This is a genomic window from Candidatus Dormiibacterota bacterium (assembly GCA_036495095.1).
Classification (GTDB): domain Bacteria; phylum Chloroflexota; class Dormibacteria; order Aeolococcales; family Aeolococcaceae; genus CF-96.
On record DASXNK010000062.1, the window covers coordinates 1 to 44,787 of the forward strand.

Sequence of the window (44,787 nt, forward strand, 5' to 3'; positions counted from 1 at the left end):
GCAGCCGGGTCTGCCGGCGCGCCAGCAGGTCGGCGATCGGGCCCTGGAAGAGCAGGCGTCCGTGGTCGAGGACGACCAGCCAGTCGGCGAGCTGCTCGACCTCGCCGAGGAGGTGGCTGCTCACGAACACGGTGGTGCCGCGCTCCCGGAGCGACCGGAGCAGGGAGCGCATCGCGATGATGCCCGCCGGGTCGAGGCCGTTGCTCGGCTCGTCGAGCACGATCAGCTCGGGGTCGGGAAGCAGCGCGGCGGCGACGCCGAGACGCTGCTTCATGCCGAGCGAGTAGCGGCGGTATTGATCGCGGGCGCGATCGGTGAGGTCGACGATCTCCAGCACCTCGTCGACACGCCCGCGGGTGTACCCGCCGAGGCTGGCGAGGACCTCGAGGTTGCGCCGCCCGCTGAGCGCCGGATGGAACGCGGGTCCCTCGATCAGCGAGCCCACCCGCGAGAGGTACGCGGCCGGGTTGCTGACATCCTCGCCCAGAACCTCCGCGCTGCCGCCGCTGGGACGGATGAGGCCGAGGAGCATGCGGATCGTGGTCGTCTTGCCGGCGCCGTTGGGTCCCACGAAGCCGGTGATCGACCCTCTCGGCACGTCGAGGTCGAGCCCGTCGACGGCGCGGACGCCGCCGTACATCTTGGTGAGCCCGGTGCTGCGGATGGCCCGGACGGCGATGCCCGGCGACCGGAGGGGCGATGGCCGCCCGCTGTCGTCGTCGACGTCGGGATCGAGGAGCGGTGCGACGGATGCCATGCTCGGTGGGTCTCCTGAGCGGTGGTCGGGTCGCTCCCCATCATCGGCACCGCCGCCGCTCCTGTCGTCCATCTCCGAGACGATCCTGGTCATCCTCGAGGATGAGTCTCGAGGAGGACCTCAGCTGCCGGGGATGACGAAGCCGGTCTCGTAGGCGAGCACCACCGCCTGGGTGCGATCGCGCAGGCCGAGCTTCATCAGCAGGTGGGCCACGTGGCTCTTCACCGTCGCGGTGCTGAGCACGAGCTGCTCGGCGATCTGCTGGTTGGTGTACCCGCGCGCGATCAGGCGGAGCACCTCGCCCTCGCGCCCGCTCAGCTCGCCGAGCACGCCCGGGTCGGCCCGGCGGGGGGAGGGCAGGGCGACGAAGCGCTCGATGAGCCGCCGCGTCACCACCGGCGCGAGCAGGGCGTCGCCGGCGGCGACGGTGCGGATGGCGGCGGCGAGCTCAGCGGGCGGGACGTCCTTGAGGAGGAAGCCTGCGGCCCCGGCGCGGAGGGCGTCGTAGACGTACTGGTCGAGGTCGAAGGTGGTGAGGATCAGGATGCGGGTGGGTGGGTCGCCCTCGAGGGACGTGATCCGCCGGGTCGCCTCGATGCCGTCCATCAGCGGCATGCGGATGTCCATGAGGACGACGTCGGGGCGGGTCTCGGCGGCGAGCGCCACCGCCTCGGCCCCGTCGGCGGCCTCGCCGACGACCGCGAGGTCCGGCCGCGACTCCACGACCATCCGGAAGCCCGCCCGCACCAGCGCCTGGTCGTCGGCGATCAGGACGCGGATCGTCTCCGGTCCCTCCGGGACGCCGGCGGTCCCGGCCTCAGGCGGGATCACGCGGCCAGGAGCCCGTGGGCAGGTGGGCGACGACCCGGAAGCCGCCACCGGGGATGCGGCCGGCGTCGAGCCGGCCCCGGAACAGGGCGACGCGCTCGCGCATCCCCACCAGCCCGCGACCCGCGCCGGGCAGGGAGGTGGGCACGGTCGCGACGCCGCCGTCGTCGACCACGCTGAGCTCCACACCGTCCTCCGTGTACCGCACCGTCACCTCGGCACGGGTCGCGCCCGCGTGCTTCAGGGTGTTGGTCAGCGCCTCCTGGATGATGCGGTACGCACAGACGTCGAGCGCGTCGGGCAGCGGTGCCGGCGGGCCGTCGACACGCACCCGCACGTCGAGCCCCGCCGACCGGCTCTGGGCGGCGAGCTGGGCGAGCTGACCGAGGCCCGGCTGCGGCGCCAGGGTCACCCCGTCGCCCTCCTCGCGCAGCACCCCGACGACCGCGCGCATCTCCGCCAGCGCCTCGCGGCTGGTCGCCTGGATGGTCGCCAGGACGGCGCGGGCACGCGCCGGGTCACGCTCGGCCAGCTCCTCGGCGGCGCCGGCCTGCACCGCGATGGCGCTGACGTGGTGGGCGACGACGTCGTGCAGCTCCCGCGCGATCCGCGCCCGCTCGGCGAGGGCGGCGCGCTGCGACACCACGGTCTGCTCGCGCTCGAGCCGCTCGGCGCGCTCCTCGAGCGCCGCGAGGTAGGCGCGACGGGTGCCGATGTTGTCGCCGATCGCCCAGGCACCGGCGACGAGGATGGTGTCCGCGACGAGGTCGTGGAGCGCACCGCTGCGGCCGAGGAGATAGGCGACGACCAGGACGAGGCCGTTGCACCCGGCGACCGCAAGCGCGGCCCCCAGGGCCCGGGGGCGCGGAGAGCGGGTGGCCACGGTGAACATGGCGACGACCAGGGCCGGGCCGCCGAGGCGCAGGTCGGGGGTGGCCTGCACCAGCCCCACGACCACCGCGCTCTCGACGGCCGCGAGGACCGCGACCGGCCAGCGCCGGCGCACCAGCAGCGGAAGGCTGGACCAGAGTGCCAGCACGACACCGAAGGCGCTGGCGGACACCACGTGGCGCTCCTCGCGGACGCCGACGGCCCAGGCGAGCGAGACCGCGGCCACGAGCACGGTGAGGCCCACGTCGAGAACCCGATCGCGGATCGATCCGGCGTCTGCGCGCTGCGCCGGCGCGGTCCTGGCCATACCTCCGAACCGTACGTCAGGGACGGCCGCCGGCGCATCGCTCCGCAGACGTCATCCCCGAGGATGACCTCAGCGCCGGCGCTGGGCCAGTCCGACCACCGCCACCGCCCCGGCGCCGAGGGCGAGGAGCAGGAGGCCGGCGTCGAGAGCGACGGCGGCCGCGCTCACCTGGACCGCCCGAGAGGCGGCGAGGCCGCCACCGAGCACGCACGTCACCACCACCGCGATGCACATCCGCAGCGTCGCCGGCGTCACCCACGTCCTGCGGAGCGACCCCGAGCTCGGCCGCGACGCCATCGCGAGCATGAACAGGTCCGCGACCGGGACGGCCGGAGCCGCCCAGCGCGGCAGTGCGGGCACCGGCCGGTCGGGGACCCGGGTCAGGCGGTTCGCCATGCCGGGATCGTACCGGCGCGGCGCGACGATCGCGTGGCCCTTCGCTCACGATGCGCCGTCGGCGCCGGCGGGGATCGGGATCTGGGCGGCGATGAGGCTGGCGAAGATCCGCATCACCTCGAGCCCCGGATCCGACAGGGGAACACGGCGTTCGCTGTCGCCGCCGAGGGTGCCGAAGATGCTCCCGTCACCGAGGATGACCGGCACACCGACGGAGGTCCGCCGATCGTCCGGCGGCGCGAGGGTGCCGCACCCGGACGCGCTGATCGGCGAGGAACCGCGGCTGAACAGGGTCTCCTGGTCGCCCCGCTCCCGGTGGAGGCGGGTCAGGTACACGGAGTCGAGACCGGTCAGCCGCTGCAGCTCGACGAGCAGCCCGCGGACCAGGTCGTCGACCGGCGGCTCCAGGGCGGTCACATGGAGGGCGCTCTCCAGAGCCGCCCAGCGCATGTCCTCGATCGGTGGCAGCGGTGAGACCCGCAGCATCGGAGGGATCAGGTCCGGCTCGACCGCGCGGCTGATCAGGTATCCCTGCAGCTGGCCACAGCCCTGGCGGACGAGATACATCCGCTGCTGCTCGGTCTCGACCCCCTCGGCGACGACCTCGAGCCCGAGCCCCAACCCCATGGCGACCGTGGCCGACACGATCGGGCACTCCGAGTCCATGCTGGTGATCCGGGTGATGAAGGAGCGGTCGATCTTGAGCATGTCGATGGGAAAGTCCTGCAGGCGGCTGAGAATCGAATAGCCGGTGCCGAAGTCGTCGATGGCGATGTGGACCCCGAGCGCCCGGATCTCCCGCAGCATCGACAGCGCCTCCCCCTCCTGCTGCACCGCGGCGCTCTCGGTGAGTTCCAGCTGCAGCAGCCGGGGATCGAGCGGGGTCTCGCGCAGCACCCGGCGCACCTGCTCGAGCAGCGCGTGGCCGGCGAGGTCCCGTCCCGAGACGTTGACGGCGATCGACACCGGCCCGGCCCCGGATCGCGCCCAGGCGCTCGCCTGGCGGCACGCGGTGTCGAGCACCCAGGCGTCCAGCTCCACGATCAGCCCGCTCTCCTCCGCCAGCGCCAGGAACGCGTCCGGCGCCAGCAGCCCCCGCCGCGGGTGGTTCCACCGGACCAGCGCCTCGACGCCGACCACCGCGCCGCTCCGGCTGTCGACCTTGGGCTGGTACCGGAGGACGAACTCCTCCCGGGAGATCCCCTCGCGAAGCTCCTGCTCCAGGGTGATCCGGCCGAGCACGGCGGCGTGCATCTCCTCGGAGAACAGCCGGTGACGATCCTTGCCGGCCGCCTTGCCGGCGAAGAGGGCGACGTCCGCGTTGCGCACCACGTCGGTGGCCGCGGCGGCGGCATCGCCCGAGAGGGCGATCCCGATGGTGGCGCCGAGGGTGACCGAGCGCCCGGCGACCGCGAACGGCCGCCGCATGGCGAGGACCATGCGGCCGGCGACCTCGACCGCCTCCCCCTCCCCCACCAGGTCCTCGAGAAGGATGCCGAACAGGTCGCCGCCCAGCCGCGCGGCGGTGTCGGCCGGCCGCACCCCGGCGGCGAGCCGGCTCGACACCTCGAGGAGGAGCTCGTCGCCCGCGGAGTGGCCGAAGCCGTCGTTGACGGTCCTGAAGTTGTCGAGGTCGAGCATGAGCACCGCGTACCGGCGCGAGCTCCGCAGCAGCCGCCGGTGCACGTGCTCGACGCGGTCGTGGAAGAGCGCGCGGTTGGGGAGCCCGGTCAGCGAGTCGTGGAACGCCTGGTGCTCGAGCTCGCGGTTCAGCCTGATCCGCTCGGTGACATCGTCGATGACGGTCAACCACACCCTCAGTCCCTCGAAGTCGACCTCGCGAACCTGGATCTCGACGTCGAAGGCGCGCCCGCTCTTGGTGCGATGGCGGATCCCCTGGAACTCCCTCCTCCCCTCGACGGCGATGGCCGCGGCGATCTCGGTGAACTGCGCGTGCTCGTCCGGCCAGCGAAGGTCCGGAATGGCCATGACGAGGAGCTCCTCCTGGGTGTAGCCGTACTGGACGACCGCCGCCTGGTTGGCCGCCAGGATGCGGAAGGTGCCCGCCTCCCACACGAACATCGGCTGCGGGTTGTCCTCGAAGAGGGCGCGGAAGCTGCGCGCCCTCTGGACCAGCTCGGCGTGCAGCCGCACCTGCTCGGTGACGCGCTCCTCGGCGCGGCGACCGGCGACCTCCGTACGCCGGCGCACCAGGCGGTGCAGCGCCAGCGCGCCGGCGGCCGCGACCGTCACGACCAGCCCGCTGGAGAGACGGAAGGCGATGACCGGCAGCAGGGGACGCACCCGCATCAGGGTTGTGGTCACGCTCCTCCAGGGATTGCGACTCACGGATCACCGCCGCCAGGTGCACGCAATCGTCGATCCGCGCGCGACAACGAGGGATGCTTTGCGACAGTGTACTCCAATCGGCGAGGTCCGTCTCAGATCGACGCAGATTGGACGTGGGCGACCGCCACCGCGGCTGACCGCGGTCACGCGCTGTTGAACCGTCGGGTTGGGTGACTGCAGTCACCAAAAACACTGCGACCCCGGTCACTCCCGTTCCAGCTCAACGATGGCGGCCTCCTGATGGAAAATCCCACCCCACCACATCGACTTGCGGAGACGCTGCCGCCGGGATTCACGACTGCTCCGCGCCAGCCTCACGGGCGGTTCTCGAAACCGCAAACCCGGCGAGCCGGAGAGGCAATCCAGGCGATCCGATTCCTGTCACCGTGTCCCGGTACGTCGGCACCGGCCGCGCCCGGCTCGTCGAGACGTTCCCCCCAGCCGGGGGCGCGCACCGTCGCGGACACCCGCTGAGCCGGGACGGATCCGGGGCAGTCTGCACAATGGCGGGCGGCGTGCCGGACAGTACGCTCTGAACCATGGTGGCTGGTCGTGGGGGGAGGTGTGGTGTCACTCTCACCGCCGGCCTCGAGCCGGCGCGATGGGACGGCCGTCCCGGCGCGCACCCGGCCGGCGTCGCACCCGCCCTTCTCCAGGTTCGCGACGTCAGCCTGGCCTTCGGCGGGGTGGTGGCCCTCGACCGGGTCGGCTTCGACGTCGCGCCGGGCGCGATCTGCGGGCTGATCGGGCCCAACGGTGCGGGCAAGACCTCGATGGTCAACTGCATCACCGGCGCCTACCGCCCGGATGCCGGCGACATCGTGTTCGACGGGACCAGCCTGCTCCGCACCCCCGCCCATGGCATGGTGCGACGGGGCATCGCCCGCAGCTTCCAGAACCTCCAGCTCTTCGCCTCGATGTCGGTGCTGGAGAACGTCCTCGTCGGTGACCACGTCCGCATCGACGGCGCCTTCCTCACCGCCGGGATCCGCGCCCCCCGGGTGCGGCGGAACGAGGCGTCGGCTCGCGACCGTGCTCGGGAGGCGCTGCGCACCGTCGGCATCGAGCGGCTCGCCGACCAGCCCGTCGCCGCGGTCCCGTACGCGGCGCAGAAGCTCACCGAGATGGCCCGTGCGCTGGTGTCGCGGCCGCGCCTGCTGCTGCTCGACGAGCCCGCCGGCGGGCTGAGCCGCGGCGAGGTCGACGGCCTCATCGCGCTGATCCGGCGGGTTCGCGACGAGTACGCCCTCGCCATCCTGCTCATCGAGCATCACATGAACCTGGTGATGTCGCTCTGCGACCGCATCGTCGTCCTCGACTTCGGCCGTGCGATCGCGACCGGGACCCCCGCCGAGATCCGCACCGATCCCGCGGTGATCGACGCCTACCTCGGCATCGACGAGGACGAGGACGATGCTCGAGCTCACTGACGTGGTCGCGGGGTACGGCGGCAACACCGTCCTCCACGGCGTGTCGCTCACCGTCCCGGAGCGGTCGATCGTCTGTGTGCTCGGCGCCAACGGCGCGGGCAAGACCACGACCCTGCGTGCGATCTCCGGGACGGTCCGGCGCTCGGGGGCGATCCGCCTCGACGGCCGTGCCATCGACCGGGCGTCGGCCGAGCAGATCGCCCGCTGGGGGGTCGCCCACGTCCCCCAGGGGGGCAGCGTGTACCGGAGGCTCACCGTGGAGGAGAACCTGCGGATGGGCGCGCACCTCCGCCGCGACCGCGACGTGCGCGCCGACCGGCATCGGCTCAGCGACTACTTCCCCTGGTTGAGCAGGCGGTGCGACCAGCTCGCCGGCACGCTGAGCGGCGGCCAGCAGCGCATGCTCGCCATCGCCCGCGGCCTGATGATGCGCCCGTGCCTGCTGATGCTCGACGAGCCCTCGCTGGGGCTCGCCCCGCTGGTCGTGAAGGAGGTGTTCGAGGTGGTGCGAACCATCAGCGCCGAGCTGGGGATGGCGGTGCTGGTGGTCGAGCAGAACGCGCGCCTGGCGCTGCGGTCCGCCGTGCACGGGTACGTGCTCGAGGCCGGCGCGGTCGCCGTCTCCGGTCGCAGCGAGGTGCTGCGCGCCGAGGACTCGGTGCGCCGCTCGTACCTCGGCGACTGAGATGCGCCAGCTCAGCCAGCAGGTGGTCAGCGGCCTCGCCTCGGGCGGCATCTTCGCCAGCCTGGCACTGGCCTTCGTCCTGGTCTACCGGGCCATGGGGGTGGTGAACTTCGCCCAGGGCGAGATCGCGATGTTCACCACCTTCATCGCCTGGTCGCTCCTGGAGACGGGGATGCCCTACCTGGCGGCGTTCCTGCTCGCCGTGGTCGCCGCCTTCGCCATCGGGGTCGGGGTCGAGCGCACCGTCATCCGTCCGGTCGAGCGCGGGCCGGTGCTGGCGACGGTGATCGTCACCATCGGGCTCGCCACCGTCTTCAACGGGCTGGCCGGCGCGATCTGGCTGTACATGCTGAAGGCGTTCCCCAGCCCCTTCAGCGCGCGCACCGTCACCGTCGACGGCGTCGCCATCAGCTACCAGGACCTCGGCCTGATCGGCGCCTCGCTGGTGGTGATGGTGCTGATGTACGGGTTCTTCCAGCGCACCCGCCTGGGACTGGTGATGCGCGCCGCCGCCCTCGACCCGGTCACCAGCCGGCTGCTCGGGGTGCGCGTCGGCTGGATGCTCGCGCTCGGCTGGGGGCTGGCGGCGATGGTCGGCGCGGTCTCGGGGATGATGGTGGCGCCGGTCGTGTTCCTCGAGCCGAACTTCATGCAGACCGTCGCCGTCTACGCCCTCGCCGCCGCGGTGCTGGGCGGGATCGACAGCGCGCTGGGCGCGGTCGTCGGCGGCGCCATCGTGGGCGTGACCGTGAACCTCGCCGGCACCTACCTCGGCTCGATCGGGGCGTCGCTGCGGCTGGTGGTGGCGCTGGCGATCATCGTCGGGGTGCTGGTGGTGCGGCCCTCGGGGCTGCTCGGACGCCCGGACGCGCAGCGCGTATGACCGGCGCGCCGCCCGCCGCCGGCCGGCGCCGTCCGCTCCTGCCCGGCGCCGTCGCCCTCGGCCTGCTCGCGGTGCCGCCGCTGCTGCTCCCCGACTTCGTCACCTACGACCTCGCCTACGCCGGCGTCTACGCGATCGCGATCCTCGGACTGGTCCTGCTCACCGGGTTCTCGGGGCAGATCTCGCTCGGTCAGGGCGCCTTCATGGCGATCGGCGGCTACGCGTCGGCCATCCTCGTCGCCACCGCCGGGTGGAGCCTCTACCTCACCATCCCCGTCGCCGGTGTGCTCGCGACCGTCGTCGGCATCGTCGTCGGCATCCCCGCGGCACGGCTCACCGGCATCTACCTGGCACTGGCGACCTTCGCGCTGTCGCTGGCCGCGCCCGCGCTGCTGAAGGAGGCCGTCCCCCTCACCAACGGCGCCCGCGGCATCGTGGTGAGCAGCGCCGCGCCGGTGGGGCCGCTGACCCAGGAGCAGTGCCAGTACTACCTCTGCTGGGGGATCGCCGCGCTGCTGCTCGTCTTCGCCGTCAACCTCGTGCGCGGCCGCTTCGGGCGCGCGCTGGTGGCGGTGCGCGACAGCGAGGCCGCGGCGCGTGCGTCCGGGATCAACGTGCCCCTGTACCGCGCCGCCGCCTTCGGGATCTCGGCGTTCTGCGCGGGCATCGCCGGGGCGCTGCTGTCCGATCTCGCCGGCTTCGTCAACCCCGACAGCTTCGGCCCGCAGCTCTCCATCACCGTCCTCGTCGGCGCGGTGGTCGGCGGCGTCGGCTCGATGCTCGGCCCGGTGCTGGGGGCGCTGTTCGTCGAGTTCCTGCCGATCCGGGCACAGGACATCCCCCGGGTCGGCACCGCCGCACCCGCGGTGATCGAGGGGGTGCTGCTCATCCTGGTCGTGCTGGTGGCGCCCACCGGTCTCGCGGGCCTGCTCCAGCGCGCCGCCGCGAGCACGCAGCAGCGGTTCTCTCGCCGCCGCACGCCGCCCGCGACCGGCGCCGAGGCCGCACTCCTCTCCGCGGAGCTGCGCGGGGTCGCCATGGTCATCGAGGCTCACAGAGCCGAGGAAACGGAGGTCAGGCAGTGAGATGTCGCCATCACCGGCCGGTCGGCGCGGTCATCGCCGCGGTGGCGGTCACCCTGAGCGCCTGTGGCGGCGGCGCCGCCACGGGAGCGGCTCCGCACGGCGATTCCACCGGGGTGACCGCCGGCTCCATCGTGCTCGGGACGACGTTCGCGCTGAGCGGGCCGGCCTCGGCGTACGGGGTCATCCCGAAGGGCACCCAGGCCTACTTCCAGTACGTCAACGACCACGGCGGGGTGAACGGGCGCAGGATCGACTACCGGGTTCTCGACGACGGCTACAGCCCGCCGCAGACGGTGCAGCTGACCCGCCAGCTGGTGCAGCAGGACAGGGTGTTCGCCATGGTGGGCGGCTTCGGGACCCAGCAGCAGATGGCGGTGCGCCAGTACCTGAACGACAGGAAGGTGCCGCAGCTCTTCGTCACCAGCGGCGCGTCGACCTGGGGCGCCGACTACCGGAGGTACCCCTGGAGCATGAGCTGGCTGCCGACGTTCGCGACCGAGTCGAAGATCTACGCCGACCACGTCAGGCAGATCGCCCCCGGCGCGAGGATCGGGGTGCTGTACCAGAACGACGACTTCGGCCAGGACTACATGACCGGGCTCGAGCATGGGCTGGGAGACTCCGCCCGCCAGATCATCGACCGCGAGCCCTACGACGTCAGCGCCGCGGACCTCTCGTCGCAGGTGGCCCGGCTGCGCGGCTCGGGTGCCGACACGCTCTTCATCTTCGCCACCGCGCGGTTCGCCATCCAGACGATGGTGAGCGCGTACAGGCTCGGCTGGCACCCGCGGATCATGCTGTCGTACACCTCCGCCGCCTCGACGATCATCAACGCCGTCGACAGGGCCGCCGGGTCGGCGGACGCCACCGAGGGCATCACCAGCGTCGGGTTCGAGCTCGACCCCGGCAACCCCGCCGACGCCACCCTCCCCGGCATCCCGCTGTACCAGCAGATCATGACCAGGTACCTGCCCGGCGCCGACCAGAGCAACGTCTTCTACCTCACCGGGATGAGCAACGCCTACATGGTCGTCGACGCGCTGCGGCGGGCGGGCGCGGACCTCACCCGCGAGGGGCTGATGCGGGCGGCGGCCAGCCTGAGCGAGTCGTCGAACCCCTTCCTGCTCCCCGGCGTGGTGGCGAAGACCACCGCGACCGACCACTTCCCGATCACCCAGATGGAGCTCGGCCATTTCCACAGGGGCGTGTTCCAGCTGTCCGGCACCCTCGAGGACACCCGCAGCACCGTGCTCGCCCTGGTCGGCTCCTGAACGGCGGCGTCTAGCGCCGGCGGGAGCGGCCCCTCAGGGTCAGCAGGGTGGCGGCGGCGAGCAGCGCCACCGCGGCCACGGCCACGGCGGCGTACACCAGCGTGTGGTCGGGGACGACCACCGGCACCACCGCGTTCGAGACCACCAGCGCGATGGTGCCGAGCGCGGTGACGTTGGCCGCGTAGCTGTCCGGGGAGGTCCCCAGCGGCTGGGTGTCGAGCCTCATCCACTGGCCGTCGGCGAACCGCTCCAACACCGGGTTGGGGGTGCCCGCGGGGCCGCGCAGCACCACGGTGACCTGCTGTCCGGGGCGGAGGGCGAGCGGGGTGCCGTTGGCGGAGACGACGAACTGGTAGACGTTGCCGTCGAGGCGGCCGTCGAGGGGCAGCAGCCGCGGCGACGGCGCGCAGAGGATGGCAACCCGGATGGTCACCGCCCCCGGCGGCACCGCGAAGGCGTTCGCCGGGGCGAGCAGCTCGGCCTGGGGCGGCTGCTCCTCGGTGCCGTCGGCGATCGCCGGGCTCTGGCCGTTCACCACCGGAAGGTTGTGGTCGATCGTCGACGGCGGCTTCTGCTGAGCGTCACCGGGGGGCGGCTGGCAGTACCGGTAGGGTTCCGCGGTGGCGAGGCCGTCGTAGAGGGCCGGCTGCGACGCCGGCCCGGCGAGCCACGCGACCGCGAGCAGCACCGCCCCGGCGGCGAGCACCGCCGCGGGACGGCGGCGCGACCGTGACCCCAGCATTCGCGCAACCCTACCCAACGAGGTCCGGTGGGAGTGGGACTTTCGCCGGGGCGTGCGGTACATCATCAGTCGATGTAGCATGTCCATCTGACGCGTTGCCGGCGACATCGGGAGGAGGGTCGATGGCCACGGTCCTGGACCAGGAGCAGCGCGGCGATGCGCAGAGCGACGAGGGCTTCCGCTCGCTGACCGCCCGGTTGAACCGCGCCTCGGTCGAGAAGCACTTCGACGCCTACACCGACGTCGACTGGGACGCCCCCGAGTGCGCGCTCACCGCCGACGACCCGCGCCTCGAGCTGCCCGACTTCGACCCGCTGGCCACCACCGAGTGGTACCGCTCCCAGCCCCGGGAGGTGCGCTCGCGGGTCTGCCTGTACCGGGTCGCCGCCTACATGAAGATCGGCTGGCACTTCGAGAACCTGCTCCAGCGCGGCCTGCTGGCGCGGGCGATGCAGCTGCCCAACGGCACCCCGGAGTTCCGCTACATCCACCACGAGCTGATCGAGGAGTCGCAGCACACGCTGATGTTCCAGGAGCTGGTGAACCGCTCCGGACTGCCGGTGCGGGGCATGCCCGCCCTGGTGCGGGTCCCGGTCGCGATGCTCTCCATCCCGGTCGCGAAGATGTTCCCGACGGTGTTCTTCGTCGCCGTCATGGGGGGCGAGGATCCGATCGACCACATCCAGCGGATGCTGCTCCGCGACGGCATCGAGCACCCGCTGGTGGAGCGGATCATGCGCATCCACGTGACCGAGGAGGCCCGTCACCTGACCTTCGCCCGCCATGTGCTGCGCCTCGAGGTGCCCCGGCTCAGCCGGTTCCGGCGCACCGTGCTCTCGCTGCTGGCGCCGCTGGAGCTGTCGCTGCTCGCCCACATCATGCTGGTGCCTCCCGCCGACATGGTGCGCAACTGCGGCATCCCGCGCGCGGTGGTGCGGCGGGCGTACCGCTCGCCCGAGGGGCGCCGCTTCATCGCCGACTCGGTGCGCAAGAGCCGCCAGCTCTGCGCCGAGCTGGGACTGCTGACCCCGGTGTCGCGGCTGGTCTGGCGGCTCGCCGGGGTGTAGCTGCCTGCCCGGCTAGACTCGCGCCGATGCGCACCAGCTTCCGCATCCGGCAGTCGTCGCGGCTCAACCTCACCGGCTACGAGGTGACGGTGTGCGACCGCTCCGGCGAGACCCTGCATCCACTGCGCGGCGACGCCGCCGACGTCGCCTGGCTCTTCGAGACCGACAAGGGCGCGCGGGTCCGGGTCCTCGGCGGCGTCCACGTGGTCGACGGTCGGAGCGTCCCCCCGGGCCAGACGCTCCCCGGCCACAGCGAGTACGTCGTGACCGGCGACCCCGAGGACCGGGTGCAGTTCACCGCCGTGACCCGCGAGGGCTCGATGAACTACGAGGGCCGCGGGCTGCGCGACCCGGGTTCAGGCTGAGGCCTTCTCCGCGACCACCACCGCCACCTCGGCGGGGGCGCCGAGCCCGCCGTCCTCCGCCACCGCCACCGCGCCGACGTGGGCGACCATGGCGTCGCGCACCTCCCGCTGCTGCTCGGGGTCGAGGCGGTTGACGTACAGCCCGGACAGCGGGCCGCCGAGGATGCCCGCGTCCGCCGCCACCTCCGCCGAGGGGAAGCGCATCCGGCCGCCGACGGCCTCGTCGTGCAGCACGGTGAGCCCGGTCTCGGCGACCATCCGCGACAGCACCCCGGGGAGCCCGTAGAAGAACATCATCGGGCACACGCTGGCGTAGTAGCGCGCCCGGCTCTCGATGAGGTCGATCACCGGGGAGAACCACACCCGCGGGGCCGCGCCCCAGACCACCACCATCAGGCGGCCGCCGGGACGCAGCACCCGGGCCATGTGCCGGAGCGCCGCCCGCGGGTCGTAGCAGTACATCAGCCCGAAGCTGCAGGTGACCACGTCGAAGGCGGCGTCGGGCTGGGACAGCCGCTCGGCGTCGTCGACGGCGAACCCGAGCCCCGGACCGGCGAAGCGCGCCGCGGCCTGCGCCACCATCGGCGGCGCGAAGTCGAGGCCCAGGGTGCTCCCCCGGGGCAGCCGGTCGGCGAGCGCGCGGGCGGTCACCCCCGGTCCGCAGGCGATGTCGCAGCCGTTCCCCTCCGGGTCGGGCGCGAGCAGGTCGAGACCGCGGGCGGTGAAGGGGGCGGTGCGCTCGGTCCAGAGCCGCTCGTACTCGCCGGCGATGCGCCCCCAGGCGTTGCGCATCCCGGTCTTCTCGGCGGGCTCCTCGGGCGGAGGCGGGTCGACGTCAGCGCTCATCGATGCGAGGTAGTCTGGCATGCGGCCGTCCCCTGCCGAGAACCGGCGCTTGACCGGATCGGGGTCAAGCTGTCAGTTTGGACAGGAGAGCGAGGTCACCGATCCACGACCCCCGGCGTGCGGGGGCCAGGGCCGGCGCCGGCCGGCCGACGAGGGGACGGCACGATGAGCGGAGAACACCGCGACTGGCGGAACGCCGGAGAGACGTTCCGTCCACGCAACCTGCTGCAGCCCTGCCTGCTCATCCTGCTGGAGGAGGAGGCCGGCTACGGCTACGAGCTGAACCAGCGGCTCGAGCACCTCGGCGGCGTCCGCTGGGACATGCCCGCCGTGTACCGCGCCCTCAACGGGCTCGAGGACGGGGGGATGATCACCTCCCACTGGGAGCGCTCGGAATCGGGTCCGGGGCGGCGCTGCTACGCCACCACCTCCACGGGCCGGGAGGTGATGGCCGGGTGGGCCCGGGAGCTGGCCGACACCGACACCATCCTCCAGACGGTGCTGCGCCGCTACGAGGCGGTCGCCCCGGAGCCGGCGGCTCGCTGAGCGGGCCCCCGGCGAGGCCGGACCGGGGGTTGCGGCGAACGCATGTTCGCCCGTAGAGTGGAGCGCCCATGGAGACGCCGCCCGACAGCCCCTACTACCGCCCCCGCGCCCGTGAGCGCATCTACCGCGGCCGCTTCCGCGTCGAGGACGGCATCCACGAGGTGACCGTCGACGGCTGGCGGCCGCTGGTGCACATCGTCCGGCAGTCGCCCGAGGGCTTCGCCTGGGGCTACGACGGGCCCAGCCCTCAGGACCTCGCCCTCGCCCTCCTCGCCGACGCCCTCGGCGAGGACCCGGAGCCAGGCTGGAACGACGGCCGGACGCTCAGCGACGACCTCTACCGCACCTTCCAGCAGGATGTGCTCAGCCGCGTCCCGGTGGGCAAGGGGTGGATGCTGCGGCGCACCCACATCCTCCGATGGGTGGGTGAGCGGGTGCCCGCCTGCCGGGCAAGGAACGGCGCCGAGCCGGTTTGACCCTCGCGGTCCCGGCTTCCAGACTGGGGTGCAGGCCCGTCATGGAGGACTGCCATGCGCAGCGTCAGCGACCGTCCCGCGACCGAGAGCGGCACCTTCACCCTCGGCGGCGACCTGGTGGTGCACCGCCTCGGCTATGGCGCGATGCAGCTCACCGGGCCCGGGGTCTGGGGTGACCCGCCCGACCACGACGAGGCGATCCGGGTGCTGCGCCGCGCCGTCGAGCTGGGGATCGACCTCATCGACACCGCCGACTCCTACGGCCCGTACGTTGCCGAGGAGCTGATCGCCGAGGCGCTCCACCCCTACCCGGCCGGCCTGGTGATCGCCACCAAGGCGGGCCTGGTGCGGACCGGGCCGGACCGGTGGCATCCGCTGGGACGGCCCGAGTACCTCCGCCAGGAGTGCCTGATGAGCCTGCGCCGGCTCCGCCTCGAGCGCATCGACCTGTTCCAGCTGCACCGCGTCGACCCGCTGGTGCCGCTCGAGGACCAGGTGGGCGAGCTGCGCGCCCTCCAGCAGGAGGGGCTGATCCGCCACATCGGCCTCTCCGAGGTGACCGCGGAGCAGATCGAGCAGGCGCGGCGGATCGCCGAGATCGTCAGCGTCCAGAATCGCTACAACCTCGCCGACCGCGAGCACGAGGCGGTGCTCGACCACTGCGAGCACGAGGGCCTGGGGTTCATCCCCTGGTTCCCGCTCGCGACCGGACAGCTGGCGCGGCCGGGCAGCCCGCTGCAGACCATGGCGGACGAGCTGGGGGCGACCCCGGCGCAGCTCGCCCTCGCCTGGCTGCTCCACCGCTCGCCGGTGATGCTCCCCATCCCCGGCACCCGCTCCGTCGCCCACCTCGAGGAGAACGCGGCCGCCGCCACCCTGCGCCTCTCGGCCGAGCAGGTGGATCAGCTCTCCCGGCTGGCCTGAGCCGCCACCGGTCCGGCGTTCACGCAGTCACGGAGCGGCCGGCCCTCGTCGAGGCGGCGCACGTTCTCGACGACGCGCTCGGCGATGCCGCGGTAGGAGACGTCGGTCACCCCCGCGATGTGCGGGGTGGCGAGCACGTCGCTGCGCCCGGCGAGCGGCGACCCGGCGGGCAGCGGCTCCTGGTCGAAGACGTCGAGCGCGGCGCCGGTGAGCAGGCCGCGGTCGAGGGCGTCGAGCAGCGCCGCCTGGTCGACGACGCCGCCGCGCCCGGCATTGACGACGCAGGCGCCGTCGGGCAGCAGCGCCAGCGCGCCGGCGTCGATCAGGCCCCGCGTCGCATCGGTGAGGGGCAGGCAGAGGAAGAGGCAGTCGCTCTGGCGGAGCAGGTCGGGCAGCCGGTCGGCGCCGCCCAGCCAGTCCAGCCCCAGCCGGGCGGCGAGCTCCGGGTCGCGCCGGCGCCTCACCCCGATCAGGCGCATCCCGAAGGGACGCAGGCGGAGCGCCAGGGCCTGGCCGATACCGCCCAGGCCGACGATGCCGGCGGTGCGACCGGCCAGGGCGCGGCCGATGGGACCGCCCCACGTCGACCCGCTGCGGGTCCCTCCTGCAGCACCGGCAGCCGGCGGCTCACCGCGATCGCCGCCATCACGCACCACTCCGCGACCGATTCCGCGTTGCCGCCACCTCCGGCCGGAACATTGGCAACCAGGATGCCGCGCCCGGTCGCCGCGGCGATGTCGACGCCGTCGAGCCCCGCGCCCCACTGCTGGATCAGGCGCAGCCCCTCGACCGCGTCCATGAGCTCGCCGTCGACCCGGCTCATCGCCGGCACCAGCACCTCGGCGGCGTGACCGCCCTCGCGCAGCCGCGAGACCGGCACCATCTCGACCGATACGCCCGGGAGGATGGCCTCGAGGTGCTCGCGGATGGCGGCGAAGGCGGTTCCGGCGACGGCGAACCGGGTCGGCGACACCGCCCCATTCAAGCAGGCCGCGCCCTCCGGGCACGGCCGGCCGCCCGCATACCATTGCGACGTGGAACGCAGCGCACCCGGCCGCGCCGTGATCGCGCTCGGGGTGGGGGCGGTGCTCCTGGCGCTGACCTGGCGGGCCTCGCCCCTCCCCTCGCCTCCGATGTACGAGGGCCTCACCGCCCAGGCGGAGCCGTATCGCTACCTGCATCCGCCGCCCGGGCTGGGCTCGACGCCGCGGCCGTCCGGCGCCCGAGCGACCAGGCCGCTCGAGGGCGGGCAGAGCCCGGCGCTGAGCCCGGCCACCGCGGAGATGCCTCCGCAGGCGCAGCTGCTCGCCGCCCGGGGCTCGTTCATCGTGCCCACGGGAGCGACCGCGGTGACGGCGACGATCGCTCCCGTCGACCCTCCTCCCGCGGCACCGATCGGCGGCGAGGTGGCCGGCAACGTGTACGACGTCAGCGTGGCCGCCGCCGGTGCGCCCCTGGCGGTGCGGCCCGGCCGTACGGTGACCGTGGTGCTGCGCGGCCCCGCGGGCATCGGCAGCCCCAGCATCGAGCGATTCGCCGGCAATGCCTGGACCCGGCTGGAGACCCAGCCGCTGGGAGCCCTCGCCGGCGACTCCTACGCCGCCGACACCGGCGCCCTCGGCGAGTTCGCGCTGGTCGCGCCCCCGGGAGCGTCGCCACCGAGAAGCGGCACCGACACCGTCGCCATCGTCCTCGCCGCCGGCGCGGTGCTGCTCACCGCCGCGACCCTGCTCGCCCTGCGGCGAAACCGGCGGGCGCGGGTGGCGGAACCTCCGGGGAGGCGGCGGAGGGCGCCCCCGCCGCGCCGGCGCCGGTGACCGGCCCGGGCCTACCCTGCCCGGCGGCTCCGTCCGGCGTGCACCGCGAGCAGCGCGCCCAGCACCCGCAGCGACGAGGGCCCGCCGCGGAGGGCGATGTCCCGGCTCTCCCACCGAGGGGCGAACTTGTTCTTGAAGCGCGCCAGCGACCGGTACTGGTAGCCGCCGAGGCCGTGGCCGTAGAGGACCCGGCGGACCGCCCGCGCCAGGCGGCCGTCGGGGGCGTCTCCGGCGGAGTCGCGGCAGGGCACCGAGCCCAGCGAGGCCACCCTCATCCCCCGCCGCTGGGCCTCGAGCAGCGCCTCGGTGAGGCAGAGGTCGACGGCGCCGGGGCCCGCCCGGGGATGGCGCCGCACCAGGTCGAGGGCGATGCCGTCGTGCCCGAGGCGGAGCCAGGAGCTGAAGGCGTGGACCACCCCGCCCGGCCCGCGCACCACCACCAGCCAGGCGCCGGGGTCGACGGTCTCCTGGAAACGGCCGAGGGAGAAGCCCATCTCCCGGTTCGAGCGCCGCTGCAGCCACGCTCGTGACACCGGCTCGAGCTCGCCGCGGAGCAGCGGCTCGGCGGTGGCCCAGGGGGCGATCGTGGCGGTGAGCCCGGCGCGGCCCGCCCTGCAGACCTCGCGCCGGAGGTTGCCCCGCTCCGGCACCGCCAGGGTGAACGTGGTGAGGTCGACGACCGCCTCCTCGCCGAACTTCAGCAGCCGCATGCCGGCGGCGCGGTAGGCGTCACGCAGCCCCGGGGCGGTCTGGTAGAAGCACGGCTCCCAGCCGCGGCGCGAGCAGGCGGCGGTGAACTCCTGGATCGCCGCCGGCTGCGCCTCCCGGGAGGCCAGCGGGTCGCCGACGCAGAGGGCGACCCCGCCGAGGGTCCGGAATGCGCTGATCGCGCCCCCGGGAAGCTCCACCGCCCGCTTGTCCGTGGTGGCGACGAAGCAGCTGATGTGGGTGCGCCCGTGGGCGCTCCGGGCGCGCTCGAGGTCGCCGGGGGTGACGCTGCGGAGCAGCCGGCCGCCCCGCGGGTAGCGGGCCACCACCGCGCCGGCGGCGAAGCCGCCGAGCATGAACGGCACCGGCACCGGTCCGGCGTGGGCGTGGGCGCCGAGGGCCAGCGCGAGGGTCTCGGCGGCCACCCCCGCGACCGCCAGGCCGCGGCCGGCGCCGGCCGGCACGGCGCCGCGGCGCACCGGGTAGGCGAGCACCAGCAGCACCGCCGCCCCGGCGAGCATCCAGGCGGCCCGCCAGGGATGCACCGGGGCGAGGGCGGCGGCGCTGATGCCGGCGAGGAGCACCCCGGCGGTGGTCCACCAGGCGAGCGGGCGCCCCAGGCAGATGCCGAGGGCGAGGGCGGCGATCGCCGCGGTGCCGGCGACCACCAGCCCCGGGGGGGTCGGGCCGTGCCCCGGGACGAGGTGCGGACGGGCGGCGAGGATGGACACCCAGGCACCGATCAGGGCCAGTGCGGCGCCGCCGCGGACGCCCGCGCCGGTGGCGGTCTGAGGCAGCCGGCGGCGCAGCCGCGGGTCGACGCTAACCATTGCAGGTCATCCGGCACTGCGGCGTGCCCGGGTCGGAGCCCCAGAGACCGCCCAGCCACTGCAGGCTGTGGACCATCTCCAGGCGCCAGGCCTCCCAGCCGTGGCCGCCCGCGACCAGGTCCTGGTGCACCGGCTGCCAGTCGAGGCGGCCGAGCTCCTGCACGAAGCTCGCCTGCTGGGGGAGGAACGCCGTGTCGCTCTGGCCGGCGCCCAGGAACAGCGGCATCCGCGCCACCGGGGCCAGCTGGGGTGCGAGCAGCCTGGGGCTGTTGGCCGCGACCGCGGCGGGCCCGAAGAGGTCGCGGCGGGCGTCGAAGAAGCCGGAGTAGCTGGCCGCCCAGCGGAAGACGTCGGGGTGGCGCATCGCCAGGTTCACCGCACCGAAGCCCCCCGAGCTCAGCCCGGCCACCCCCCGGAAGGGGACGCCGAGGGTGCGGTAGCGGTGGTCGACCTCGGGGACCGCCCGGGTGATCAGCCAGTCCTCGACGCGGTCGCCGCGCTGGCCGTTGCCCCACTCGGCGTCGCTCAGCGCCTGGCCGTTGCCGTTGGGCATCACCGCGATCACCGGGGGGAGCTCGCCCGAGCCGATCAGCTGGTCGAGCACCTGGGGCAGCTGGGCGCCGTCACCGATCCAGTTGTCCTCGTTGCCGGGGTAGCCGTGGAGGAACCAGATGACCGGGAAGTCGCGGCTCCGCTCGGCGGCGTAGTCGCCGGGGAGGTAGACCAGAGCGGGCCGGTTGTCGACGCTGAAGGACTCGAGGTGTCCGGGGCGCTGGCGTCCCGGCAGGGTGTCGGCGACGACGGCGTGCGCGGCGGCGCCCTGGGCGCCGGGTACGGTGGTGCCGCCCGCCGCCAGCGCCGGGCCGCCGCCGGCGTTGTGGGCGCCGCCGGTCGCCGGCGAGGAGTAGTCGTAGAGGGCGCTGATCGGGCCGTCCTGCACCGCGGTCATCGCCGGGCCCGAGGCCACCGCCGCGAAGAGCACCAGCGCCCCGAGGCCCGCCCAGGCGCCGCGCCTCCGCCGCACCGCCCGCACCACCCCGGCGAGGTCGCTGCGCAGCAGCTGGCCGAGGGCGGCACCGACGCTGACCACGAGCAGGGCGAGGAGGATCATGCCCAGCGGCTGGAGGATCCAGCCCCGGACCCGCAGGTGGGCGGTGAGCCCCTCGGTGGTGGCGGTGCGGGTGCCCCGCACCAGGAAGGGGCCGACCTCGATGGCGAGCAGGCTGAGCACGCCTCCGATCCGGGCGGCGCGCACGCCGCCGCCGGCGGCCACCACCACCGCCGCGGACCCGCCGGTGACCAGCAGGGTCCCCAGCAGCGCGCCACGCTCGTCGTCCATGCCGAGGCCGACCACCCAGCCCTGGAGGCCGGCTCCGAAGAGGCGCCAGAGGCCGGCGCTGAGCGCGATCACGGCGAGCGTGCTCAGCAGCGGCGGCAGCCACCTCCGGGCCCGGCGCCGCGACGCCGTCACCGCCTCGGGGGTCGCGGCCACGGGCTCGGCCGCCGCCGGTTCCGGTGGCGCCGTCGCGACCGCGACCGGGGCCGGCGCGGACGCCGCGGTGGCCTCGGCGGCGGCCGGAGACGCGGGCGCGGCCGGACGCGACCGGACGCGCCGCCGCCGCGGTGGCGCGGTCGCAGGTGCCGTCGGGGCGGCGCTCAGCTCCGGCCCGGCGGGCACCGGAGGATCGAGGACGGCCACCTCGGCCGACATCTGGTCGAGCAGGCGCCGCATCCTCGCGACGCCGTCCTCATACCCGGTGCCCTGGTGTGCTCCCACTAGCTCCTTCCCTGCGGGGGCACGCGCAGCCGATCGCATCGACGATCGCGGTCCCCCTCGTCGTGAATCCCACCATTTCCACCGACCCGGGCGCAACTTCCATCGGTCGGAGCCGTGCATGTCCCAGCTGTCGCCCGGGATCTACGGCTACCCACGATGCGCACCTCGGAAACGGAGCATACGGCTCCACGGGGGCGGCTGACAGTAGGTGTGGAAAACCCGGAGCGTCAGCCGCGGCCGCGGCGGCGCCGGCGGGCGCCGAGCGACGACGCGCCCATCACCACCAGGCCGCAGAGGAAGCCGCCGAGCACGTCCGCGATCCGGGAGGGCGCCGGCACCGCCGCGGCGAGCGGCCGCGCCGGGGCCGCCGGCGAGGCGGCGGCGGGGTCGGGGCCGTAGGTGGTGGTGGGCGCGTCCTCGGCGGCCGGCCGGGGCGCCGGCACCACCCCGCCGCTCCCGGTCACACCGGCGGCCGGGAGGGAGCGCGGGCGGGGACCGGCGCTGCCGGCGGCGCTGGCGTAGCCGACGATGTCCGACCACAGGTCGGTGGGGTTGTCGCCCTTGACGACGACGCCGGCGCGGCGGGTGTCCGGCCAGGTGGTGTACGAGCCCAGGGCGCCGGCGGCGATCCCGGTGTAGTCGCCGAGGAAGCTGCCCTTGCGGAAGCCGAGGTTGCCGTCGAAGAGGCCGCTCGAGACCGCCCGGGCCGAGAAGGTGGCGCCGCCGTCGTGCGAGACCGCCAGGCTGCGGCCGATCAGACGGCCGGTCGGGTCCGGGGAGCGGTCGAGGTAGGAGACGTAGAGGGTGCCGTCGGGGCCGTACGCCGACCAGGGGAAGAACTGGTCGCGGTGGTCGCCGAGCGGATCCTGGTTCACCCGCACCGCCGGCGCCCAGGTGCGGCCGCCGTCCCTGGAGGCGGTCGCGAAGATGTCGATGTCCGAGGGCTTCGCCCCCGGCTTGCCCGCATCCCAGTCCTTGCCGCCGTTCCGGTTGTCCTGGTAGACGACGTGGACGCTGCCGTCGAGCGGGTTCACGGTCACCGACTGCTGGGTCGCGCTCGGCACCCGGAAGCAGTAGCCGCTGAGGATCTCCTGGCCGGCGGGCTCCTGGGGGCAGGCCTGGTCGCCCGCCTGGGGCAGCGGCACCACCAGGCAGGCCGCCTGGCCGGGCTCGCGGGTCCAGGTCACCCCGCCGTCGGTCGAGGAGACGACCAGCACCTGGCCGTTGGGGCAGGCGGGGTTGTCGCCGTTGGCGAAGGTGACGTGGACGGCGCCGCTCCGGGGGTCGACGGCGGGCACCGCGCCCTGGCTGTCCACGCACATGTCGAGGCCGGGTGGCGCCGGGGGCAGGCCCACGCTCAGCGGCGCCTGGAGCGAGGGCAGCGGCGAGGGCAGGCTCACGTTCCCGAGGCCGCCGGAGCTGCAGAGGGCGTGGCTGGCGCCGTTGACGTAGACCGGGGTGCTCCAGTGCCGCCCCTGATCGTCCGAGTAGGCCATGAAGGTCGGCGACCCCAGGCCCAGGGCCGGGCCCGCGTAGGGCTGCACCGCCAGCGGCGGCACCTGGCTGAACTCGGAGTACACGATGTAGAGGCGGTCCGAGGAGAGGTGGGCGCGGTCGGCCTGGGGGTCGGCGGGGACGCCGGCCGGGCGCGGCCCGGTGGCGATGTACTCCTTGTCGTAGAAGATCTGGCAGTCGTTGTCGTTGGCGTTGACCGCGACCACGCCGTCCCCGCTGCGCCGGGTGTCGCCGGGCTGCGGCTGGCCGGACAGCGGGCGGCTCCAGGTCTGGCCGCCGTTGCTGGAGCGGAGCACGAAGATGCCGCTGACGCAGCCGGTGCGGTGGAAGTTGATCTCCGCGTAGTAGGCGACGCCGTCGCGGTCGAAGGCGACCGCGGGGTCGCCGCCGCCGTCGAGGGCGATCGCCGTCTTCGCCACCGGCGGTACCGGGCTGGGCAGCGCCGGCACCGGTGGGGTGAAGACCACCGAGGGCATCGGCAGCACCCCGCCGAAGAAGCTCTGGCCGCCGTCGAAGCTGGCGTAGAACCCGGAGCTGCCGAAGCCGAGCGAGTAGTCGTTGGCGCCGACCACGAGGTTCTGCGGGTTGCGCGGGTTGATCGCCACCGAGGTCTCGTTGTGCGGCATCGCCGAGCGGTCCTGGTTGACGAGCACGTCGGGGCTGAGGTTGGCGGGCGGCCGGGGCACGCCGGTCCCGGGGAAGGCGTCGCGCACCCCGGCGTCGTCCCCTCCCCCGCCGACCGCGTCGAGCCCGGGCAGGCCGAGCGCCAGCGCGCTGCTGAGGCTCTGCCGCTGCCGCCCCCCGGGGGCGGCGGCGCCCAGCCCCGCCGGCAGGGTGAGCGCCGGCAGCTGCGGGGTGAGGCCTGGCAGCGCGGGCAGCGCCGGGCGCGGCAACGCCCCCTGCACCCCGGAGAGCAGCGGCTCGGGGAGGAGGGATGCCCCCGCCCCGCCGGCGGGTGCGAGGGCGGCGGCGAGCAGCCCGGCGAGGGCCGCGACCAGGATCCGTCGCATCGGTGTGTGAGTATGACCGCGCTCCGCGGGCAACCTTGCGCACCGGTGTGGGCGGGGGTGGTCGCACGCTGCCGGGCGCCCCTCGCGTGAGCGAAACTGGAGGCGATGGAGATCCACGTCGAGGAGCACCCGGGGCGGGCCCCCGCGACGGTCTGGCTCCACCACGGCGTCGGCACCGCGGCGGCCTGGAACCCCTTCCTCCCGGCGGCGGCGGGGGGGCGCCGGGCGATCGCCTACGACCGCCGCGGCTTCGGCGCCTCGGGCCGCGACCGCGAGTTCGGCGACCGGCTCTTCGACGAGGATGCCGCCGACCTCGCCGCCGTGCTCCTCGACCGCGGCGCCGCCCCCGCCCACCTCGTCGGCCACAGCGACGGCGGCACCATCGCGCTGCTCTGCGCCGCCCGCCGTCCCGAGCTGGTGCTCAGCGTCGCCACCGTCGCCACCCACGTGCGCAGCGACCCGGTCACGGTGGGCACGCTGCGGCGGATGGGTGCGCCCGGCGGCTGGGACGAGGCGCTGCGCCGCAACCTCCGTCGGGTGCACGGGGCCGACTGGGAGGAGGTGGCGGGCGCCTGGCACCGGCTCTGGACCGCCTCGGAGTGGGCGGAGCGGTGGACCATCGAGGCCGAGCTCGCCGCCATCCGCTGCCCGCTCCTGGCCTGCCAGGACCGCAGCGACGCGCTGGCGCCGCCGCTCCACGCCGAGGCGATCGCCGCCGCCCGGCCCGGCGCCCGGCTGTCGTGGTGGGACTCGGGCGGCCACGACCCCCACCGCACCGACCGCCGCCGCTTCACCGCCGAGCTCGAGGCGCTCTGGGAGCAGGCCGAGACCGGAGAGTAGAGTTGCGGCGTCACCGGATCGGAGAGGAGCGAGGATGACGACCGCGAGCGCGACCACCGGCAGCACCGTTCCGGCGACCCTGCCGGACCGGCTCAACGCCTGCGAGTGGCTGCTCGACCGGAGGCTCGCCGCCGGCGACGGAGACCGGGTCGCGGTCCGGTGCCGCGGCCGCGACCACACCTATGCGGAGCTGACCGCCGAGGCGGCCGCCGTCGCCGCGGCGCTGCGCCACAGCGGGGTGCGGCCCGAGGAGCGGGTGCTGCTGGTGATGGTCGACGGCCCCGAGATGGTCGCCGCCTTCTGCGGGGCGATGCGGATGGGGGCGGTGCCGGTGCCGCTGTCGACGATGTCGACGCCCGCCGACCTCGGCTTCCTCGCCGCCGACTCGCGGGCCCGCCTGGCGGTGGTGTCCGAGCCGTTCCTCGAGGGCGGCCGGGCGATGGCCGCGGGCGGCGGCGGGCTCGCCGACCTGGTGGTGTGCGGCGGCGATCCCGGGCCGGTCACGGGCGCCGCGCGGGTGCACCGCTGGGACGACTGGCTGGCGGCGGGCGCCGGCGCCGATGGCGCGCCGCTGGCGACCCACCGCGACGCCCCGGCGTTCTGGCTCTACACCTCGGGGACGACCGGCCAGCCCAAGGGGGCGATGCACCGCCACGCCGACATCCCCTTCACCGCCGAGACCTACGGCAGCCTGGTGCTCGGCATCCGCCCCGACGACCGCTGCTTCAGCATCGCCAAGCTGTTCTTCGCCTACGGGCTGGGCAACTCGCTCAGCTTCCCCTTCTCCGTCGGCGCCACGGTGATCCTCGAGCCCGGCCCGCCCAGCCCGGCATCGGTGGCGGCGCTGGTGGCCGCGGAGCGGCCGACGCTCTTCTTCGCCACTCCCACCTTCTACGCCGGGCTGCTCGCCGCCGACCTCCCCGAGGACACCTTCGCCTCGGTGCGCCAGGGCGTGTCCGCCGGTGAGGGGCTGCCCGCCCCGGTGCTCGAGCGCTTCCGGGAGCGCTTCGGCGTCGAGATCCTCGACGGGCTCGGGAGCACCGAGGCGCTCCATATCTTCCTCAGCAACCGTCCCGGCGCGGTGGTCCCGGGCAGCTCCGGCACCCCGGTGCCCGGCTACCAGGTGCGGCTGGTCGACGACGCCGGTGCGGAGGTCGACGGCGACGAGCCCGGCCACCTCATGGTGCGTGGCGAGTCGCTCGCCACCGGGTACTGGTGCCGCACCGCGGTGACCCGCCGGATCTTCTGCGGCGACTGGGCGCGCACCGGCGACATGTACGTGCGCGGCGAGGACGGCGTCTACCGGCACTGCGGGCGCTCCGACGACATGCTGAAGGTGGGCGGCATCTGGGTCTCGCCCGCCGAGGTCGAGGCGACGCTGGTCGCCCACGAGGACGTGGTCGAGGCCGCGGTGGTCGCCGAGAGCGACGCCGACGGCATCCAGCGCCCGGTCGCCCACGTGGTGGTGCGGCCCGGCCGATCGGTCTCGCCCGACGACCTGATCGAGTTCTGCCGGGCCCGCCTCGCCGCCTTCAAGCGACCCCGCCGCGTGGTCCTCTGCGAGCAGCTTCCCAAGACCGCGACCGGAAAGATCCAGCGATTCAAGCTACGGAGCCACGACCATGGGTGAGACCTTCCGCCGCGACCCCGACCTCCCCGGGCGCATGGGTGGGCGCTGGCGCGAGCCGGCGATGAAGCCGGTGGAGGTGGTGGGCGCCCGCCTCGACGGCGAGCCCCGCTGCACCGAGCACGCCCTCCAGGGCGCCACCGACCCGATGCACACGCTGGTCGGCGGCGGCCGCCTGGTGTGGATCACCGAGGACAGGGTCGACCCCGAGTCCCCGATCCAGTGCTCGGTCTGCGAGACGGTGCTGGGTGCCGGCTGACTGAGGGGAGGGTCACCGCCGCTCCCGCGACCGTCCGGTCGGATGCTGCGCCGACCGCCACGAACGACGCGATCGAAGCTGCTAGTTCCCTTGAGCAGGTGGTTCGGGGTACCATCGTGCTAGCGCCGTTCGCGGCGCTCCCAACGATGTGTTTCTCTCCCCAGTTGCGGGGGCCGGTGGCGGATTCCGTGCCGGCCCCTTCTTTTTTAACCAGGGAAGCGGATGCGCCGGCGTGGAGCGGGCGCCCCTGAAGTTGAGAAGATCCGACCGATGAGCCAGTCCCCTGCCACGACGCGTGTCTACCTGGTCCGCCACTGCGACGTCGAGAATCCGGACCGGGTGCTCTACGGGCACCTCGAGGGCTTCCGGCTCAGCGAGAAGGGGGTGCGCCAGGCCCACGCCCTCGGCGAGCGGCTGGCCGGGACCCCGGTGCGCCAGATCTATGCGAGCCCCCTCGAGCGGGCCCAGCAGACCGCCCGGATCATCGCCTCCCACCTCGACGGCGTCCCCGTCACCACCACCCCCGAGCTGGTCGAGGCCCGCTTCGGCCACTACCTCCAGGGGGTGCGGGCCAACCTGAACATCGTCTGGCGCAGGCCGCTCTGGGGGGTGCACATGCTCTGGCCGGGCCTCCTCCCCAACGACGAGACCGTCGCCGAGATGGCCGCGCGGGTGCGCGCTCCATTGCTCCGCCTGGTCCGAGACCACCCCGGTCAGGGCGGCATCTGCGTCAGCCACGGCGACCCCATCCAGGCCTTCTGGGTGGAGAGCGAACGCCGGCGCGCCTGGGCCCTCCATCGCCTCGAGTGCGCCAAGGGGGGGATGCTCGAGCTCGACTTCGAGGGCGAGCGGCTGGCGGGGAAGCGCTACCTCCCGCCCGAGGAGACCGGGGTCTCCGCCGGCGACTCGGCGGCGGCCGACGCCAGCCACGCGTAGTCGGACGCGGGGGTGGGCGGAGCCTCGGCCTGATCCCCGGCCCGGGGCCGGCCACCGCGACGGCGGCGCGCCCGGGCCTCGAGCAGGGGACGGAGATAGAGCTTGCTGAGCAGGCCCACCATCACCATCACGAAGGAGGCGTAGACCAGCGGCACCCCCTGGTCCCTCTTCACGTGGAAGAGGGAGTACTGGCGCAGCTCGGGGAAGGAGACGGTGAAGCAGGCCGAGGCCGGCCCGGCGGAGCAGTCGGTGCCCGCGAGGGGGAGGCGCAGCGAGCCGCCCACCGGCACCGGCAGGCTGCGGCCGTCCTGGAAGTAGGGCGACATCCCGCGGGTGTCGAGCTGGGTGACGTCCTGGGGCCGGCCGGTGTCGAGACCGAGGTCGCCGACGTAGAGCTGCACCAGCATCACCGGGTTGCGGGCCTCCTGGCCACCCGGTCCGTAGCCGGTGGCGCCGCCGTCGGGGCCGAGCTGCTGCCGGGCACGGGCGTCGGGGAAGGCGACCAGCTTGGCGCCGATCTGCACCGGGCGGGCGGCGCCGGGCAGCGAGTAGCCGAAGTCGGGCAGCTTGAGCACCCCGGTCTGGGCGCTCTTGTCGTTGCCGAAGAGCTGCACCCTGCCGTCGTAGACCACCCGCCCGGCGGGGTTCTGCACCACCAGGTGGGGCGCCCAGCCGTAGTCCTGCTGGTAGAAGTCGACGTCGCGGTAGCCGAGGAAGTCGTTCACCCGGACGTCGCGGGTCTCCACCGCCCGCCCCCGGTCGTAGACGGTGACGTTGCTCACGAAGTCGCTGGGCGCGCCGTTGGCGGCGTAGCCGGCGTGGAAGTGGTTCAGCGCCACCTGGTAGCCGGCGTGGTGGCCGTCGAAGAGGAAGCCCTCGCGGAGGGTGTCGAAGCCGGTGCGCGCCTCGGTGACCCGGTCGCCCTCGGTGACGGTGACGATGCCCTCGAAGCCGGTCGCCTTGCCCCAGACCACCGCGATGAGCAGCAGGAAGAAGGAGGTGTGGAAGAGCCAGGAGCCCCACTCCCCCCAGTACTGCGGGGTCCGCCGGTGGCCCCGCAGGGTGCGCCGCACCAGCGCGGTGCCGCGGCGGAGCACGCACGAGGCCAGGGCGATGTACAGGCTGCCGAGGAGCACGTAGAAGAGCGGCGACACGAAGACCTGGGTCAGCGGGAATCCCAGGTGCGAGGTGAGGGCGTCGAGATTCTGGTGGGCGAGCAGGAACTCGTCGACCTTGGCCTGCTGCGAGGTCTCCTGCTGGGGGACGAACGACCCCACCAGCACGATCAGCACGATGCCGATGAGGAAGAGGATGGCGGTGCGCATCCGCGTGTACTCGCGCCAGAAGCGCGCGGCGCGCTCGCGACCCCGCATCGACGCGGCTACCTGGCCGCGACCAGGAGGCCGTCGGGGTCGAAGGCCAGGCGGAGCAGCTCGCTCGACGCCGTGGCCAGACCCAGCGGGCCCTCCGGAGCGGTGGTCCTGGCCTGGCGGGGCTGGAGCCGGAAGACGACCTCGGTGACCAGCGCGAGCCGGCCCATGCTGCCGAGCAGGGCGCCGGTGAGGTCGTAGCCGGTCACGTCCTTGAGGACACCGCCGCCGGCGCGCACCACCTCGCCCTCGGGGAGCACCGCCACCACCCCGGTGAGCGCCCGCCGGGGAAGCTGGCCGCGGGCCACCAGGCTGCCGGCGTGGACCGCCGACCCGGGGCCGCCGCCGGGGACGCCGACGAGCCCCAGCGCGGCGGCGTCGACGGCCACCCGGAGCGACACCAGCGTCGCCCCGGCGCCGGCGCGCACCACCATCGCCCCCGGCTCGACGTGGACCTGGTCGAGCCGGCCGAGCGACACCGTGATCGCCCTGCCCCCCGGGGCGGGGTCGGTCACCTGGCCGCTGACCACGCTGATCGGGGTGCCCAGCTCGGCGCAGGCGCGGCAGACGGCGGCCACCTCCGCGGTGCTCCGCGGCGCGACCGAGTCGAGACGGCCGTTGACCCCCCGGGCGGTGACGATCTCGGCGAGCCGGGCTCTGAGCTGGACGTCCACGCTTCTCCTCTGGAATCGCGAGTGTAGCCGCCGGCCGGTGCGGGCTAGACTCGGCGCCCCGTGCCCGAACCCCACGATCGCCTCGCCACCCTCACCGCGCGCACCGTCGCCGAGCACTTCGCCGCCTGCCCGGCGACCGGCCGGTCGAGCGGCGACCACCGCTTCGACGGCGTCCTCGGCGACGTCGGCGACGCGGCGATGGCCCGGCGCGCCGCCGAGCTCGAGGCCCTCGCCGCCGAGCTGGGGGGGCTCGACCCCGCCACCCTCGACACCGAGGGCCGGGCCGACCTGGGGATGAGCCGGCGCCTGGTGGCCGACGAGCACTTCCGGCTCACCGAGCTGCGCGACCCCTGGCACGACCCGCAGTGGGCGCTCTGGCGGGGCGCCGACGTCTTCGGCTACGTCACCCGCGACTACGCCCCCGTGGCCGACCGGGCGGCGGCGGTCTGCCGGCACCTCGAGCAGCTCCCCGCCTGGCTCGGCGAGGCGGCGGCGATGCTCGACCCCGAGCTGCCCGCGGGTCCGCGCGCCCAGGCGATCGAGGCGGCGAGGGGCTACGCCTCCTTCTACCGCGACGAGGTGCGCGGCGAGCTCGGCGACCTCGGCGACCCCGGGCTCGCCCGCCGCCTCGAGGCGGCCCTCGACGGCGGCACCGCCGCCTGCGAGGCCTTCGCGGCAGCCGTCGAGGCACGCCGCGGCCTCGACGACGATGTCCTCGGCGCGGCCCGGTTCTGCGCCATGCTCGAGGCCCAGGAGGGGGCGCGCGAGACCGCCGGGGCGCTGATCGGCCAGGCCAGCGCGGAGCTCGACCGGCTCACCGCGGCCACCGCCGAGGTCGCCGGCGAGATCGGGGCCGGCGGTCTCGACGCCGCCTTCGCCGCCCTCGAGGCCGAGCGCCCCACCGCCGCCGGCCTGCTCGCCACCACCGCCGGGATGCTCGACCGGCTCCGCGACTTCTGGACCGCCACCGGGGTGGTGACCATCGACCCCGAGGTGCACTGCCGGGTCCGGGCCACCCCGGCGTTCATGTCCTGGGTGACCGCCGCCTACGACAACCCCGGGCCGCTCGACCCCCCTGGTCTTCCCCACAACTACTTCGTGACCCCGGTGCAGCCGGGCTGGAGCGACGAGCAGGCCGACCAGTGGCTCCGCCACCTCAACCTCGCCTGCCTGGAGAACATCTCCGTCCACGAGGTCTACCCGGGCCACTTCGTCCACGCCGTCTGCGCCTCGCGCCGCTCCGGCCTGATCCGCCGCGCCTTCTGGTTCCCGGCGGTGAGCGAGGGCTGGGCCCACTACACCGAGCAGCTCGGCGTCGAGCAGGGGCTCGCCGACGGCCGCCCCCTCCTCCACCTCGCCCAGCTCCAGGATGCGCTGCTCCGCGCCTGCCGCTTCCGCTGCAGCCTCGGCATCCACACCGAGGGGATGAGCCTCGAGGAGGGCACCCGGCTGTTCATGGAGCGCGCCCACATCCCCCGGATCGCCGCCGAGCGGGAGGCGATGCGCGCCACCCACGACCCGATGTACCTGGTCTACACCTACGGGAAGCTCGAGATCCTGCGCTGGCGCGAGGCCCTCGCCGGCCGCCCCGGCTTCAGGCTGCGCGACTTCCACGACCGGCTGCTCGGCTGCGGCCTGGTCTCCCTCGACGTCGCCCGGGAGTACGTGATGGAGGGCTGGCCGGCTCAGCTGAACGCCGGGGCCAGCTCGTCCACGTAGATGTCCACCTGGAGGTCGGCGTCGGAGCCGCCGTAGCCGTAGGCGCTGAGGTCGGTGACGCCCTCCTCGGCGAGCACGTCCTCGACCAGGTAGAAGTTGCCGGTGCAGCTGCGGCTGGGACGCCGGAGGATCGCGTGGGCGGCGTCGGCGTAGATCTCCGGCTTGCGCGAGCGCTGCAGCGCCGCGTCGCCGCCGAGCAGGTTGCGCACCGCGGCGGTGGCGATCAGGGTGCGCGGCCACAGCGAGTTGGCGGCGATGCCGTCGTCGGCGAACTCCCGGGCGAAGCCGAGCGTGGTCATGCTCATGCCGAACTTGGCCAGGGTGTAGCCGAGGTGCCCCGAGTACCACTTCGGGTCGAGGCTGAGCGGCGGCGACAGGGTGAGGATGTGGGGGTTGGCGGCCTTCCGCAGGTGCGGGATCGCCGTCCTGCTCAGCAGGAAGGTGCCCCGGCAGTTGATGTCCTGCATCAGGTCGTACTTCTTCATCGACAGCGACTCGGAGCCGGACAGGTCGATCGCGCTGGCGTTGTTGACCACGATGTCGATGCCGCCGAAGCGCTCGACGGTCTGGGCGACGGCGCCGGCGACACTCCCGTCGTCGCGGACGTCGCCGACGATCGCCAGCGCGCTGCCGCCGGCGGCCTCGATCTCGGCCGCCGCGGTGTGGATGGTGCCCTCGAGCCGGGGGTGGGGCTCGGTGGTCTTGGCGATGATGGCCACGTTGGCGCCGTCGCGGGCAGCGCGCAGGGCGATCGCCAGCCCGATGCCCCGGCTGCCGCCGGACATGAGAATCGTCCTGCCGGCGAGCGGCGCGGCATCTGCTGCCATGGTTCTCCCCCTGTCTGGAGCCGTCTCCCGGCTCCGCTCAGCTGTTGGGCGGGACGGGGAACGTCCCCACCTGCGCCAGGGTGGCGGCGCTGTAGATCAGGAACGTGAAGATGCCCAGCACCAGCGTGCCCACGGTGGTGGCGACGAGGGCGACCCCGCCCCCGGCGGTGGTGCGCGCCCAGTCGTAGCCGGCCTCGCCCTCGCGGGGACGCGAGTACATCAGCAGGCCGACCTTCAGGTAGTAGAAGACCGAGACGGCCGAGGTGGCGATGCCCCAGAGGGCGAGCGCGATCTGGCCGTGCTGGATGGCCGCGCTGAAGACGAAGAACTTGCCGAAGAAGCCCGCGGTCGGCGGGAAGCCTCCGAGCGAGAAGAGGAACAGTCCCATCGCCGCGGCCACGTAGGGGCGCCGGAAGGCGAGCCCGCGGATCGAGTCGTAGCTGTCGAGGTCCTCTCCCCTCCCCGCCATCGTCGTGATCACCGCGAAGGCGCCGATGTTCATGGCGGCGTACGCGGCGAGGTAGTAGAGGGAGCCGATCGTCGCCTGCGGTGACTGCACGGCGACGCCGATCAGCATGTAGCCGGCCTGGGCGACGCCCGAGTAGGCGAGCATCCGCTTCACGCTGGTCTGGCCGAGGGCGGCGAGGTTGCCGATCACCATGGAGACGATCGCCACGAAGGCGACGATGCCGTTCCACTTGACGTACGAGCCCTCGAAGGTCGAGCTGAAGACCCGGATCAGCGCCGCGAACGCCGCCACCTTGGTGGTCACGCTCATGAACGTGGTCACCGAGGTCGGCGCCCCCTGGTACACGTCCGGCGTCCAGGTGTGGAAGGGCGCGGCGCTGATCTTGAAGGCGAACCCGACGAACATCAGCCCGATGCCGATGAGCAGCAGCGAATCGGTGCCGTGGAGGGCGTCCAGCGAGGCGCGGATTCCGGTCAGGGTGGTGTGCCCGGTCTCGCCGTAGACCAGCGCCATGCCGTAGAGCAGGAAGCCGGAGGCGAAGCCGCCGAGCATCAGGTACTTCAGCGCCGACTCCTGGGAGCGCTCCTCGGTGTGGGCGAAGCCGCAGAGGATGTAGAGCGACACCGAGAGCAGCTCGATACCGAGGAAGATCACGATCAGGCTCGAGGCGGCGGCGAGCAGCATCATCCCCACGGTGGCGCCGAGGATCAGCGCGTAGTACTCGCCGTAGTGGAGGCCGCGGCGGTTGAGGTAGCCGGGGCTGATCAGCACCACCACCAGCGCGCTCGCCAGGATGATGCCGTCGACGAAGAGGCTGAAGCGGTCGTAGGCGTAGCTGCCGTAGTAGGCGAGCCCGTGGTGGGCGGTGTCGAACCAGCCGAGGATCACCGAGCCGAGGGTGGCGGCGAGGAACACCGCGGCGAGCACCGCCAGGGCGGTCCGTGCCGAGGTCGGGGTGACCAGGTCGAGCATCAGCAGCAGCACGAAGCCGGCGCTGAGGATCAGCACCGGCAGCAGCCGGACCAGGTCGTCGGTCGGCGGCAGGCCGGGCATGGTGATCGTGGCGATGAGGGCCTGGATCATGGCCTGCCCACGGTGGCCACCGGCGGCCGGGGCGCCGCGGCCAGCGGCGGCGGCGGCGCCGACGCGCGGATGACGTACTGGGCGGCGCTGCTCCGGGTGATGTCGCCCAGCGGCTTGGGATAGACCCCGATCAGGATCATCAGGGCGGCCAGCGGCAGCAGCACCATCCGCTCGCCGGCGCCGATGTCGCGCACCGTCTCGGCGGCCGGCGAGAGCGGCTCGTGCATCAGCCCCTGGTGGAGCCGGAGCATGTACCAGCAGGCGAGCACCACCCCCACCCCGGCGAGCACCGCGAGCAGCGGGCTGGCCTGGAAGGCGCCGAGCATGATCGTGAACTCGCCCACGAAGCTGTTCATCCCGGGCATGCCCAGGCCGGCCAGGGTGATGATCAGGAAGAGCGCGTAGAGCCAGGGCATCCGCCGCTCCAGCCCGGAGATCGCGTGGCGGTCGCGGGTGCCGGTGCGGGCCTCGATGTAGCCGACCACCAGGAAGAGGGCGGCGATGATGAGGCCATGGTTGACCATCTGGATGATGGCGCCGTTCACCCCGTTGAGGTTGAGCGCGAAGATGCCGAGCGCGATGAAGCCGAGGTGGCTGATGCTCGAGTAGGCGACGATGCGCTTGATGTCGCTCTGGGCGAGGGCGAGCATCGCGCCGTAGATGATGCTGAGGATGGCCAGCCCCTCGAGGATCCACTGGAAGTCGTGCACCGGGCCGGGGAAGAGGGTGAGCCCGTAGCGGATGAAGCCGAAGGCGCCGAGCTTGCTCACGATCCCGGCGAAGAAGGTGAGCGTGGCCGGCGGGCAGTTCGCATACGAGTCGGGCAGCCAGGTGTGGAAGGGCACCAGCGGCACCTTGATCGCAAAGGCCAGGGCGAAGGCGACGAAGGCGAACTGCTGCGGGGTGAGCAGCTGGATGTTGAGGAAGGTCACCGGCTGCTGGGAGTCGCCGGGGTAGAGCATCAGCGCCAGCAGGTCGAAGCTCGCATGGCCGGTCGCCGTGGTCCGGGAGTGGACGTACAGGTAGATGATCGCCAGCAGCATCAGCAGGCTGCCGGCGACGGTGTAGCCGATGAACTTCAGCGTCGCCCGTCCCCGGTCACGGCCGCCGTAGCTGGCGAGCAGGAAGTACAGAGGGACGAGCATGCCCTCCCAGAACAGGTAGAAGAGCAGCATGTCGACGCTGAGCAGCACTCCGATGGTGGCCGCCTCGGTGACCAGCATCAGGCCGCAGTAGAACTTCAGCCGCTCGGTGGTCCGCGACGAGATCGCCACCGCGCCGAGCAGGAAGACGCCGGCGTCGAGCGCCAGCAGCCAGGCGGAGAGGCCGTCGAGGCCGAGGTGGTAGGCGGCGCCGATCTGCGGGATCCACTCGCGGAACTCCTCGAACTGGAAGGCGAGCACCAGGCCCTGCGGCCCCGGGCCGACGGCGTGGACCACCGGGTTCCTGGTGAAGGCGATCAGCAGGCCGGCGACCAGCCCGGCGGTTGCCAGGGTGCCGAGCACGGTGACCGCCTTGATCGCCCCCCGGTCGGAGCGGGGGACGAGCTGGAGCAGGATCGCGGTGCCCAGCGGGATCATCATCACCACGGTCAGCCAGGGCACGTTGGTCATCTCGCCCTCATCGCACGAACACCGCGAGCACGATCACGAAGGCGCTGGCGGCGACCAGCATGCCGGTGGCGTAGTCGCGCAGCCGGCCGGTCTGGAGCACCCGGAAGGTCTCCGACATCCAGGCCGCGCCCCGGCCCACCGCCTCGACCCAGCCGTCCGCGTAGACCGGCTCGACCACGGTGCGCAGGCCTCGGGCGACCTGCCGGGTGGGCCGCACCAGGATGGCGTCGTAGATCTCGTCGAAGTAGAACTTGTGCAGCGACAGCTGGGTGAGCGCCCGCGGCACCCGCGCCGCCACCACCTGGGCGTCGGGCCTGCGCTCGTACCACCACCGCCGCGCCAGCCCCGCGCCGATCAGGCTCGCGGCGGTGCCGAAGAGCACGGTGACGAAGCCCGCCAGCCGGCCCGGCTCGGTGATCACCTGCCCGCCGAAGGCGGTGAAGACCGGGTCGAGGAAGCTGCCGAGGATGAAGGGCCCGACCACCCCGGGGATGCCGGGGAGCAGGGCGAGGCCGACCACGGTGCTGAGCACGGCGAGGATGACGACCGGCAGCAGCATCACCGGCGGCGCCTCGTGGGCGGCGTAGGTGCGGGCGGTCTGCGGGTCGCCGCGGAAGACGGTGAAGTACAGCCGGAAGGCGTAGAGGCCGGTGAGCACGTTGACCCCGAGGCCGACGAGGTACAGGGTGGGCGCCAGCGGCCCGTGGCTGTAGCCGAGGCCGAGCAGCTCCTCCTTGCTGAAGAAGCCGGCCCAGATCGGGATGCCCGCCAGCGCCAGCGAGCCGGCGAGGAAGCACCGCTCGGTCTGCCGCATCGTCAGCCCGAGGCCCCCCATCAGCCGGATGTCCTGCTCGTCGTGGAGGGCGTGGATGACGTTGCCCGCCGCCATGAAGAGCAGCGCCTTGAAGACCGCGTGGGTGGCGAAGTGGAACATCCCCGCGCTGTAGGCCCCGATGCCCACGGCGAAGATCATCAGCCCGATCTGGGACATCGTCGAGTAGGCGATGACCCGCTTGATGTCGACCTGGCTCAGGGCGATGATGCCGGCCATCACCGCCGTGCCCATCCCCACGCAGGCGACCACGCCCTGGGCCACCGGGGCGAGGTCGAAGAGGGTGTGGAAGCGGGCGATCAGGTAGACGCCCGCGGTCACCATGGTGGCGGCGTGGATCAGCGCGCTCACCGGGGTGGGGCCCTCCATGGCGTCGGGCAGCCAGGTGTGGAGGGGGAACTGGGCGCTCTTGGCGAAGGCGCCCACCGCCAGGAGCAGGCAGATGCCGGTGATCAGCGCCCCACCCTGCGGGAAGGAGTCGCGGGCGTAGTGGAAGACCGTGTTCAGCTGGAGCGACGGCACCCTGAGGTTGGTGACGATCATGAAGGCGGCGATCACCAGGGCGACGTCGCCGATCACCTGGGTCACGAAGGCCTTGCGGGCCGCGGTCACCGCGCTCGGCCGGTCGTAGTAGTAGCCGATCAGCAGGTAGCTGCTCAGCGCCACCATCGCCCAGCCGATGATCAGGATCACCATGTCCCCGGCGAGCACCAGCAGCAGCATCGAGAAGATGAACAGGTTCATGTAGCTGAAGAACCGCCAGGGGGTCTCGTCCTCGGCCATGTAGCCGACGCTGTACCAGTGGATGAGGAACCCGACCCCGGTGATCACCAGGCACATCAGCACGCTGAGGGGGTCGATGGTGATGTCGACGTTCACCCGCAGGGCGCGGGGGCCGAGGTCGAGCCAGGGCCAGAGCGTCACCGTGGTGGAGCGGGCGTCCTCGTGGGCGCCGAGGACGGCGACCAGCGCCACCAGCGCGCAGGCGAAGGCGGCGAGCACCACCCCGGGGCCGAGGATGTTGCAGAAGCGGCGGCCCAGCCGCGGCCCCAGCAGCGCATTGCCGAGGCAGCCGGCGAGGGGGAGCGCGAAGAGGAGGACGGCCAGCGTCCCCGCCATGGTGGAGCTCATTCGCGCATCTCGCTGAGGTCGTCGATGTCGAGCTCGCGACCGGACCGGTAGACCTGGCTGACCAGGGCGAGCCCGACCACCGCCTCGGCGGCGGCGACCACGATCACCACCAGGGTGAAGATCTGCCCGTCCTCGCTGTTCAGGTAGCGGCCGTAGTCGACGAAGGCGAGGTTCACCGCGTTGAGCATCAGCTCGATCGACATCAGCACCACCAGCGGGTTGCGGCGCACCAGCACCCCGACCGAGCCGATGGTGAACATCGCGGCGCTGAGCCCGAGGAGCAGCGGGAACAGGTCGATGCTCAGCATCAGCCCACCCCGACCGTCTCGCGCCCCGGCGTGGGAGCGGTCTCCTCGGGGAGCGCCCCCACCGGCGAGGCCGCCTCCGGCGGCTCCGCGGGGGCGTGGGGGAGCCGGCGGGTCAGGTAGACGGCGCCGACGGCGGCCACGATGAGCAGCAGCGAGGTGATCTCGAACGGCAGCAGGAAGGTGGTGAACAGCTCGCGGCCGAGCACCTGGACGTTGCCGGCGGCGTTCACCGTGGCCGGGTCGAAGGCGAAGCTGTGCTGGTCGCCCGGGGTCGCCGCCTGGGCCAGCCGCTGCCCCTGGAGCACGTGGTCGGTCTTCGAGTAGGTGACCCCGTTGACGGCGAGGGCGAAGACCTGGGCGGTGATGTAGCCGACCGCCACGATCCCCACCCAGAGCCGGGGGTCGCGGCGGGGCCCCTCGTAGTCGGGGTCGTGGCCGGGGTCGAGCAGGGCGATGATGAAGACGAAGAGGACCATCACCGCACCGGCGTAGATGATGATCTGGACGGCGGCGACGAACTGCGCGTTGAGCAGCAGGAAGAGCACCGCCAGGGACACCATGTTGCCGACCAGGCAGAGCGCGGAGTAGATGGTCTTCGCCGAGAGCACCACCCCCGCCGCGCTCACCAGCGCGAGGCCGGCGACGACGTAGGCGAGCAGGTCGACCGCGCTCATCGGTCCCTCTGGACGCGCCGCGGCTCGGCGACGGTGGGGACGTGGGGGGCGAGGCCGGCATTGCCGGGCACGGGCTGCTCGGCGCCCTCCCGGCGGATGCGCTCGTCCTCGTCCCAGGCCAGCCGCGGGCTGACCCCGGGGGCGCGCCCCGCCTGGCCGCGCTGGTCGGCGCCGGCGCCGCGCGGGTTCGGGCGGAGGCTCGCCGCGAAGTTCGGCCAGGCCTCGAGCAGGTCCTCCTTGACCGCCACGGTGCGCTCCCGCCGGTAGTCGGCGAGGTCGTACCGCGGCCCCAGGGTGATCGCCTCGGTGGGGCAGGCCTCGGCGCAGTATCCGCAGTAGATGCAGCGCATCAGGTTGATCTCGTAGCGCCGCGCGTAGCGCTCGCCGGGGGAGACCGGGTTGGCGGGGTCGTTCTCGGCGGGCTCGACGTAGATGCAGCCCACCGGGCAGGCCCCGGAGCAGAGCTCGCAGCCGATGCACCTCTCCAGCCCGTTGTCGTAGCGGTGGAGCACGTGACGGCCGCGGTGCCGGGGCATCGCCGGCTTCTGCTCCTCGGGCCACTGCAGGGTGATCGGCTTGCGGAAGAGCTGGCGGAGGGTGAAGGCCATGCCCTTGACGATCTCGATCAGCATCCCGGCCGCCCTCTCACATCGACGCCTTGATCGCCACCACCGCCCCGGTGACGGCGATGTTGAGCAGTCCGAGCGGCAGCATCACCTTCCAGCCCAGGTTCATCAGCCGGTCGTAGCGCAGCCGGGGCAGGGTCCAGCGGATCCACATCATCACGAAGAGCAGCAGCAGCACCTTGCCGAGGAACCACAGCACGCCGGGGATGAAGTCGAGGAAGGGCAGGATCGGCAGCCAGCCGCCGAGGAAGAGGGTGGTGGCGATGCCGCAGACCGTGACCATGTTGATGTACTCGCCGAGGAAGTAGAAGCCGAAACGCATCCCCGAGTACTCGGTGTGGTAGCCGGCCACCAGCTCGGTCTCGGCCTCGGGCAGGTCGAAGGGCAGACGGTTGGTCTCGGCCAGCGCCCCGGTGAAGTACAGGAGGAAGCCGAGCGGCTGGAGCAGCACGAACCAGGCGTGCTGCTGGGCGAGCACGATCTGCTCGAGGTCGAGACTCTGGCTGAGGATCACCACGCCCATCAGCGCGAACGCCACCGCCATCTCGTAGGAGATGAGCTGCGCCGAGGAGCGCAGCGCACCCAGCAGCGAGTACTTGCTGTTCGCCGACCAGCCGCCGAGGAAGATCGCGTAGACGCCGAGCGAGGTGACCGCGAGGATGTACAGCAGCCCCACGTTGAGGTGGGCGACGTCCCAGTGCAGCCGGTAGCCGTTCACCGTGCTGACCCCGCTGACCGGGATGACGGCGAAGGCGAAGATCGCCGCGGCGGCGGCGAACGCGGGGGCGATCAGGTAGAGGAGCTTGTCGCGGCCGGCGGGGGCGACGTTCTCCTTGAAGAGCAGCTTCACCGCGTCGGCGGCGGGCTGGAGCAGGCCGAGCGGGCCCACCCGGTTGGGGCCGATGCGCAGCTGGATGTGGGCGGCCACCTTGCGCTCGGCGTAGGTGCTGTAGGCGGCGGCGGTGGCGAGGAAGAGGACGATGATCACGCCCTTGAGCGCGATCACCCACCAGTAGTCGGGCCCGATCTGGAGTCCCCAGATGTCGGCGAGCATCAGACCGGCACCGGCCAGCGGGCGCGGCCGCCGTTGCCCGCCTCCGCATAGGCGGGGAGGGTGGCGGAGAGCTCGCGACCGGCCGCCACCATCTCCGCCGGCCAGCGCTCGCACCCCAGCTCGGCGGCGAGCATGGAGAGCACGCGCAGCTCGGTGGGCACGGTGGTGGCCGGGGGCAGGGCCTGGCGGATGCGCTGGACCCGGCCCTCGAGGTTGGTCACCGTCCCCGCCTTCTCGACGTGGGTGTGGCCGGGGATCAGCACCGTCGCCGCCTGGGCGACCGGCCCCGGCTGGGTCTCGATCGCCACCACCAGGTCGGCGGCGTTGAGCGCGCTGGTGAGCACCACCCCGGCGGTCGCCGCCCAGGGGTGCGAGCCCATGATCACCAGGGCGCGGACCTGGCCGGCGCTGGTGGCCTCGAGGATCTCGGTGCCGCAGCGTCCCGCTCCCGGAGCGGGCCGGTAGCCGGGGAGCAGGTTGGGGAGCAGCCCCAGGTCCTTGCAGCCGCGGCCGTTGACCCCGCGGGTCACGGTGAGGCGGCGGACCGCGGTGTTCGCGCCGGCGAGCAGCTGGGCCACGTGGGCTGCCTGGGCGCGGTCGACCTCGTCGGCGATCACCCCGACCAGGGCGCCGCCGGTGATGCCGCGAAGGGTGGCGTCGTCGACGTCGACCGGAAGCCGGTGGACGGTGGTGCCGCGCCTGCGCTGCGCCTTGAAGAGCCGCAGGGTGAGCACCGGCGCCTGCTGCTCGGGGCGGGCGCCGAGCACCACCACCGCCGAGCAGTCCTCGATCTCGGCGATGCCGAGGGCGTGCTCCTCCGGGGCGAGCCCGGGGAAGGGGTCGAGCTGGTGGTCGAGGTGGGTGGTGCCGATCGCCTCGCGGGCCAGCCGCTGCAGCAGCCAGGCCTCCTCGTTGGTGCACTCCGCCGAGCCGATCACCCCGATGGCGTTGGCGCCGTGCTGGTCGCGCACCTCGCGCAGCCGGCGTCCCGCCTCGCCCACCGCCTGCTGGGCGCTGACCTCCCGGTCGCCGCCGCCACCGGCGCGCACCACCGGCCGCCGCACCCGGTCGGTGCGGTTCCAGCGCGGGGCGCTGTAGCGGCCGCGGTCGCAGAGCCACATGTCGTCGACCAGCGGGTTGTCGCGCGAGGCGAAGCGCTTCACCTCGTACTCGCGGCTGTCGATGTTGATGTTGCAACCGTACGAGCACTCCGGGCAGACGCTGCGGGCGCGCTGCAGGTCCCAGGGACGGGCGACGAAGCGGTACTGGCGATGGGTCAGCGCCCCCACCGGGCAGACCTCGGGGAGGTTGCCCTGGAACGCCGAGCGCAGCGGCCGGGAGTCGAAGGTGGCCACCGAGGTGTGCACCCCGCGCTGCTGGAGCACGATCTCCTTCTCGCCGGTGATCTCGTCGTAGTAGCGGGTGCAGCGCCAGCAGAGGATGCAGCGCTCCTGGTCGAGCTCGATCCTGTCCGACAGCGGCACCGCCTTGTCGAAGTGCACCTTGTCGGTGATCGGCATCCGTGAGGTCTGGGGACCGTAGCGGAAGGCGAAGTCCTGGAGGTCGCACTCACCGCCCCGGTCGCACACCGGGCAGTCGAGCGGGTGGTTGAGGAGCAGGAACTCCAGGACCCCCTCGCGGGCCTTCGCGACCGGCGCCGTCTGGGTCTGGATCACCATGCCCTCGCTCACGTAGGTGGCGCAGGCCGGCTGCAGCTTGGGCATCTTCTCGACCTGGACCAGGCACATCCGGCAGACCGCCACCGGGTCCATCTTGGGATGGGCGCAGTAGATCGGGATGTGGATGCCCACGTCGGCGGCGGCGTCGAGCACCAGCTGGCCCCTGGGTGCGCGGGTCACCCGGCCGTCGATGGTGACCTCGACCCTGCCGTCGTCGGACGGCGGCATCCCCGCCTGGGTCATGCGGTTCCCGCCAGCAGCGGCCGGTGCGCGCCGGTCACCGGGCAGGCGCCGGCGCCGCAGTGGGCCTCGAACTCCGCCCGGAAGTGACGGTACGCGGACATCACGAACCAGGTGGCGGTGTCGCCCAGCGGGCAGAAGCACTTGCCGTCCATGTTGGCGCAGATGTCCTTGAGGGTGTCCAGCTCGTCGAGGGTGGCCACCCCCGCCTCGAGGCGGTGCATCAGCTGCGACTCGAAGTACGTGCCCTCGCGGCAGGGCGCGCACTTGCCGCAGGACTCGTGGTGGTAGAAGTCGACCAGCCGCATCGAGACGTTGACCAGGCAGGTGGTCTCGTCCATGAACATCATCGCGCCGGCGCCCAGCGACGAGCCCGCCTTCATCACCGCGTCCATGTCCAGGGGCAGGTCGAGGTGCTCGGGAAGGAGCACCTGCATCGAGCCTCCGCCGGGCTGGAACGCCTTCAGCGACCGGCCCTTCCACATCCCCCCGCAGTGCTCCTCGAAGAGCTCGCGGATGGGCCGTCCGAGCTCCATCTCGTAGCAGCCGGGCCGCTCGATGTGGCCGCTGCAGCACCACACCCGGGTGCCGGTGCTGCGCTCGGTGCCGATCGCCTTGAACCACTCGCCGCCGCGGGAGACGATGTGGGGGAGGTTGCTCAGGGTCTCGACGTTATTGACCACGGTGGGCTTGCCGTAGAGGCCCTTCACCGCGGGGAAGGGCGGCTTCAGCCGGGGCTGGCCGCGGAAGCCCTCCAGCGAGTCGATCAGCGCCGTCTCCTCGCCGCAGATGTAGGCGCCCGCACCGCCGTGGACGATGACGTCGCAGCCGAAGTCGGAGCCGAGGATGCGCTCGCCGATGTAGCCGGCGGCGCGCGCCTCCTCGACGCAGCGCTCGAGCAGCAGCCGCTGGTCGTGGTACTCGCCGCGGATGTACAGGAACGCGTGCTGCACCTGCAGCGCGTAGGCGGCGATGACGATGCCCTCGATCAGCTGGTGAGGGTTCTCGTCGATGAGGTAGCGGTCCTTGAAGCAGCCGGGCTCGGACTCGTCGGCGTTGATGCAGAGGTAGCGGGGGAAGACGTCGCGGGGCAGGAACGACCACTTCGTCCCGGTGGGGAAGCCGGCGCCGCCCCGGCCGCGCAGCCCGCTGATCTTCACCTGCTCGATGATCTCGTCGGGGGTGCGGTCGCGGAGCGCGGTGCGCAGCGCCTGGTAGCCCCCTCTCCGCTCGTACACGGGCAGCGTCTGCAGGCCCTCGACGCCGATGTCCTTGGTGAGCAGCTTGTACTCGGCCATTGCTGGGCGGTGATCCTACCCGGCCGCACCCGCCGAGGGCGGTCCCTCGGCGGTGGGCGGGGGCGGCGTGTTCGCGGCAGGCGGATTGGGCACCCGGGAGGGCGGCCCGTCGCGGTGGGCGGCGGGCTGGGCGGCGACCCGCGCCAGGATCGTGTCGATCCGCTGCGGGGTCAGGTGCTCCTCGAAGTGGTGGTCGACCTGCATCATCGGCGCCCCGCCGCAGCCACCCAGGCACTCGATCGTGCTCTCCCAGGTGAACATCCCGTCGGCGGTGGTGGTCCCCGAGGGGCAGCCGAGCCGCTGCTCGATGTGGGCGGCGGTCTCGTCGGCGCCGCGCAGCGCGCAGGCCGCGTTCACGCAGACCAGGATGTGGTGCCGGCCGGGCGGGCGCTTGAAGTACATCGAGTAGAAGGTCGCCACCGCCTGGACCTCGCTGGGGGCGAGCCCGAGCAGCTCGGCGACCTCGGCCATCGCCTCCGGAGGCAGCCAGCCGAGCTCGTGCTGCACCGCCCACAGCGACGGCAGGATCGCCGACCGCGGGTGCGGGTAGCGGCCACGCGCGTGCTCGATCTCCGCCCTGGTCTGGGCCGCGAGCATCACCGGTCGACGTCCCCCAGCACGATGTCGATGGACCCGATCACCGCCACCACGTCGGCGATCAGCTCGCCCTTGACCATGTACGGCAGGGCGCACAGGTTGCTGAACGATGGGGCGCGCACCTTGACGCGATAGGGGCGGTTACTGCCATCGGCGACCATGTAGAAGCCGAGCTCGCCGCGGGGCGACTCCACGGCCTGGTAGACCTGCCCTCGGGGCACCGAGAACCCCTCGGTGACCAGCTTGAAGTGATGGATCAGCGACTCCATGCTGGTGTTGAGCTCGTTGCGCGGCGGCGGCGAGACCTTGCGGTCGAGGGTGTTCACCGGCCCCGACGGGAGGTTGTCGAGCGCCTGCTCGATGATCCGCAGCGACTCGCGCATCTCCCGCATCCGCACCAGGTAGCGGTCGTAGACGTCGCCGTTGACGCCGATCGGCACGTCGAAGTCGAAGTGGTCGTACGAGCTGTAGGGCTGGGCCTTGCGCAGGTCGTAGGCGACGCCGCTGCCGCGAAGGCAGGGCCCGGACATCCCGTAGGCGAGCGCGTCCTCGGCGCTGATCGTGCCCAGCCCGGTGGTGCGCTCCCGCCAGATCGGGTTCTTGGTGATCAGCAGCTCGTACTCGTCGATCGCCTTCGGGAAGGTGTGCACCACCCTGCGCACCATCGCCTCGAACTCGTCGGGGACGTCGGCCATCAGGCCGCCGACTCGGATGAACGACGTGTGCATGCGCACCCCGCTCACCAGCTCGTTGATGTCCATGATGGTCTCGCGCTCACGCCAGGCGTAGAGGAACGGCGTGGTCGCGCCCATGTCGATGGCGTGGGTGCCGAACCAGACCAGGTGGCTGCCGAGGCGCGCCAGCTCGCACATGATCACCCGCAGGTACTGGCCCCGCGGCGGCACCTCCACCCCCAGCAGCTTCTCGGCGGCGAGCGAGAAGCCGAGGTTGTTGATCAGCGGCGCGAGGTAGTCCATCCGGTCGCTGTAGGGGATGCACTGCTGGTAGGTGTGGCGCTCGAAGTCCTTCTCGAAGCCGGTGTGCAGGAAGCCGATGTCGGGGCGGCAGCCCCGCACCACCTCGCCGTCGAGGTCGAGCACCAGGCGCAGCACCCCATGGGTCGACGGGTGCTGCGGCCCCATGTTCAGCTCCATGGTGTCGTCGCCGATCTCGGTCAGCTCCACGTTGTCGAGATCCGGCGGCACCCCGAGCCGGCGGCGGCCCTCGGCGAAGCCCTGGTCGGCGCCGCCGGGCAGGCCGGGGCCGCCGGGGGGCGGGAGCACGGCGGCCATCAGCGCGACGACCCGGGCATGCCCGGCGGACGCTCCGCCGCGGGCAGGGCCCATTCGATGTTGTGGGTGAACGCGACCGGCTCACCGAAGGAGACGTAGTCGCGGCGCAGCGGATGCCCCTCCCAGTCGTCGGG

The 44,787-nt window shown here is 73.1% G+C and carries 42 protein-coding genes; 16 read left to right on the forward strand and 26 right to left on the reverse strand.

Features of this window, described 5'->3' with window-relative positions:
• From VGL20_06360 to VGL20_06380, 5 genes are all read right to left on the reverse strand, one after another.
• Window positions 1-757, reverse strand: a 757-nt coding sequence (locus tag VGL20_06360) for an ABC transporter ATP-binding protein (GenBank protein ID HEY2703294.1), incomplete at its 3' end; no start/stop codon positions are given.
• A 120-nt stretch (window positions 758-877) separates the two neighbouring features.
• Window positions 878-1,588, reverse strand: a complete 711-nt coding sequence (locus tag VGL20_06365) for a response regulator transcription factor (protein ID HEY2703295.1) — start codon at window positions 1,586-1,588, stop codon at window positions 878-880.
• Window positions 1,575-2,783 (reverse strand): sensor histidine kinase, encoded by a 1,209-nt coding sequence (locus VGL20_06370; GenBank protein ID HEY2703296.1) that lies wholly within the window; start codon window positions 2,781-2,783, stop codon window positions 1,575-1,577. Before VGL20_06370 ends, VGL20_06365 begins: the two co-directional genes overlap by 14 nt.
• 69 nt (window positions 2,784-2,852) lie before the next feature.
• Window positions 2,853-3,179 carry a hypothetical protein gene (locus tag VGL20_06375; GenBank protein HEY2703297.1) on the reverse strand — a complete coding sequence of 109 codons (327 nt, stop codon included), beginning with the start codon at window positions 3,177-3,179 and terminating at the stop codon, window positions 2,853-2,855.
• Window positions 3,180-3,224: 45 nt separating this feature from the next.
• Window positions 3,225-5,504, reverse strand: coding sequence for an EAL domain-containing protein (locus tag VGL20_06380; protein ID HEY2703298.1), 2,280 nt, complete (start codon window positions 5,502-5,504; stop codon window positions 3,225-3,227).
• A 563-nt stretch (window positions 5,505-6,067) separates the two neighbouring features.
• Between VGL20_06380 and VGL20_06385 the strand changes: the two genes are divergently transcribed.
• Genes VGL20_06385 through VGL20_06405 form a run of 5 tightly spaced genes read left to right on the forward strand, consistent with a single transcriptional unit; the run spans window position 6,068 to window position 10,882 of the window.
• On the forward strand, window positions 6,068-6,958 hold the full coding sequence (locus VGL20_06385; GenBank protein HEY2703299.1) for an ABC transporter ATP-binding protein: 891 nt from the start codon (window positions 6,068-6,070) through the stop codon (window positions 6,956-6,958).
• Window positions 6,942-7,643, forward strand: coding sequence for an ABC transporter ATP-binding protein (locus VGL20_06390; protein ID HEY2703300.1), 702 nt, complete (start codon window positions 6,942-6,944; stop codon window positions 7,641-7,643). Before VGL20_06385 ends, VGL20_06390 begins: the two co-directional genes overlap by 17 nt.
• A 1-nt stretch (window position 7,644) precedes the next feature.
• A complete protein-coding gene (locus VGL20_06395) occupies window positions 7,645-8,526 on the forward strand; it encodes a branched-chain amino acid ABC transporter permease (GenBank protein HEY2703301.1) in 882 nt (293 codons plus the stop codon).
• On the forward strand, window positions 8,523-9,611 hold the full coding sequence (locus VGL20_06400) for a branched-chain amino acid ABC transporter permease (protein HEY2703302.1): 1,089 nt from the start codon (window positions 8,523-8,525) through the stop codon (window positions 9,609-9,611). Before VGL20_06395 ends, VGL20_06400 begins: the two co-directional genes overlap by 4 nt.
• A complete protein-coding gene (locus VGL20_06405) occupies window positions 9,608-10,882 on the forward strand; it encodes an ABC transporter substrate-binding protein (GenBank protein ID HEY2703303.1) in 1,275 nt (424 codons plus the stop codon). The genes VGL20_06400 and VGL20_06405 overlap by 4 nt, the downstream gene beginning before the upstream one ends.
• A gap of 10 nt (window positions 10,883-10,892) precedes the next feature.
• Here VGL20_06405 and VGL20_06410 read toward each other — a convergent pair whose 3' ends face one another.
• Window positions 10,893-11,624 (reverse strand): hypothetical protein, encoded by a 732-nt coding sequence (locus VGL20_06410; protein HEY2703304.1) that lies wholly within the window; start codon window positions 11,622-11,624, stop codon window positions 10,893-10,895.
• A gap of 122 nt (window positions 11,625-11,746) precedes the next feature.
• Between VGL20_06410 and VGL20_06415 the strand changes: the two genes are divergently transcribed.
• A complete protein-coding gene (locus tag VGL20_06415; GenBank protein HEY2703305.1) occupies window positions 11,747-12,691 on the forward strand; it encodes a diiron oxygenase in 945 nt (314 codons plus the stop codon).
• A 26-nt stretch (window positions 12,692-12,717) separates the two neighbouring features.
• Window positions 12,718-13,056 (forward strand): hypothetical protein, encoded by a 339-nt coding sequence (locus VGL20_06420; protein ID HEY2703306.1) that lies wholly within the window; start codon window positions 12,718-12,720, stop codon window positions 13,054-13,056.
• Here VGL20_06420 and VGL20_06425 read toward each other — a convergent pair.
• Complete coding sequence (locus VGL20_06425) at window positions 13,048-13,902, reverse strand: class I SAM-dependent methyltransferase (GenBank protein HEY2703307.1); 855 nt, start codon at window positions 13,900-13,902, stop codon at window positions 13,048-13,050. The genes VGL20_06420 and VGL20_06425 overlap by 9 nt on opposite strands.
• A 165-nt stretch (window positions 13,903-14,067) precedes the next feature.
• On the opposite strand from VGL20_06425, the gene VGL20_06430 reads away from it, so the two are divergent.
• The 3 genes from VGL20_06430 to VGL20_06440 all read left to right on the forward strand — a co-directional run bounded on the left by VGL20_06430 (window position 14,068) and on the right by VGL20_06440 (window position 15,848).
• Window positions 14,068-14,448 (forward strand): PadR family transcriptional regulator, encoded by a 381-nt coding sequence (locus VGL20_06430; GenBank protein HEY2703308.1) that lies wholly within the window; start codon window positions 14,068-14,070, stop codon window positions 14,446-14,448.
• A gap of 68 nt (window positions 14,449-14,516) precedes the next feature.
• Window positions 14,517-14,924 carry a DUF6166 domain-containing protein gene (locus tag VGL20_06435; protein HEY2703309.1) on the forward strand — a complete coding sequence of 136 codons (408 nt, stop codon included), beginning with the start codon at window positions 14,517-14,519 and terminating at the stop codon, window positions 14,922-14,924.
• Window positions 14,925-14,978: 54 nt separating this feature from the next.
• Window positions 14,979-15,848: an aldo/keto reductase gene (locus tag VGL20_06440; GenBank protein ID HEY2703310.1), complete on the forward strand. Its 870-nt coding sequence runs from the start codon at window positions 14,979-14,981 to the stop codon at window positions 15,846-15,848.
• On the opposite strand, the gene VGL20_06445 is transcribed toward VGL20_06440, so the two are convergent.
• Both VGL20_06445 and VGL20_06450 read right to left on the reverse strand, forming a co-directional pair.
• Window positions 15,827-16,417, reverse strand: a complete 591-nt coding sequence (locus VGL20_06445; protein ID HEY2703311.1) for an NAD(P)-dependent oxidoreductase — start codon at window positions 16,415-16,417, stop codon at window positions 15,827-15,829. The two genes, VGL20_06440 and VGL20_06445, sit on opposite strands and share 22 nt — an antisense overlap.
• Window positions 16,318-16,821, reverse strand: coding sequence for a hypothetical protein (locus VGL20_06450; GenBank protein HEY2703312.1), 504 nt, complete (start codon window positions 16,819-16,821; stop codon window positions 16,318-16,320). The genes VGL20_06445 and VGL20_06450 overlap by 100 nt, the downstream gene beginning before the upstream one ends.
• Window positions 16,822-16,882: 61 nt before the next feature.
• Between VGL20_06450 and VGL20_06455 the strand changes: the two genes are divergently transcribed.
• Window positions 16,883-17,665: a hypothetical protein gene (locus VGL20_06455; protein HEY2703313.1), complete on the forward strand. Its 783-nt coding sequence runs from the start codon at window positions 16,883-16,885 to the stop codon at window positions 17,663-17,665.
• Window positions 17,666-17,676: 11 nt separating this feature from the next.
• Here the strand turns inward: VGL20_06455 and VGL20_06460 are convergent, their stop codons facing one another.
• The 3 genes from VGL20_06460 to VGL20_06470 form a co-directional block, all read right to left on the reverse strand.
• Complete coding sequence (locus tag VGL20_06460) at window positions 17,677-19,203, reverse strand: DUF2156 domain-containing protein (protein HEY2703314.1); 1,527 nt, start codon at window positions 19,201-19,203, stop codon at window positions 17,677-17,679.
• Complete coding sequence (locus VGL20_06465; GenBank protein ID HEY2703315.1) at window positions 19,196-20,980, reverse strand: alpha/beta hydrolase-fold protein; 1,785 nt, start codon at window positions 20,978-20,980, stop codon at window positions 19,196-19,198. Before VGL20_06465 ends, VGL20_06460 begins: the two co-directional genes overlap by 8 nt.
• A 227-nt stretch (window positions 20,981-21,207) precedes the next feature.
• Window positions 21,208-23,505 (reverse strand): sialidase family protein, encoded by a 2,298-nt coding sequence (locus VGL20_06470; GenBank protein ID HEY2703316.1) that lies wholly within the window; start codon window positions 23,503-23,505, stop codon window positions 21,208-21,210.
• Window positions 23,506-23,610: 105 nt separating this feature from the next.
• On the opposite strand from VGL20_06470, the gene VGL20_06475 reads away from it, so the two are divergent.
• The 4 genes from VGL20_06475 to VGL20_06490 all read left to right on the forward strand — a co-directional run bounded on the left by VGL20_06475 (window position 23,611) and on the right by VGL20_06490 (window position 27,167).
• Window positions 23,611-24,345 carry an alpha/beta hydrolase gene (locus VGL20_06475; protein HEY2703317.1) on the forward strand — a complete coding sequence of 245 codons (735 nt, stop codon included), beginning with the start codon at window positions 23,611-23,613 and terminating at the stop codon, window positions 24,343-24,345.
• Window positions 24,346-24,379: 34 nt separating this feature from the next.
• Window positions 24,380-25,975, forward strand: a complete 1,596-nt coding sequence (locus VGL20_06480) for a benzoate-CoA ligase family protein (protein HEY2703318.1) — start codon at window positions 24,380-24,382, stop codon at window positions 25,973-25,975.
• Window positions 25,968-26,231 (forward strand): hypothetical protein, encoded by a 264-nt coding sequence (locus VGL20_06485; GenBank protein ID HEY2703319.1) that lies wholly within the window; start codon window positions 25,968-25,970, stop codon window positions 26,229-26,231. The genes VGL20_06480 and VGL20_06485 overlap by 8 nt, the downstream gene beginning before the upstream one ends.
• 270 nt (window positions 26,232-26,501) lie before the next feature.
• Complete coding sequence (locus VGL20_06490; protein HEY2703320.1) at window positions 26,502-27,167, forward strand: histidine phosphatase family protein; 666 nt, start codon at window positions 26,502-26,504, stop codon at window positions 27,165-27,167.
• Here the strand turns inward: VGL20_06490 and VGL20_06495 are convergent.
• Complete coding sequence (locus VGL20_06495; GenBank protein ID HEY2703321.1) at window positions 27,098-28,540, reverse strand: cytochrome c biogenesis protein ResB; 1,443 nt, start codon at window positions 28,538-28,540, stop codon at window positions 27,098-27,100. The genes VGL20_06490 and VGL20_06495 overlap by 70 nt on opposite strands.
• An 8-nt stretch (window positions 28,541-28,548) precedes the next feature.
• A complete protein-coding gene (locus tag VGL20_06500) occupies window positions 28,549-29,211 on the reverse strand; it encodes an FAD-binding oxidoreductase (GenBank protein HEY2703322.1) in 663 nt (220 codons plus the stop codon).
• Window positions 29,212-29,271: 60 nt separating this feature from the next.
• Between VGL20_06500 and VGL20_06505 the strand changes: the two genes are divergently transcribed.
• Window positions 29,272-30,930, forward strand: a complete 1,659-nt coding sequence (locus tag VGL20_06505; GenBank protein ID HEY2703323.1) for a DUF885 family protein — start codon at window positions 29,272-29,274, stop codon at window positions 30,928-30,930.
• On the opposite strand, the gene VGL20_06510 is transcribed toward VGL20_06505, so the two are convergent.
• From VGL20_06510 to nuoD, 12 genes are read right to left on the reverse strand one after another with little or no spacing between them, the layout of a single operon-like run.
• On the reverse strand, window positions 30,897-31,757 hold the full coding sequence (locus VGL20_06510) for an NAD(P)-dependent oxidoreductase (GenBank protein ID HEY2703324.1): 861 nt from the start codon (window positions 31,755-31,757) through the stop codon (window positions 30,897-30,899). The genes VGL20_06505 and VGL20_06510 overlap by 34 nt on opposite strands.
• A 37-nt stretch (window positions 31,758-31,794) precedes the next feature.
• Window positions 31,795-33,309, reverse strand: a complete 1,515-nt coding sequence (locus tag VGL20_06515) for an NADH-quinone oxidoreductase subunit N (GenBank protein ID HEY2703325.1) — start codon at window positions 33,307-33,309, stop codon at window positions 31,795-31,797.
• On the reverse strand, window positions 33,306-34,922 hold the full coding sequence (locus VGL20_06520; protein HEY2703326.1) for an NADH-quinone oxidoreductase subunit M: 1,617 nt from the start codon (window positions 34,920-34,922) through the stop codon (window positions 33,306-33,308). The genes VGL20_06515 and VGL20_06520 overlap by 4 nt, the downstream gene beginning before the upstream one ends.
• Window positions 34,923-34,929: 7 nt before the next feature.
• Complete coding sequence (nuoL, locus tag VGL20_06525) at window positions 34,930-36,885, reverse strand: NADH-quinone oxidoreductase subunit L (protein ID HEY2703327.1); 1,956 nt, start codon at window positions 36,883-36,885, stop codon at window positions 34,930-34,932.
• The gene (gene nuoK, locus VGL20_06530; protein HEY2703328.1) at window positions 36,882-37,193 is read right to left on the reverse strand and encodes an NADH-quinone oxidoreductase subunit NuoK; all 312 of its coding nucleotides are present in this window, start codon (window positions 37,191-37,193) and stop codon (window positions 36,882-36,884) included. Before nuoK ends, nuoL begins: the two co-directional genes overlap by 4 nt.
• Window positions 37,193-37,867, reverse strand: a complete 675-nt coding sequence (locus tag VGL20_06535; GenBank protein ID HEY2703329.1) for an NADH-quinone oxidoreductase subunit J — start codon at window positions 37,865-37,867, stop codon at window positions 37,193-37,195. The genes nuoK and VGL20_06535 overlap by 1 nt, the downstream gene beginning before the upstream one ends.
• A complete protein-coding gene (gene nuoI / locus VGL20_06540) occupies window positions 37,864-38,499 on the reverse strand; it encodes an NADH-quinone oxidoreductase subunit NuoI (protein HEY2703330.1) in 636 nt (211 codons plus the stop codon). The genes VGL20_06535 and nuoI overlap by 4 nt, the downstream gene beginning before the upstream one ends.
• A gap of 13 nt (window positions 38,500-38,512) precedes the next feature.
• Entirely contained in the window at window positions 38,513-39,547 is a 1,035-nt protein-coding gene (gene nuoH, locus VGL20_06545; GenBank protein HEY2703331.1) for an NADH-quinone oxidoreductase subunit NuoH, read from the reverse strand.
• Complete coding sequence (locus VGL20_06550; protein ID HEY2703332.1) at window positions 39,547-41,469, reverse strand: molybdopterin-dependent oxidoreductase; 1,923 nt, start codon at window positions 41,467-41,469, stop codon at window positions 39,547-39,549. Before VGL20_06550 ends, nuoH begins: the two co-directional genes overlap by 1 nt.
• Window positions 41,466-42,764, reverse strand: coding sequence for an NADH-quinone oxidoreductase subunit NuoF (gene nuoF, locus VGL20_06555; protein ID HEY2703333.1), 1,299 nt, complete (start codon window positions 42,762-42,764; stop codon window positions 41,466-41,468). The genes VGL20_06550 and nuoF overlap by 4 nt, the downstream gene beginning before the upstream one ends.
• A 15-nt stretch (window positions 42,765-42,779) precedes the next feature.
• Window positions 42,780-43,361 (reverse strand): NADH-quinone oxidoreductase subunit NuoE, encoded by a 582-nt coding sequence (gene nuoE, locus VGL20_06560; protein ID HEY2703334.1) that lies wholly within the window; start codon window positions 43,359-43,361, stop codon window positions 42,780-42,782.
• The gene (nuoD, locus tag VGL20_06565; protein HEY2703335.1) at window positions 43,361-44,515 is read right to left on the reverse strand and encodes an NADH dehydrogenase (quinone) subunit D; all 1,155 of its coding nucleotides are present in this window, start codon (window positions 44,513-44,515) and stop codon (window positions 43,361-43,363) included. Before nuoD ends, nuoE begins: the two co-directional genes overlap by 1 nt.
• Between the last annotated feature and the right edge of the window lie 272 nt (window positions 44,516-44,787).

Coding starts and splice junctions, on each gene's coding strand:
- VGL20_06370 (HEY2703296.1), bottom strand. CDS start 2,783: ATGGCCAGGACCGCGCCGGCGCAGCGCGCAGACGCCGGATCGATCCGC.
- VGL20_06375 (HEY2703297.1), bottom strand. CDS start 3,179: ATGGCGAACCGCCTGACCCGGGTCCCCGACCGGCCGGTGCCCGCACTG.
- VGL20_06385 (HEY2703299.1), top strand. CDS start 6,068: ATGGTGGCTGGTCGTGGGGGGAGGTGTGGTGTCACTCTCACCGCCGGC.
- VGL20_06390 (HEY2703300.1), top strand. CDS start 6,942: ATGCTCGAGCTCACTGACGTGGTCGCGGGGTACGGCGGCAACACCGTC.
- VGL20_06395 (HEY2703301.1), top strand. CDS start 7,645: ATGCGCCAGCTCAGCCAGCAGGTGGTCAGCGGCCTCGCCTCGGGCGGC.
- VGL20_06400 (HEY2703302.1), top strand. CDS start 8,523: ATGACCGGCGCGCCGCCCGCCGCCGGCCGGCGCCGTCCGCTCCTGCCC.
- VGL20_06410 (HEY2703304.1), bottom strand. CDS start 11,624: ATGCTGGGGTCACGGTCGCGCCGCCGTCCCGCGGCGGTGCTCGCCGCC.
- VGL20_06415 (HEY2703305.1), top strand. CDS start 11,747: ATGGCCACGGTCCTGGACCAGGAGCAGCGCGGCGATGCGCAGAGCGAC.
- VGL20_06420 (HEY2703306.1), top strand. CDS start 12,718: ATGCGCACCAGCTTCCGCATCCGGCAGTCGTCGCGGCTCAACCTCACC.
- VGL20_06425 (HEY2703307.1), bottom strand. CDS start 13,902: ATGAGCGCTGACGTCGACCCGCCTCCGCCCGAGGAGCCCGCCGAGAAG.
- VGL20_06430 (HEY2703308.1), top strand. CDS start 14,068: ATGAGCGGAGAACACCGCGACTGGCGGAACGCCGGAGAGACGTTCCGT.
- VGL20_06435 (HEY2703309.1), top strand. CDS start 14,517: ATGGAGACGCCGCCCGACAGCCCCTACTACCGCCCCCGCGCCCGTGAG.
- VGL20_06440 (HEY2703310.1), top strand. CDS start 14,979: ATGCGCAGCGTCAGCGACCGTCCCGCGACCGAGAGCGGCACCTTCACC.
- VGL20_06460 (HEY2703314.1), bottom strand. CDS start 19,203: ATGGTTAGCGTCGACCCGCGGCTGCGCCGCCGGCTGCCTCAGACCGCC.
- VGL20_06470 (HEY2703316.1), bottom strand. CDS start 23,505: ATGCGACGGATCCTGGTCGCGGCCCTCGCCGGGCTGCTCGCCGCCGCC.
- VGL20_06475 (HEY2703317.1), top strand. CDS start 23,611: ATGGAGATCCACGTCGAGGAGCACCCGGGGCGGGCCCCCGCGACGGTC.
- VGL20_06480 (HEY2703318.1), top strand. CDS start 24,380: ATGACGACCGCGAGCGCGACCACCGGCAGCACCGTTCCGGCGACCCTG.
- VGL20_06485 (HEY2703319.1), top strand. CDS start 25,968: ATGGGTGAGACCTTCCGCCGCGACCCCGACCTCCCCGGGCGCATGGGT.
- VGL20_06490 (HEY2703320.1), top strand. CDS start 26,502: ATGAGCCAGTCCCCTGCCACGACGCGTGTCTACCTGGTCCGCCACTGC.
- VGL20_06495 (HEY2703321.1), bottom strand. CDS start 28,540: ATGCGGGGTCGCGAGCGCGCCGCGCGCTTCTGGCGCGAGTACACGCGG.
- VGL20_06510 (HEY2703324.1), bottom strand. CDS start 31,757: ATGGCAGCAGATGCCGCGCCGCTCGCCGGCAGGACGATTCTCATGTCC.
- VGL20_06515 (HEY2703325.1), bottom strand. CDS start 33,309: ATGATCCAGGCCCTCATCGCCACGATCACCATGCCCGGCCTGCCGCCG.
- VGL20_06520 (HEY2703326.1), bottom strand. CDS start 34,922: ATGACCAACGTGCCCTGGCTGACCGTGGTGATGATGATCCCGCTGGGC.
- nuoL (HEY2703327.1), bottom strand. CDS start 36,885: ATGAGCTCCACCATGGCGGGGACGCTGGCCGTCCTCCTCTTCGCGCTC.
- nuoK (HEY2703328.1), bottom strand. CDS start 37,193: ATGCTGAGCATCGACCTGTTCCCGCTGCTCCTCGGGCTCAGCGCCGCG.
- VGL20_06535 (HEY2703329.1), bottom strand. CDS start 37,867: ATGAGCGCGGTCGACCTGCTCGCCTACGTCGTCGCCGGCCTCGCGCTG.
- nuoI (HEY2703330.1), bottom strand. CDS start 38,499: ATGCTGATCGAGATCGTCAAGGGCATGGCCTTCACCCTCCGCCAGCTC.
- nuoH (HEY2703331.1), bottom strand. CDS start 39,547: ATGCTCGCCGACATCTGGGGACTCCAGATCGGGCCCGACTACTGGTGG.
- VGL20_06550 (HEY2703332.1), bottom strand. CDS start 41,469: ATGACCCAGGCGGGGATGCCGCCGTCCGACGACGGCAGGGTCGAGGTC.
- nuoF (HEY2703333.1), bottom strand. CDS start 42,764: ATGGCCGAGTACAAGCTGCTCACCAAGGACATCGGCGTCGAGGGCCTG.
- nuoE (HEY2703334.1), bottom strand. CDS start 43,361: ATGCTCGCGGCCCAGACCAGGGCGGAGATCGAGCACGCGCGTGGCCGC.
- nuoD (HEY2703335.1), bottom strand. CDS start 44,515: ATGGAGCTGAACATGGGGCCGCAGCACCCGTCGACCCATGGGGTGCTG.